Annotated in this window: 40 protein-coding genes; 13 read left to right on the top strand and 27 right to left on the bottom strand. The window is 63.7% G+C overall.

Features of this window, described 5'->3' with window-relative positions; genetic code table 11:
• Window positions 1-230: 230 nt before the first annotated feature.
• The 4 genes from ilvD to D779_RS11110 all read right to left on the bottom strand — a co-directional run bounded on the left by ilvD (window position 231) and on the right by D779_RS11110 (window position 5,226).
• Window positions 231-2,078, bottom strand: a complete 1,848-nt coding sequence (gene ilvD / locus D779_RS11125) for a dihydroxy-acid dehydratase (RefSeq protein WP_043753819.1) — start codon at window positions 2,076-2,078, stop codon at window positions 231-233.
• A gap of 253 nt (window positions 2,079-2,331) precedes the next feature.
• Window positions 2,332-3,258, bottom strand: coding sequence for an ornithine carbamoyltransferase (gene argF, locus D779_RS11120; RefSeq protein WP_198295706.1), 927 nt, complete (start codon window positions 3,256-3,258; stop codon window positions 2,332-2,334).
• A 28-nt stretch (window positions 3,259-3,286) separates the two neighbouring features.
• On the bottom strand, window positions 3,287-4,465 hold the full coding sequence (locus tag D779_RS11115; RefSeq protein ID WP_043753812.1) for an aspartate aminotransferase family protein: 1,179 nt from the start codon (window positions 4,463-4,465) through the stop codon (window positions 3,287-3,289).
• A 176-nt stretch (window positions 4,466-4,641) separates the two neighbouring features.
• Window positions 4,642-5,226 carry a superoxide dismutase gene (locus tag D779_RS11110; RefSeq protein WP_043753809.1) on the bottom strand — a complete coding sequence of 195 codons (585 nt, stop codon included), beginning with the start codon at window positions 5,224-5,226 and terminating at the stop codon, window positions 4,642-4,644.
• Window positions 5,227-5,461: 235 nt separating this feature from the next.
• Between D779_RS11110 and D779_RS11105 the strand changes: the two genes are divergently transcribed.
• From D779_RS11105 to grxD, 3 genes are all read left to right on the top strand, one after another.
• Window positions 5,462-7,021, top strand: coding sequence for a hydantoinase B/oxoprolinase family protein (locus tag D779_RS11105; protein ID WP_043753806.1), 1,560 nt, complete (start codon window positions 5,462-5,464; stop codon window positions 7,019-7,021).
• A gap of 40 nt (window positions 7,022-7,061) precedes the next feature.
• The gene (locus D779_RS11100; RefSeq protein WP_043753802.1) at window positions 7,062-8,840 is read left to right on the top strand and encodes an N-acetylglutaminylglutamine amidotransferase; all 1,779 of its coding nucleotides are present in this window, start codon (window positions 7,062-7,064) and stop codon (window positions 8,838-8,840) included.
• Window positions 8,841-8,936: 96 nt separating this feature from the next.
• The gene (gene grxD / locus D779_RS11095) at window positions 8,937-9,272 is read left to right on the top strand and encodes a Grx4 family monothiol glutaredoxin (RefSeq protein ID WP_043753799.1); all 336 of its coding nucleotides are present in this window, start codon (window positions 8,937-8,939) and stop codon (window positions 9,270-9,272) included.
• 93 nt (window positions 9,273-9,365) lie between these two features.
• On the opposite strand, the gene rnt is transcribed toward grxD, so the two are convergent.
• Window positions 9,366-10,046, bottom strand: a complete 681-nt coding sequence (gene rnt / locus D779_RS11090; RefSeq protein WP_043753795.1) for a ribonuclease T — start codon at window positions 10,044-10,046, stop codon at window positions 9,366-9,368.
• 136 nt (window positions 10,047-10,182) lie between these two features.
• Between rnt and D779_RS11085 the strand changes: the two genes are divergently transcribed.
• Window positions 10,183-10,962 carry an MlaA family lipoprotein gene (locus tag D779_RS11085; RefSeq protein ID WP_043753790.1) on the top strand — a complete coding sequence of 260 codons (780 nt, stop codon included), beginning with the start codon at window positions 10,183-10,185 and terminating at the stop codon, window positions 10,960-10,962.
• A gap of 13 nt (window positions 10,963-10,975) precedes the next feature.
• Here the strand turns inward: D779_RS11085 and pyrC are convergent, their stop codons facing one another.
• The 12 genes from pyrC to D779_RS11030 all read right to left on the bottom strand — a co-directional run bounded on the left by pyrC (window position 10,976) and on the right by D779_RS11030 (window position 25,531).
• Window positions 10,976-12,019 (bottom strand): dihydroorotase, encoded by a 1,044-nt coding sequence (gene pyrC, locus D779_RS11080; protein ID WP_043753787.1) that lies wholly within the window; start codon window positions 12,017-12,019, stop codon window positions 10,976-10,978.
• 213 nt (window positions 12,020-12,232) lie between these two features.
• Window positions 12,233-12,487, bottom strand: a complete 255-nt coding sequence (locus D779_RS22845) for a hypothetical protein (RefSeq protein ID WP_157726375.1) — start codon at window positions 12,485-12,487, stop codon at window positions 12,233-12,235.
• Window positions 12,488-12,643: 156 nt separating this feature from the next.
• Window positions 12,644-13,267, bottom strand: a complete 624-nt coding sequence (coaE, locus tag D779_RS11075; RefSeq protein WP_043753784.1) for a dephospho-CoA kinase — start codon at window positions 13,265-13,267, stop codon at window positions 12,644-12,646.
• An 8-nt stretch (window positions 13,268-13,275) separates the two neighbouring features.
• The gene (locus D779_RS11070) at window positions 13,276-14,187 is read right to left on the bottom strand and encodes a prepilin peptidase (RefSeq protein WP_043753780.1); all 912 of its coding nucleotides are present in this window, start codon (window positions 14,185-14,187) and stop codon (window positions 13,276-13,278) included.
• Between the two features lie 3 nt (window positions 14,188-14,190).
• On the bottom strand, window positions 14,191-15,447 hold the full coding sequence (locus tag D779_RS11065; RefSeq protein WP_043753777.1) for a type II secretion system F family protein: 1,257 nt from the start codon (window positions 15,445-15,447) through the stop codon (window positions 14,191-14,193).
• A gap of 20 nt (window positions 15,448-15,467) precedes the next feature.
• Window positions 15,468-17,186 carry a type IV-A pilus assembly ATPase PilB gene (gene pilB, locus D779_RS11060; protein WP_043753775.1) on the bottom strand — a complete coding sequence of 573 codons (1,719 nt, stop codon included), beginning with the start codon at window positions 17,184-17,186 and terminating at the stop codon, window positions 15,468-15,470.
• Window positions 17,187-17,364: 178 nt separating this feature from the next.
• Window positions 17,365-18,198, bottom strand: coding sequence for a LabA-like NYN domain-containing protein (locus tag D779_RS11055; RefSeq protein ID WP_043753772.1), 834 nt, complete (start codon window positions 18,196-18,198; stop codon window positions 17,365-17,367).
• Window positions 18,199-18,481: 283 nt separating this feature from the next.
• On the bottom strand, window positions 18,482-20,428 hold the full coding sequence (gene acs / locus D779_RS11050) for an acetate--CoA ligase (RefSeq protein ID WP_043753768.1): 1,947 nt from the start codon (window positions 20,426-20,428) through the stop codon (window positions 18,482-18,484).
• Between the two features lie 254 nt (window positions 20,429-20,682).
• Window positions 20,683-21,360 carry an exonuclease domain-containing protein gene (locus tag D779_RS11045; protein WP_043753765.1) on the bottom strand — a complete coding sequence of 226 codons (678 nt, stop codon included), beginning with the start codon at window positions 21,358-21,360 and terminating at the stop codon, window positions 20,683-20,685.
• Between the two features lie 33 nt (window positions 21,361-21,393).
• Complete coding sequence (locus tag D779_RS11040; RefSeq protein WP_043753762.1) at window positions 21,394-23,259, bottom strand: putative nucleotidyltransferase substrate binding domain-containing protein; 1,866 nt, start codon at window positions 23,257-23,259, stop codon at window positions 21,394-21,396.
• Window positions 23,260-23,452: 193 nt separating this feature from the next.
• Window positions 23,453-25,258: a sodium:solute symporter family protein gene (locus tag D779_RS11035; RefSeq protein ID WP_043753760.1), complete on the bottom strand. Its 1,806-nt coding sequence runs from the start codon at window positions 25,256-25,258 to the stop codon at window positions 23,453-23,455.
• A 15-nt stretch (window positions 25,259-25,273) separates the two neighbouring features.
• Entirely contained in the window at window positions 25,274-25,531 is a 258-nt protein-coding gene (locus D779_RS11030; protein WP_043753757.1) for a DUF4212 domain-containing protein, read from the bottom strand.
• A gap of 402 nt (window positions 25,532-25,933) precedes the next feature.
• On the opposite strand from D779_RS11030, the gene thrC reads away from it, so the two are divergent.
• The 6 genes from thrC to hemH all read left to right on the top strand — a co-directional run bounded on the left by thrC (window position 25,934) and on the right by hemH (window position 33,099).
• Window positions 25,934-27,325 (top strand): threonine synthase, encoded by a 1,392-nt coding sequence (gene thrC / locus D779_RS11025; protein ID WP_043753755.1) that lies wholly within the window; start codon window positions 25,934-25,936, stop codon window positions 27,323-27,325.
• A gap of 120 nt (window positions 27,326-27,445) precedes the next feature.
• Window positions 27,446-29,029 (top strand): alpha-isopropylmalate synthase regulatory domain-containing protein, encoded by a 1,584-nt coding sequence (locus tag D779_RS11020; protein ID WP_043753753.1) that lies wholly within the window; start codon window positions 27,446-27,448, stop codon window positions 29,027-29,029.
• Between the two features lie 232 nt (window positions 29,030-29,261).
• Window positions 29,262-29,645, top strand: coding sequence for a DUF6394 family protein (locus D779_RS11015; RefSeq protein WP_043753751.1), 384 nt, complete (start codon window positions 29,262-29,264; stop codon window positions 29,643-29,645).
• A gap of 36 nt (window positions 29,646-29,681) precedes the next feature.
• A complete protein-coding gene (locus D779_RS11010; RefSeq protein WP_043753748.1) occupies window positions 29,682-31,388 on the top strand; it encodes a potassium channel family protein in 1,707 nt (568 codons plus the stop codon).
• 45 nt (window positions 31,389-31,433) lie between these two features.
• Window positions 31,434-31,985: a hemerythrin domain-containing protein gene (locus D779_RS11005; RefSeq protein WP_043753747.1), complete on the top strand. Its 552-nt coding sequence runs from the start codon at window positions 31,434-31,436 to the stop codon at window positions 31,983-31,985.
• A gap of 13 nt (window positions 31,986-31,998) precedes the next feature.
• Window positions 31,999-33,099, top strand: a complete 1,101-nt coding sequence (gene hemH / locus D779_RS11000) for a ferrochelatase (protein WP_043753744.1) — start codon at window positions 31,999-32,001, stop codon at window positions 33,097-33,099.
• A gap of 53 nt (window positions 33,100-33,152) precedes the next feature.
• Here the strand turns inward: hemH and D779_RS10995 are convergent, their stop codons facing one another.
• The gene (locus tag D779_RS10995) at window positions 33,153-34,460 is read right to left on the bottom strand and encodes an alpha/beta hydrolase family protein (protein ID WP_043753836.1); all 1,308 of its coding nucleotides are present in this window, start codon (window positions 34,458-34,460) and stop codon (window positions 33,153-33,155) included.
• Between the two features lie 268 nt (window positions 34,461-34,728).
• On the opposite strand from D779_RS10995, the gene D779_RS10990 reads away from it, so the two are divergent.
• Window positions 34,729-36,606: a phosphoenolpyruvate carboxykinase (GTP) gene (locus D779_RS10990; RefSeq protein WP_043753742.1), complete on the top strand. Its 1,878-nt coding sequence runs from the start codon at window positions 34,729-34,731 to the stop codon at window positions 36,604-36,606.
• Window positions 36,607-36,679: 73 nt separating this feature from the next.
• Here the strand turns inward: D779_RS10990 and D779_RS21665 are convergent, their stop codons facing one another.
• The 3 genes from D779_RS21665 to D779_RS10980 form a co-directional block, all read right to left on the bottom strand.
• Window positions 36,680-37,093: a GFA family protein gene (locus D779_RS21665; RefSeq protein ID WP_081763463.1), complete on the bottom strand. Its 414-nt coding sequence runs from the start codon at window positions 37,091-37,093 to the stop codon at window positions 36,680-36,682.
• A gap of 28 nt (window positions 37,094-37,121) precedes the next feature.
• Window positions 37,122-37,448: a hypothetical protein gene (locus tag D779_RS10985; protein ID WP_052348047.1), complete on the bottom strand. Its 327-nt coding sequence runs from the start codon at window positions 37,446-37,448 to the stop codon at window positions 37,122-37,124.
• A gap of 318 nt (window positions 37,449-37,766) precedes the next feature.
• The gene (locus D779_RS10980; RefSeq protein ID WP_043753739.1) at window positions 37,767-38,057 is read right to left on the bottom strand and encodes a sll1863 family stress response protein; all 291 of its coding nucleotides are present in this window, start codon (window positions 38,055-38,057) and stop codon (window positions 37,767-37,769) included.
• A gap of 601 nt (window positions 38,058-38,658) precedes the next feature.
• On the opposite strand from D779_RS10980, the gene D779_RS10975 reads away from it, so the two are divergent.
• Window positions 38,659-40,701: a TonB-dependent receptor plug domain-containing protein gene (locus tag D779_RS10975; protein ID WP_043753737.1), complete on the top strand. Its 2,043-nt coding sequence runs from the start codon at window positions 38,659-38,661 to the stop codon at window positions 40,699-40,701.
• Window positions 40,702-40,719: 18 nt separating this feature from the next.
• Here D779_RS10975 and D779_RS22215 read toward each other — a convergent pair whose 3' ends face one another.
• The 4 genes from D779_RS22215 to D779_RS10950 all read right to left on the bottom strand — a co-directional run bounded on the left by D779_RS22215 (window position 40,720) and on the right by D779_RS10950 (window position 44,955).
• A complete protein-coding gene (locus tag D779_RS22215; protein ID WP_157726374.1) occupies window positions 40,720-41,799 on the bottom strand; it encodes a YfiR/HmsC family protein in 1,080 nt (359 codons plus the stop codon).
• A gap of 94 nt (window positions 41,800-41,893) precedes the next feature.
• Entirely contained in the window at window positions 41,894-42,076 is a 183-nt protein-coding gene (locus tag D779_RS10965; RefSeq protein WP_043753734.1) for a hypothetical protein, read from the bottom strand.
• Window positions 42,077-42,651: 575 nt separating this feature from the next.
• Window positions 42,652-44,388: an OPT family oligopeptide transporter gene (locus D779_RS10955; RefSeq protein ID WP_043753730.1), complete on the bottom strand. Its 1,737-nt coding sequence runs from the start codon at window positions 44,386-44,388 to the stop codon at window positions 42,652-42,654.
• Window positions 44,389-44,505: 117 nt separating this feature from the next.
• Complete coding sequence (locus tag D779_RS10950; RefSeq protein WP_043753727.1) at window positions 44,506-44,955, bottom strand: NUDIX domain-containing protein; 450 nt, start codon at window positions 44,953-44,955, stop codon at window positions 44,506-44,508.
• A gap of 170 nt (window positions 44,956-45,125) precedes the next feature.
• Between D779_RS10950 and D779_RS10945 the strand changes: the two genes are divergently transcribed.
• Entirely contained in the window at window positions 45,126-45,455 is a 330-nt protein-coding gene (locus D779_RS10945; protein WP_043753725.1) for a DUF1820 family protein, read from the top strand.
• 66 nt (window positions 45,456-45,521) lie between these two features.
• Here the strand turns inward: D779_RS10945 and D779_RS21100 are convergent, their stop codons facing one another.
• Entirely contained in the window at window positions 45,522-47,702 is a 2,181-nt protein-coding gene (locus tag D779_RS21100) for a methyl-accepting chemotaxis protein (protein ID WP_081763462.1), read from the bottom strand.
• A 96-nt stretch (window positions 47,703-47,798) separates the two neighbouring features.
• Window positions 47,799-48,746, bottom strand: coding sequence for an NHL repeat-containing protein (locus D779_RS10935; protein ID WP_052348045.1), 948 nt, complete (start codon window positions 48,744-48,746; stop codon window positions 47,799-47,801).
• Window positions 48,747-49,215 lie beyond the last annotated feature (469 nt).

The following is a 49,215-nucleotide window of genomic DNA, read 5'->3' as shown; positions in this document are numbered from 1 at the left end:
GGGCTTTATCCCGAAACCCCTGACTCCCATAAGGAGCCAGGGGTTTCTTCTTTGCGCGTGAGAAAATAAAACCGCAATGACGCTAAGGGCGCAGAGAAAAGACTTTCGAATTATCGAACTTTACCTATTCGTCTCTGATCGGCGCTCAAAAAGAAACCGTGTCGGCGACACGGCTTCTTAGGCCAGACTTCGTGCTCAGGGATCGATCTTCCGATCCCGTTGCAGCATTGTCACTGAAGCTGGGAGATGTCGCGGACGGCGCCGTGTGCCGCGCTGGTGGTCATGGCCGCGTAGGCCTTGAGCGCCGAGGAGACTGAACGCTGGCGTTTTGCGGGCTTCCAGGCATCCTTTCCTTTGACCTCCATGGCCGAGCGACGCTGGGCGATGATCTCGTCGGAGACCGCCAGATGGATGCGCCGGTTCGGGATGTCGATCTCGATGCGATCGCCTTCCTCGACCAGTCCGATGGTGCCCCCTTGGGCGGCCTCGGGCGAGGCGTGACCGATGGAGAGACCGGATGTGCCCCCGGAGAAGCGTCCGTCGGTGATGAGTGCGCATTGCTTCCCGAGCCCCTTGGACTTGAGATAGCTGGTCGGATAGAGCATTTCCTGCATGCCCGGACCGCCCTTGGGTCCTTCGTAGCGGATGAGCACGATGTCCCCGGGCTGGATGCGGTCCGAGAGAATGGCGTCGACTGCCTCCTCTTGGCTTTCGCAGATACGGGCCGGTCCGGCGAAGGTGAGGATCTCGGCGTCCACGCCGGCCGTCTTCACGATACAGCCGTCTTCGGCCAGATTGCCGAAGAGCACGGCGAGACCGCCGTCGCGGCTGTAGGCGTGCTCCAGATCGCGGATGCATCCGGATTCCCGATCGAGGTCGGGCGTTTCCCAGCGTGCGTTCTGGCTGAATGCCTCCTGGGTCGGGACGCCGCCGGGGGCGGCCAGGAAGCGCTCCTTCGCCTGCTGCGAGTCGGTCTTGGCGATGTCCCAGGTGTCGATAGCCTCGCCGACCGATGGGGCATGTATGGTTCCGCAGTCCCGGTGGAGTAGCCCGGCGCGATCCAGTTCGCCGAGGATGCCGATGACGCCTCCGGCGCGGTGCACGTCCTCCATGTGGTATTTCTGGGTGGCCGGGGCGACCTTGCACAGATTCGGCACCTTGCGGCTGAGTCGGTCGATGTCGGCCATGGTGAAGGGCACTTCGCCCTCGCGGGCGGCGGCGAGCAGGTGGAGCACGGTGTTGGTGGATCCGCCCATGGCGATATCCAGGCTCATGGCGTTCTCGAAGGCCTCGAAGGTGGCGATCGCGCGCGGCAGAACGCTGGCGTCGTCGTCCTCGTAATAGCGTTTGGCCAGGGCGACGATCAGGCGTCCGGCCTCCAGGAACAGATCCTTGCGCGCCGCATGGGTCGCCAGAAGCGAGCCGTTGCCCGGCAGGCTCAGTCCGAGCGCCTCGGTGAGACAGTTCATGGAATTGGCGGTGAACATGCCCGAGCAGGAGCCGCAGGTGGGACAGGCCGAGCGTTCGAGCTGCGCGACCGAGTCGTCGCTCTCCTTCGGATTGGCGGCGGCGATCATGGCGTCGATCAGATCGAGATGCTGTTCGTCGTTCGGGCTGATGATCTTGCCGGCCTCCATGGGGCCGCCCGAGACGAAGACGGTGGGGATGTCGAGCCGGAGCGAGGCCATCAGCATCCCGGGGGTGATCTTGTCGCAGTTGGAGATGCAGACCATGGCATCCGCGCAATGCGCGTTCACCATGTATTCCACCGAATCGGCGATGATCTCGCGCGAGGGGAGCGAATAGAGCATCCCTTCGTGCCCCATGGCGATGCCGTCGTCGATGGCGATGGTGTTGAATTCCTTCGCGACCCCGCCCGCGGCCTCGATCTCGCGCGCGACCAGCTGGCCGAGGTCCTTCAGATGGACGTGTCCGGGGACGAACTGGGTGAAGGAATTGACGACGGCGATGATGGGCTTCTCGAAGTCCGCATCCTTCATTCCGGTCGCGCGCCAGAGGGCGCGTGCGCCAGCCATGTTGCGGCCTTGGGTCGAGGTGCGAGAACGGTATTGGGGCATGGAAAGGGACCTTTCTTACTCTAATCCAAAGGTTTGAAGTATACGCCCGGCGCTCGGAGCGGACATGGTCCTGGCCGGTATCGGGAGAGATCGCGCGGGTCGGCGATGTGGCGAGGCGGTTCGGATCGTCTCGGGTTGGGCCTCGGCTCTCGCCGGAGTCTTGCAGCCCATACGGGCCACTCGACGTACAGGGTCTGTCCGGACGCCGCTGAGTCGGAAGGATGAGTCGAATCGGTGCCCGGGAAGGGCTGCGTCAGTGACGCGAGAGCAGCAGGAATTCCAGTAGCGCCTTCTGGGCATGGAGGCGGTTCTCGGCCTCGTCCCAGACGACCGACCGGGGGCCGTCGATGACCGATGCCGTGACCTCTTCACCGCGATGGGCCGGCAGGCAATGGAGGAAGACCGCATCCCGGGCCGCGCGGGCCATGACCGCATCGTCGACCTGATAGGTCGCGAAGGCCTTCTGCCGACGTGCCTGCTCCTCTTCCTGGCCCATGCTGGCCCAGACGTCGGTGGAGATCAGATGGGCGCCTGCGGCGGCCTCCTGCGGCTCGCGCACGATCTTGACGCGGTCGCCAGCGGCGGCCAACAGCTCGGCCTTGGGCTCGAAGCCCTCCGGACAGGCGACCATCAGCTCGAAATCGAACAGTTGCGCGGCCTCGATGAAGGAGTTGCACATATTGTTGCCGTCGCCGATCCAGGCCACGCGGCGCCCGCGGATGTCGCCCCGATGCTCGAAATAGGTCTGCATGTCGGCGAGCAGCTGGCAGGGATGGAGATAGTCGGTCAGTCCGTTGATCACGGGGACCTGCGAATGCGCGGCGAAGCATTCGACCGTCGCGTGATCGAAGGTCCGAATCATGACGATATCGACCATGCGCGAGATGACCCGCGCGCTGTCCTCGATCGGCTCGCCACGGCCGAGCTGAGTGTCGCGCGGAGACAGGAAGAGCGCATGTCCGCCGAGCTGCACCATCCCGGCCTCGAAGGAGACGCGGGTTCTGGTCGAGGACTTCTCGAAGATCATCGCCAGCGTGCGGTTGGTGAAGGGGCTGTAGATCTGGCCCGAGCGCTGGATGCGCTTGAGCTCGATGGCGCGGGCGATGAGGGCGCGCGCCTCGTCGGCACCGAGGTCGAGCAGACTGAGGAAGTGACGGCACTGCTTGGGTTGGGCATCCATGGAATTCATGGTCTCCGATGGGGCATCCTCAGTCGTCGGTCAGATAGTCGCGAATCAATCCGCTCAGGGTCTGAACGAGCTGATCGGCCTCGGGCTGGGCGAGAATCAGTGGTGGGAGCAGGCGGACGACGCGGTCGGCGGTGACGTTGATCAGGAGCCCGGCATCCAGCGCCGCGGGGACGAGTTCGGCACAGGGGCGGTCCAGCTCGATACCCAGCATCAGACCGCGGCCGCGTATGGATACGACGCCTTTGATCTGGCCGAGTGCTTCGTTGAAGGCGGTCAGCAGGTAGTCGCCTTGGCGTGCGGCATTCTCGATCAGTGCCTCCGACTCGAGCGTTTCCAGAACGGCTCGGCCGACACGACAGGCCAGCGGATTGCCGCCGAACGTCGACCCGTGCGTGCCTGCGGTCAGCACCTCGGCCGCCGCGCCGCGCGCCAGGCAGGCGCCGATCGGGACGCCGTTTCCGAGCCCCTTGGCGAGGGTCATGACGTCGGGGCGCGCGCCGCTGTGCTCGTGCGCGAACAGCCGGCCGGTTCGGCCCATCCCGGTCTGGATCTCGTCGTAGATGAGCAGCCAGCCCTCGCGGTCGCAGATCGCTCTCAGTCGAGCGAGATAGTCGGGCGAGGGGATGTTGATGCCGCCCTCGCCCTGGATCGGCTCGATCAGGATGGCGACGATGTTCGGCCGGTTGGTCGCGGCGATCTCGACGGCCTCGATATCGTCGTAGGGAACTCGGACGAAGCCTTGAACCAGGGGCTCGAATCCCGCCTGGACCTTGCGATTGCCGGTGGCGGACAGGGTGGCGAGCGTGCGTCCGTGGAAGCTGTGCTCGGCGACCAGGATCGCCGGATTCTCGATGCCGCGCCGATGGGCGTGGAGCCGCGCGAGCTTGATCGCGGCCTCGTTCGCCTCGGCCCCGGAATTGGCGAAGAAGACCCGGTCCATGCCCGCGCGTTCGGCCAGCATGGTGCCGAGCCGTTCCTGCTCGGCGATGCCGTAGAGGTTCGAGGTATGGATCAGCTGGCCCGCCTGAGCGCAGATCGCGTCGCGTACCGCCGGATGGGCGTGGCCGAGTCCGCACACGGCGATCCCCGAGAGTGCGTCCAGATAACGCTTCCCGTCGGTATCCCAGAGCCAGACCCCCTCACCTCGTTCGAAGGTGACGGGAAGGCGTTTGTAGGTGGCCATCAAGGGTTCGCTCATGGCGTCAAGGCCCCGAATCAAACAGCAACAAGAAAATAAAAAAGGCGGTTCCTCCGCAAGGGAAACCGCCTTTATCGTAAGGCGAAGTGTGGAAATATAACGCTAAGCGTCTAGTCGAGACAAGGGATCAGGGCCATAAACCCCTTATTTGCCCGAAAGTTTTTCGCCTGTGAATGTCATTGACCGGCAAAATTCGCCTCGACGAAGGACCAATCGATCTTGTCCCAGATGCTTTCGAGATATTTGGGACGGGCATTGCGGTAATCGATGTAATAGGCGTGTTCCCAGACATCGATCGTGAGCAGGGCGGTCTTGCCCTCGGTCATGGGCGTTCCGGCGTTCGAGGTGTTGAAGACCTCGATCGAGCCGTCCGCGTTCTTGACCAGCCAGGTCCAGCCGGAACCGAAATTGGTGGCCGCGGACTGGCTGAACGCCTTTTTGAATTCGTCGAAGGAGCCGAACGTGGCGTCGATCGCCGTTGCCAGGTCGCCGCTGGGCGCGCCGCCGCCGTTCGGGCTGAGACACTGCCAGTAGAAGCTGTGGTTCCAGACCTGTGCCGCGTTGTTGAAGAGCACGCCCGAGGATTTCATGATGATATCCGTGAGGCTCATGCTCTCGAATTCGGTTCCAGCGATCAGGTTGTTCAGATTGTTGACATAGGTCTGGTGATGCTTGCCGTAGTGGTACTCGATGGTCTCGGCCGAGATGACGGGCTCGAGCGCGTTCTTTTCGTAGGGAAGTGCCGGAAGTTCGTGCGCCATGATGTCTTCTCCTGTGATTGATGGTCGGTTGAAATCCTGGTATCGCTCGTTCGTGCAGCGATCGATGGGGAATTAGATTGGCCCGCATATGTCCATCTCAACCCATAAGGCGGCGCGGACCTCCCGCCCGAAATCGCTCGCACCATGCGGTCGAAGGCGCGATTTTGCAAGTTTCGGCCCTCTTCGGCGGGACCGATGACCCGATCTACGATCTTGAAGCGGAAGGACTTCAGCGATGAAGGTGAACCCGATCGAACTCGCCCTCTTTGCCAACCGTCTCGATGCGGTGTGCGACGAGATGGGGGCCGTGCTGAGGCAGGCGGCCTTCTCTCCCAACATCCGAGACCGGCTGGATTATTCCTGCGCCATCTTCGATCGGGATGGGCAACTGAGCGCCCAGGCGGCACACATCCCGGTCCATTTGGGCAGCATGGCCCATGCGATGGCCGCGATCGTCGCGGCCGTCGACTGGGCCGATGGCGACATGCTGGTCCTGAACGATCCCTTCTTGGGCGGCACCCACCTGCCGGACGTCACCCTGATCGCGCCCTTGTTCGCGGCGGGCGATTTGATCGCGTTCGTCGCCAATCGCGCGCATCACGCCGATATCGGAGCCGCTTCGCCGGGTTCCATGCCGGTTTCGAGCCGATTGGACGAAGAGGGTTTGGTCATCGCGCCGGTCCGTCTGGTACGCCATGGTGAGATCGATTCCGAGGTGATCGGACGCATCCTCGGGGCGACCCGCAACCCGGAGGACGCCCAGGGGGATTTCTATGCCCAAGTGAGCGCGAATCGCGCCGGCTTGGCGCGTCTGGGCGCGCTGATCGCCGAGATGGGCGCGGTCGGCTATGCCGAAATGCTCGATGCGCTGAATGCGTATGGCGAGCGCCTGGCACGCAATGCCTTGAGCGCCATCCCCACCGGTCTCTACCGTTTCGAGGATCGGATGGATGACGACGGACAGGGAACGGTGGACATCCCGATCCGTTTGGCGATGCGTGTCGATATGGGAGAGGTCTCGCTGGATTTCGGTGGGACGGCTCCTCAGGTGGCGGGCAACATCAATTGTCCGCTGGCCGTTGCAGCCGCCGCCGTACTCTACGTCTTCCGGTGTCTGATGCCCCATCAGACGCCCGCCTGCGCCGGCAGCTTCCGCCCCATTCGGCTGGCCGTACCTGAGGGCTGCTTCCTCAATGCCAGGCGTCCGGCCGCGGTCGCTGCCGGCAATGTCGAGACCAGCTCGCGCATCGTCGATGTGGTCATGGGGGCCTTGGCTCAGGCGATCCCCGAGGCCATCCCCGCGGCCAGTCACGGCAGCATGAACAATCTCGCCATGGGGTCTGCCGAACCCGGGTCTGCCTGGGACTATTATGAGACGATGGGCGGCGGCATGGGTGCTGGCCCCCTCGGCGGGGGCTGGAGCGGGGTGCAGTCGCACATGACCAATACGCTCAATACCCCCGTCGAGGTCGTCGAATCCCGTTTCCCGATTCGTATCCAGCATTACGGATTGCGCTCCGGCTCTGGCGGTCGCGGGCGTCGCAACGGCGGCGAGGGCCTGGTTCGGTCCTTTCGTTTCCTGGCCCCTGCCCAGGTCACCCTCTTGACCGAGCGGCGCCGGTTCGCCCCTTGGGGGATCGCTGGCGGCCTTGCCGGGGCGGCCGGTCACAATCGGCTCAACGGGCAGGATTTGGCACCCAAGGTCGGTTTGGCGGTCGAAACCGGCGATCTGCTCTGTGTCGAGACCCCGGGTGGGGGCGGCTGGGGCGGCGATTTCCCCGAGCCGATGACTTGAGTCGGCGAGGACCGAGTGAGTTTGCGAGGAGGGTGTCCCTGTGTGTGGCATTTGCGGTGAATTGCGTCTCGACGGCGCACCGGCTGGTTTGGGTCGCGTCCAGTGCATGATGGAAGCGCTGGTGAGCCGCGGTCCGGATCATGGCGGAAGCTATAGCGACGGCGCGCTCGCTTTCGGCCATCGGCGGCTCTCGATCATCGATCTCTCGATCCGCTCCAATCAGCCGATGGTGGATGCCGAACTCGGACTCGCCCTGGTCTTCAACGGCACCATCTATAACTATCGGGATCTGCGTGCCGAGCTCCAGGGGCTCGGCTACCGCTTCTTCTCCGAGGGCGACAGCGAGGTCATCCTCAAGGCCTGGCACGCCTGGGGGGAGCGGGCGGTCGGGCGTCTGCACGGCATGTTCGCCTTCGCCATCTGGGATGCCGGACAGCGATCGCTCTTTCTGGCGCGCGACCGTTTCGGTATCAAGCCCCTCTATTGGAGCGATCGGGGCGGCGTCTTCAGCTTCGCCTCCAGTCCGCAGGCGCTGCTCGCGGCCGGCGGCGTCGATACCGACCTCGATCCGGTCGCGCTCCATCACCTGTTCACCCTGCATGCGGTGGTGCCGGCCCCGCGAACGGTCGTCAAGGGTATTCGCAAATTGGCCCCGGGCCATTGGATGCGTATCGACGACCTGGGCCGCCGTACCCAGGGGGTCTACTGGAGCCTGGAGGCGACCCGGCCCGAGTCGCCGCTGAGCGAGTCGGGCTGGCTGGATGCGATCCATACGGCGCTGCGTCATGCCGTCAAGATCCGCAGCGAGGTCGCCGACGTGCCGGTCGGGGTGCTGCTATCCGGGGGGCTGGACTCCAGCCTGCTGGTGGCCCTGCTGGCCGAGGCGGGCGTGTCGGATCTGCGCACCTTTTCGGTCGGGTTCGAGGACACGCCGGAGGAGGCCGGCAGCGAGTTCCAGTATTCCGATCTGGTGGTCGAGCGCTATGCGACCGCGCATCACAAATTCCTGGTTCCCAACGATCAGGTGCTGCAGCGTCTGCCGGAGGCGATCGGCGCCATGGCCGAGCCCATGTTCGGTCAGGACGCAGTGGCCTTCTATCTGCTCGCCGAGCAGGTGTCGCGTCAGATCAAGGTCGTTCAGTCCGGACAGGGCGCCGACGAGGTCTTCGGGGGCTATTTCTGGTATCCGCGGATGCAGGCCGAGCGCGGCGGTCCACCGGTGGAGCGGTTCGGCAAGCATTATTTCGACCGCGATCACGACGAGTATCTGCGGATGATGACGGATGCCTACGGCGGTGATGACTACACCTCGGATCTGGTCGCCCGGCGTCTCGAGGCGTCCGGGGCCGATACCTTCATGGATGCCGTGCTACGCCTCGACGTCACCACCCTGATCGTCGACGACCCGGTCAAGCGCGTCGACAACATGACCATGGCCTGGGGGCTGGAGGCCAGGGTTCCATTTTTGGACCATCAGCTGGTCGAGCTGGCCGCGCGCTGTCCGCCCGAGCTCAAGCTGCGCGAGGGCGGCAAATATCCGCTCAAGACGTTGGCCCGGGGCCTGCTGCCGGACGCCGTGATCGACCGTCCCAAGGGCTATTTCCCCATGCCGGCCCTCAAATACGTGCGCGGATCCTTTCTCGAGCTGATGCGCGACACGCTCGACTCGCGTGCCTGCCGCGAGCGCGGTCTCTATCGGCGCGACTATGTCGACCGCCTGCTCGCCGCGCCGGACATGCATCACACCCGTATCCAGGGCAGCAAGCTCTGGCATCTGGCCTTGCTGGAGCTGTGGTTGCAGCGTCATATCGACGCCTGAGCCAGGCCGTCGTCACCAGACCATCGGCTTGAAATGCTCCACCGCGTCCCGACTCTCTCGCCGAGGTCGATCAACCATATCAAGGTGAGGTGAGCGATGGACGTGTTGGAGAAAATCGGCGATCAGGTCAAGAGCAATCCAGTTGTGATCTACATGAAGGGCACTCCCCAATTTCCTCAGTGCGGTTTCTCGATGCGCGCCGCCGCCGCGCTTTCGGATTGCGGCGTTCCCTTCGCCTACGTCAACGTGCTGCAGGATCCGGAGATCTACGAAAATCTGCCGCGCTATGCGGACTGGCCGACCTTCCCGCAGATCTATATCGATGGCGAACTGGTCGGTGGGTGCGATATCACCCTGGAACTCCATGCCAGCGGTGAGCTCAAGGAGATGATGGAGCAGGCCGCCTCCAAGGCCGAGGCCGCCGGCGCCTGATTTCGGAAGGAAGGATCGGGCTGGCTGGGATTCCGAGGGGTTCGGCCGCCGTTCGTGCGCCTTGGGGGATACAGACTTTGGCGATGGGGTCGTTCAGTCGATGTCCAGCTGCATTCCACTCATCCCCTCGGGTCCCTGCTCCCAGAATCTCACCGGATCCAGTTCCCGCCAGCGGTTGACGATGGTGCAGAAGAGGCGTGCCGTCTGTTCCGCGTCGTAGATGGCCGAATGGGCCTCGCTGTTCTGCCAGTGGAGACCGGCCGCCCGGGACGCCTTCGCCAGCACCGTCTGGCCGAAGACCAGTCCACCGAGCGTCACCGTATCGAAGACGCTGAAGGCGTGGAAGGGATTGCGCTTGAACCCGGTTCGCTCGACGGCCGCCTTGAGGAATCCGAGGTCGAAATGGGCGTTGTGTCCGACCAGGATGGCCCGGTTGCAGCCGGTCGATTTCACCGCGCGGCGGATGGGCGTGAGAACGCGGTTCAGCGCGTCCTGTTCCGAAACGGCGTCGCGGAACGGGTGATCCGGATCGATCCTGTTGAATGCGAGTGCGCGGGGATCGATCTCCGAGCCCACGAACGGAAGAACATGGCAGGCCAGCGTTTGTGCCGGTTCGATCACTCCGTCGGGCCGCATGCGGATGATGACGGCGGCGATTTCGAGCAGCGCATGGCGTTGCGCGTCGAAGCCGGCGGTCTCCACGTCGACGACGACGGGCAGAAAGCCGCGAAAGCGCTGGGCGATGCCGTCTTGTATCAGATCTTCGTCTCTCATCGCGACAGCATAAGTGGGCGGGCGGCGAATGCCAAATGGATCCTGATCTCGGTCATCTCGTGACCCTCTCAGGATCTCTGTTGGGGGTCCTGCGGTGTGGTAGCATGCGGCCAATCCGTCGGGGAGGGATTCGAGCATGAAGGGTGTCGAAATGGTCGGCTGTCGGCTGGCGTGTTTGGGGGTCTTGACCGCGGCCCTTCTGGGTGGTTGCGCCTCGAATCCCGGGCGGGTAGCCGATCCGCGCGATCCCCTGGAGCCCTACAATCGGGCCGTCTATCGTTTCAACACCGATTTCGATCGCGCCTTCATGCAGCCCGTGGCCAAGGCCTATCAGGCGGTGACGCCTGAGCCCGTGGACCGGGGGATCACCAACTTCTTCAACAACATCGCCGATTTCACCTCGGCGGTGAACAACATCCTCCAGTTCAAGATGTCGCGCGCCGGCAGCGATGTCGGTCGTATCTTCATCAATTCGACCGTGGGGGTTCTCGGCTTCGTCGATGTCGCGACCAACGTCGGCCTGCCGAGCTACAAGGAGGATTTCGGTCAGACGCTCGGTTACTGGGGGGTGGAACCGGGGGCCTATTTCGTGCTGCCGCTGCTCGGGCCGAGTTCCATCCGCGACACCATCGGGCTCGCTGGCGACCTCTACACGGATCCTCTGATCAACATCCGCGAGGAGAAGGTCAGCTGGGGTTTGGTCGGTCTGCGGGCCGTCGACCGGCGTGCCGATCTGCTGACCGCCGGTCAGATCCTCGAGGATGCGGCCATCGATCCCTACAGCTTTTTGCGCGACGTCTATCTGCAGCGCCGCCAGAACCTCGTCTACGACGGCAATCCGCCGGTCGCCGAGGGTCAGGAGGACTTCTGGAACGACGTCGACTTCGGCAGCCCGGAGCCGCCATCGTCCCAGTGATGGGCCCCGGCCGTCAGTTGCCGAAGCGCCAGCCGATCGATTCTCCCGCCTTCAGCGGGACGACGCGGTCTTCGCCGAAGGGATATTCATCGGGTACCTGCCAGGATTCTCGACGCAGCAGGATCTTCTCCCTGTTGCGTGGCAGGCCGTAGAAGTCCGGGCCGTGATGGCTGGCGAACGCCTCCAGGCGGTCGAGTGCGCCCGCCTTTTCGAATACCTCCGCATAGAGTTCGATCGCGGCATGGGCGCTGAAGATGCCCGCGCATCCGCAACCGCACTCCTTGTCCCGGGCCGGATGTGGTGCGCTGTCGGTGCCGAGGAAGAACTTGGCATTTCCGCCAGTCGCCGCCTCGACCAGTGCCGTCCGGTGCGATTCGCGCTTGAGCACGGGTAGACAGTAGACGTGCGGACGGATGCCGCCAGCCAGGATGGCGTTGCGATTGTAGAGCAGATGGTGCGGGGTGATGGTGGCGCCGAGCGTGTCCGGACTCTCGCGCACGAAATCCGCCGCCTCGCGGGTCGTGATGTGCTCGAAGACCACCTTGAGTCCGGGGAAGTCGGCGACGATGCCCTCCAGGCGCTGGTCGATGAAGTACCGCTCGCGATCGAAGATGTCCACTTCCGCATCCGTGACCTCGCCGTGCACCAGCAAAGGCAGCCCCTCGCGCTGCATCGCCTCGAGCGCCGGATAGACATGCCGGAGATCGGTGACGCCGCTCTCCGAGTTGGTGGTGGCGCCGGCCGGATAGAGTTTGCAGGCGAACACCGCACCGCTGGCTCGGGCCGCGGCGATCTCGGCGGGTGAGGTCCGGTCGGTGAGATAGAGCGTCATCAGCGGCTGGAAACCGCTGTCCTCGGGCAGTGCCGAGCGGATGCGCGCGCGGTAGTCGAGCGCCTGCTCCGTGGTGACGACCGGAGGCCGCAAATTAGGCATGATGATGGCGCGGGCGAACTGGCGCGCCGTCAGGCGGACGACATGGGCCATCGAGGCCCCGTCGCGGATGTGCAGATGCCAGTCGTCCGGGCGGGTGATTTCGATCTCGTCGGGTGGATTCATCTTCGGCGTGCAGTCATGGAACTTGGATTGCCGGCTCGTAGAGCGCGGGTGTGGGAAAGAACCCTATTAGACTCCCCGCGGGCGGTCTGCAATATCACGATCGGGTCATTGGCTGCGTCGCATCAATAACGTTGGCGACGCTGACTGATGGTGCGATGGTCGACCCGCATGGGGGCCGACCATCGCCGCATGCTATTTGCGGGCGTCGGATGCCTATTGGCTGGATGAAGTCGATGTCGACGAACTCGCGGTGGGCTTCTTCTTCGGCGAGGATCGGCAGTGACCCGACACCTTGGTGCCGTTCTGTCGCGTATAGCCATTGACCCAATTGCAGCTGCTCTTGGTCTCGCAGGCGGCCTTTTCCAGCCCCTTGCAGGCCGATTCGGCCAATACTGGTGCCGGAGCCATCACGGCGGCGAGTAGGATCAGAACCGTGCGACTGGTCCTGGTTGAGGCGCGCTTCGTCATTGCTATCCCTCCTTACTATCTCGAAAAGACTGCTCTTGGTCGCAGCGACTCTCGATCGCGATGCTGCGCGGAGTCAGAAAATAACGGAGGGTGTAAGATATGGCAATGGATGAATGGGTGAATCTTTGTTTTTGCTGAATGGTTTTCGGTTTTGATCTATCGACTCGTGTTCGTTTCGTGAGGGCTGGCTTGACACAAATCCAGATAGCGGCGATGGATGCGCTGGATCTGGGATTCGAGGTTCTCCGGGGGGCCGCTGTTGTCGATGATGTCGTCGGCGCGCGCTAGACGTTCCTCGCGGGGGGTTTGGCTGGCGACGATTCGTTCGATCTCGGGAACCGTCAGGCCATTACGTTTCCGGACACGCTCGATCTGGACGGATTCGGGGACGTCCACCACGAGGACCCGATCCGCTAGGCTTTGCTGCCCCGTTTCGAACAGGAGCGGGACCACGATCACCGCGTAAGGGGTGTCGAGCCGGTCGATACGCTCCAGCATGCGCTGCCGAATCGGCGGATGAAGGATGGATTCCAGGCGTGCGCGCGATTGCGGGTCGTCGAACACCAGTCGGCGCAGTGCCGATCGGTCGAGCCGGCCGTCCGGCTGGAAAACGGTGCCGCCGAAGGCCTCGCGGATGGCCGGCAGCATGGGGCCGCCGTCCGCCGTGAGTTCCCGGGAGAGCTGGTCGGTGTCCACGACCCCCGCGCCGAGCTCGGCGAGCCGGTCGGCGATGGTGGTCTTGCCGCTGCCGATGCCGCCGGTGAGTGCGACGATGAACATGCGGATGCCTATCCCAATCCAGACACCCGGAGATAGGCGTCGTTGATCGCCTCGCCCCAGATCAGGCTGATCCAGCCGGCGCTCGCCAGAAAGGGGCCGAATGGCAGGGGCTTGCCGGACTGATGGCGTCCGCTCGCGATCAGGAGGCTGCCGAGGATGGCGCCTGTCAGTGCGGAGAGCAGAACGATCTGAGGCAGGTATTGCCAGCCGAGCCAGGCGCCGAAGAGTGCGAGCAGCTTGAAATCGCCGTAGCCCATGCCCTCCTTGCCCGTTGCCAGTCGAAACAGGTGGAAGACGGCCCATAGACTCAGATAGCCCGCGACGGCACCCAGGATCGACGAATGGCTGTCCGTGAAGAGATCGAAGAGGCTGAGGATGAGCCCCAGCCATATCATGGGCAGCGTCAGGCCATCGGGAAGGAGCTGCGTGTCGAGATCGATGAAGGCGAGTGCGATCAGGGTCCAGGTGAGCGCCAGGGCAGCCGGCGTTTGCCAGTCGAGACCGAAATGCATCACTACGATCAGGGTCAGGAGCGCCGTGAACACCTCGATCAGCGGATAGCGCACACTGATGCGGGTTTTGCAGGCCGAGCAGCGGCCTCGCAGCAGGATGTAGCTCAGGATTGGGATGTTTTCATAGAAACGGATGCGATGGCCGCAGGCGGGGCAGGTCGAGGGTGGGCTGGAGAGGGTCAGTGGCTCCGCTCGATCCTTCGTCCCCGGGTTCGGATCCGGGTCTGGGGCGGTCGAGGTTCCCATGAATTCGGCACAGTCGCGTCTCCAGCCTGCCTCGAGGATGTGCGGCAGACGTAGGATCACAACGTTCAGGAAGCTGCCGAGCACGGATCCAAATAGCACGGCAATCCCATAGAGGAGCCATGGCTGCTGTTGCAGAACCTCGAGCATGTCGGCGATCTGCATGGCTCAGACGACCGCCGCCAGTTTGAAGATCGGGAGGTACATGGCGACGACCAGGCTGCCGACCAGCCCGCCGATCACCACCATGATCATGGGCTCGAGCAGGCTGCTCAGGCTGTCGACCGCATTGTCCACCTGTTCCTCGTAGAAGTCGGCGACCTTGGCCAGCATGTTGTCGAGCGCGCCCGACTCCTCGCCGATTGCGGTCATCTGGATCACCATGTGCGGGAAGATCTCGCGTTGGCGCATCGCCAGCTGGAGCGACTGTCCGGTCGCGACCTCCTCGCGCATCTTCATGACGGCGTCCTGATAGACGATGTTGCCGGTCGCTCCAGACACCGATTGCAATGCCTCCACCAGGGGCACGCCGGCCGCGAACATGGTCGAGAGCGTCCGGGCGAAGCGGGCCAGCGCCGCCTTGTTGAGGATGCCGCCGATGACCGGGATCTTGAGCACGCCGCGGTCGACGATCTGGCGGAAGCCCCGCGATCGCTTGAAGGTATAGCCGATCGCATAGACGACGCCCCCACCCCCCAGGAGGATCACCCACCACCATTCCCGCACGATGTCCGAGAGCCCGATCACCATGAGGGTGAAGGCCGGCAGGTCGGCGCCGAAGCTGGTGAAGAGCTCCTTGAACTGAGGAATCACGAACAGGAGGATGACCACGGTTACGACGATGGCGACCGCGATGACCGCCGCCGGATAGAAGAGCGCCTTTTTGACCTTGCCCTTGATGGATTCGGTCTTTTCCTTGTAGGTCGCGATCTTGTCGAGCAGCACGTCCAGCACGCCCGCCTGCTCGCCCGCCGCGACCAGGTTGCAGACCAGATCGTCGAAATAGATCGGGTACTTGGCCATGGCGGGGGCCATTCCGGTACCGCTTTCGATGTCGAGTTTGATCGACAGCAGCAGATCCTGCATCGAGGGGTTTTCGTGTCCGCGCGCCACGATGTCGAAGGCCTGAACCAGTGGCACGCCGGCCGTCATCATGGTGGCGAGCTGGCGGGTGAAGACCGCGAGATCCGCGCTGGTGATCTTCTTCTTGCCGCCGCCGAAGAGCGGCTTGGGCTTGAGCTTGACCTTGGTCGGATTCACGCCCTGACGGCGCAGATCGGCCCGCACGGCATTGATGCTGGGCGCTCGCGATTCCCCTTTCACGCGGGTACCGCGCCGATCCATGCCCTCCCAGGCGAACACCTGAGCCTTTTCGGCCTGGGCCTTGGCCTTCGGTTTGACCTTGCCTGTCGTTGCCAGCGCCATCGCGATTTCTCCGAGCTAGATTATTCCTTGGTGACCCGATTGATCTCTTCGAGGCTGGTGACGCCTGCCTTCACCTTGCGCAAGCCGGACTGGCGCAGGTCCGAGATGCCCTCTCTCTGCGCCTGATCCGCCAGCTGCATGGCGTTGCCGCCTTCCAAAATCAGGCGCGAGACCTCTTCCGAGATCTTCATCACCTGGAAGATGCCCACCCGACCGCGGTAACCCTTGGTGCAATGCTCGCAGCCGACGGGTCCATAGACCGTCAGTCCTTCGTCGATCTCCTGGTCCGTGAAGCCTTCCTCGATCAGCACCTCTCGGGGAAGATCGAGCGGTGTCCGGCAATGGGTGCACAGCCTGCGCGCCAGGCGCTGCGCCATGATGAGCAGCACCGAGGAGGCGATATTGAAGGGTGCGACTCCCATGTTCGCAAGACGGGTCAGTGATTGCGGTGCGTCGTTCGTGTGCAGGGTTGACAGGACCAGATGCCCAGTCTGCGCCGCCTTGACCGCGATCTCGGCCGTTTCCAGGTCGCGGATCTCGCCGACCATGATGATGTCCGGATCCTGGCGCAGGAAGGCGCGCAGGGCGGCGGCAAAGGTCAGCCCGGTCTTGGGATTCATGCTGACCTGGTTGATCCCCGGAACCTGGATCTCGACCGGATCCTCGACCGTGGAGATGTTGATCTCCGGGGCGTTGAGGATGTTCAGGGCGCTGTAGAGCGAAACCGTCTTGCCCGAGCCGGTCGGCCCAGTGACCAGGATCATGCCATAGGGCTTGCGGATGGCACTGAGAAACGCTTCACGTTGCTCGGCCTCGAAGCCGAGCGCCTCGATCCCGACCTGGGCCGAGCTCGAGTCCAGGATACGCAGGACGACCTTCTCGCCGTAGAGGGTCGGGAGCGTATTGACGCGGAAATCGATCTCGCGCGTCTTGCTGAGCTTGAGCTTGATGCGTCCGTCCTGCGGGACGCGCCGCTCGGCGATGTTCATGCGCGACATGACCTTGAGCCGCGCGGTGAGCCGGCTGGCGATGTTCAGCGGAGGGTTGGCCACCTCGCGCAGCAGACCGTCCTGGCGGAAGCGGACGCGGAAGAACTTGTCGAACGGCTCGAAGTGGATGTCCGATGCACCTGCGGTGATGGCGTCGACCAGGATTTTGTTGACATAGCGGACGATCGGGGCCTCGTCGATATTGGCATCCAGGTCGTCCGGGGCTTCGCCGTCGTTCGAATCGACCTCGAGCTTGTCGAGCTCGGCGTCCATGAAGTCGCCGATCGTGGTGGTGTCCTGGGCCTCGATCGCGGTTTCGATGGCCGCGTGGAGCTTGTCGTCCTCGACCAGGATGGTGTCGGTGGCCAGCCCGGTGTTGAAGCGGATCTCTTCCTGCGCCTTGTCGTTGGTGGGATCCGAGAGTGCCAGGAAGAGCCGGTTGCCGCGACGCATCAGGGGCAATGCCCGGTGCTTGCGGATCAGACGCTCGTCGACGACATTCGTGGGCAGATTGCTCAGGTCCAGGGCCGTCAGATCGAGCAGGGGGACGCCGAATTCGTGCGAGGCCGTGATCGCGATGCGTCGGCTGTCGAGGATGCGCTGCTCGACCAGATAGCGGACGAAGCCCTTGTCCTGCTTGGTCGACTCTTCGTAGGCCGAGATCATCTGCTGCTCCGAGATGAGCTGATCCCTGACCAGTCGCCAGGCGAGTCCGGAAGGTTTGATGTTGCTGGCTTGCTCCGTCGGCATCGGCAGTGTTTCCCGTCGTTCCGTCTCAGAGGATTCCCGTCATCGGACGCGAGTCGATTCGCTCCGTCAGCTCATGGGGCCAATGTACCGCATCGCGAATAGGCCGCGCCAACCCTGGAGTTCGTCCGGCGCGACGCGCGGTGCAAGGGCCGGAAAGGCCGGAGAGCCGTGTCTGATCTCACCGATTCACCGAAAAGGCCAGTCTGACATTGTTGGCGACCAGGCCATTGTCTTTCTGCTCGCTCTCGTTCACGTAGAATTCCAGCACGGTTTCTCGGCTCATCAGCAAATCCTCCGTGACCTCGTCGGCGAGTTCGTTCGCATGACAGAAGACGCTCGTATAGGGTGAAAGCGGTTCTCGGGGATCGGTGATCCAGAGGTTCGGCGAGATCTGGTTCATGATGCGCAGGAAGCCGTAGCCCTTGTCGGCGAACCACTTGGTGCAGACGCCCCGCACGCAGGAACCTGGTTGACCCCACTCGTTACGGGCCTCGTAGGAGATGGGCAGCAGATCCGGGATGAGAAAGCCCGAGTAGAAGGCATCCACCTCCTGCTGGAGTTGGCGCGAGACGTTCTTGAATCCGATCAGTTCGACGCGGCAGCCCTTGTTCTGCAGCGCCTCGACCACCTGCAGGAAGTCGCCGTCTCCCGTTACCAGCAGCACCTGGTCGAGACGGTTGGCCTGCAGCATGGCGTCGACGGCCATGTCGAGATCGGCATTCGCCTTGGTCGTGACATTGCCGTTCTCGTCCGTGTAGCGGCGGACCGTCTTGACCGTGATCTTCCAGCCGAAGTCGCGGACCATCTGCTGATAGGTCTTGGACTTCTTCTTGTATTCGAGGTCTTCGCGCGCTCGCTCGGCGTCGAAGGCCATGTAGGTGTTGAGTCGCTGCAGAATGCCGCCCTCGCGTGCCGCGAAGCGTCGCAGCATATCGTAGCGCATCTGATAACCACCGTTGTAGCGGATGTTTTCGGCGTCGACGAAGACTCCTACTCGGAAATTGGCAGTCAAACTATAACCTCTTGGCGTGCGGAATAAACGATCGAGAGATCGCGGGCTTCAGGGGCCTGCGATCGGACCGCGGGAAATGGAGCATCCATTGGGGGAACCGATCCTTGAGTGTTTTTCGGTCGAAGCCGTCGCATGGTGAAGATACTGGCCTCGATGGGACGTAAGCAGTGGCGATTCTGCGTGGATCCATTGAGTGGGCGGATCTAGGCCGGAAAGATTTGGTGTGCTTAGTGGGATACCCGGCCGCTATTTGGGGCGCGGCCGGGTATCCTCACAGGGCGGCTTAGCGGTTGGCGCGATTGTCGATCAGGTCATTCACCACGGTCGGATCGGCCAGGGTCGAGGTATCGCCCAGCGAGTCGATCTCGTTCGCGGCGATCTTACGCAGGATACGGCGCATGATCTTACCCGAACGGGTCTTGGGCAGACCGGGCGACCACTGGATGATGTCGACGGTCGCGATGGGACCGATCTCTCCACGGACCAGGGCGACCAGCTCCTTCTTGAGTGCGTCGTTCGCCTCGACGCCGGCCATGGGCGTCACATAGGCATAGATGCCCTGACCCTTGAGGTCGTGCGGATAGCCGACCACGGCGGCCTCGGCGACGTGCGGATGCAGCACCAGGGCGGACTCGATCTCGGCGGTGCCGAGACGGTGGCCCGAGACGTTCAGCACGTCGTCGATACGGCCGGTGATCCAGTAGTAGCCGTCGGCGTCGCGGCGTGCGCCGTCACCGGTGAAGTAATTGCCCGGATACTGTTTGAAGTAGGTGTCGATGAAGCGCTGATGATCGCCGTAGACGGTCCGCATCATCGCCGGCCAGGGACGGGTCAGGACCAGCGCTCCCTCGCCCTGTCCCTCGATCGGGGTGCCTTCGGCCGGATCGACCAGCGCCGGCAGGACGCCGAAGAAGGGACGCGAGGCCGAGCCGGGCTTGAGCGGGGTCGCGCCCGGCAGCGGGGTGATGAGATGGCCGCCGGTCTCGGTCTGCCACCAGGTGTCGACGATGGGGCAGCGGCCGTCGCCGACGACGTTGTGGTACCACTCCCAGGCCTCGGGGTTGATCGGCTCGCCCACGGAGCCGAGGACGCGCAGCGACTTGCGCGAGGTCTTCTTGACCGGCTCCTCGCCGGCGCGCATCAGGGAGCGGATGGCGGTCGGGGCGGTGTAGAAGATGGAGACGTTGTGCTTGTCGACCACCTCCCAGAAACGCGACATGTCCGGATAGTTCGGGATGCCCTCGAACATGACCGAGGTGGCGCCGTTGGCTAGCGGGCCGTAGACGATATAGGTATGACCCGTGACCCAGCCGACGTCGGCGGTGCACCAGTAGACCTCGCCGTCCTGATAGTCGAAGGTGTACTTGTGGGTCATGGCGGCATAGACCAGATAGCCGCCGGTGGTGTGGAGCACGCCCTTGGGCTTGCCGGTCGAACCGGAGGTGTAGAGGATGAACAGCGGATCCTCCGCGTCCATCGGCTCGGCCGGGCAGTCGGCCGAGGCGGCGGCCATGGCCTCGTCGTACCAGAGGTCGCGGCCCTCGGTCCATTCGACGTTGCCGCCGGTGCGGCGCACCACCACCAGGGTGTCGACGTTGGGGCACTCGGTCAGCGCGGTGTCGGCATTTTTCTTGAGCGGGATGTGGCGTCCGCCGCGCACGCTCTCGTCGGAGGTGATGACCAGCTTGCACTCGGAGTCGAGCACGCGGTCGCGCAGCGAATCGGGCGAGAAGCCGCCGAAGACGATGGAGTGGACGGCGCCGATGCGAGTGCATGCCAGCATGGCGACGGCCGCCTCGGGGATCATCGGCAGATAGATGCAGACGCGGTCGCCCTTCTTGACGCCGCGCGACTTGAAGACGTTCGCCAGCTTGCTGACTTCTTCATGCAGCTCGCGGTAGGTGATCTTGCGATCCTCTTCCGGATTGTCGCCTTCCCAGATGATGGCGACCTGGTCGCCGCGGGTCTCGAGATGCCGATCGAGGCAGTTCTCGGCGACGTTGAGCTTACCGCCGTCGAACCACTTGATGTAGAGGTTGTCGGCATCGAAGCTGTAGTCCATGACCTTGTCCCAGGGCTTGGACCAGGTGACGAAATTCTCGGCCTGTTCCGCCCAGAAGCCTTCCGGGTCGTCGATCGAGCGCTGGTACATGGCCGCATACTGCTCGGCGTTGACGTGGGTCTTGGCGGCGATGTCCGCCGGAACTGCATAGACCTTCTCTTCGGACATGGATGTCGTCTCCTCAGCTCTAGTGTGTCATCTGTTCGGCGCCAGCTGGCCCTGTAGTAATGGTGGGGTATTCGGCGCTGGCTGTGGGGAATGGCGAATAGTAAACCGGCGAACGCACAAGTATCTAGCCGTGACCCTCTTGCTCAGACAATTCTAAGCATGAATTCGTGCCGGAATCGATCTCGATCCTCGCTGGCGGACCGCAGGGCCCGATCGTGAAATGACGCATCGCCGGCGAGCCGCCCGAGACGTTCTCAACAGAGAAAGTCGGCCAGTCGCATACCCCTTCCGTCATCTCGGTAGGCCGCCTGGGCGAGAAAGAGTTCGGCGGCGGCGATGGAGTCGCTCAGGGCGTTGTGGGCACCGTAGCGCGGCAGGTTGTAGCGGTGCCCGAGCGCATGGAGCCGCAGATCGGACGGCTTGAACGGGATCTGGCGGCGCTCGAAGGTTCGGAATGCCAGTTCCTGGGTGTCGATCACCGGCATCAGCAGCCCCTTTCCCCAGCACTGTTTGCAGGCATTCGAGAGGAAGGTCTGCTCGATATGGGCGTGGTGCGCAATCATGACCTTGCCCGCCAGGTGTTCGAGCAGTTCCTCCACGACCTCCGCGAGATCCTGGCCGCGCGCCGACTGGTCGTCCGTGATCTGGTGGATGACGGCGCTCGCCTCCGGAATGGCGCGGTCGATCCGCACTAGACGGTGCCGCGCAGTCGAGAGATCGACCGAGATGCCTCGGACGGTCACGTAGCCGACGCTGAGAATGAGGTCTCGGCGGCAGTCGAGTCCGGTCGTCTCCAGATCGATCGCCAGATACTCGACCTCGCGGTAATCGGTTCCGGCGGGCGGAAAGGGGTGCTGTAGATAGCTCCGTAGCGGCCCCTGAGGGGCGCGCCGCAGACGCCAGCGTCTCCGCCAGTCGAGGAATGATGGCATCGGTTGCTCTTGAAGGGGCGGTTCGGGATCGGGCTAGGCGAAACGCCCCGTCTGATGACGCTGGCCGAGAGACTCCTGCATGGTGTTGATGAGGAGAAATGCCTCCTTCAGGTGTCCGCGCTCCAGCGGCGACAGTTCGTCCGGGGACAGGAAGTTGTCCGCCTTCTGCTGCTGGCGCAGCTGACGCGCCTGATGACGCATGCGCAGGGTGCCGATGAACTCGAAGGCGTCGATCAGGTTCGCCGCGCCGTCCTTGCTGAGCGCCCCGCACTCGGCGGCCGCGTGCAGACGGTCGATGGTATTGGTCTCGCTCAGCCCGGCCGAGAGCGAATAGACCCGTGCCAGATCGATGATGGGGACGGTGCCTCGGTGCTTGATGTCGAAGGTATGGTCGTGGTCGCCGCCGTGGATCAGCACGATGTTGCGGAAGAACCCCAAGGGCGGCCGGTTCTTGAGCGCGTTGGCCGCCATGTAGGCGATGAAGATGCGGTTGGTCCGCGAGCGCTCGAGGACCCGCTCCTGCAGCTCGCCGAAGAGGTTCACCGGGTCGACGACCGGGCGCAGGTCGAAGAAGACGCTCGACAGCATGAGCGCCATGGGCTCCGGCTTGAGGATCCAGTTGACGAAGTATTTGTGCCAGATCCGCAGCGGCTGGCGCCACTTGGGGTTGGAGGCCATGACGTCGCCCGGGCAGTAGATGAAGCCGCAGGCGTTCAGGCCGTCGTTGACGAATTTGGCGAGCGCGGCGAAGTAGGGGTCGTGCTCGGGCTTGGCCAGATCCGAGATGAGCAGCGCGTTGTCCTGGTCGGAATGCGACGACTGCTCGCGCCGGGCCTGGGATCCGCCGACCAGCCAGGCGTAGGGGACGGGCGGCGCGCCAAGGTCGGCCTCGGCCAGCTCGATCAGACGCAGCGTGATGGCGTCGGTGATGGCGCTGACGGCCTGTCCCACATGTTTCGAGGTGGCGCCGGCCGTGACCAGATGCACCTGCAGCTCGGCCACCTTGGCGCTGATCTGGGCCAGGGTCTCGACCGAATCGGCGCGATGTATGTCGCCCACCAGATAGACCGAATTGGCGCTCTGGAAACGGGTCAGATCGGTCGAGGACAGGAGTCCGGCGACCCGTCCGTCGTCGTCCAGGACCGGGAGATGGTGGACGTTGAGCCGGGTCATGGTGATGAGCGCCTGGAAGCCCAGGGTCTCCATGTCCACCGCGGTCAGCTCGGAGGTCATGATCTCGCGCACCGGACGGTCCGTCGGCAGTCCGGCGGCGACGCAGCGGTTGCGCAGATCCCGGTCGGTGATCATGCCGTCGAGCCGTTCTCCCTCCATGATCAGGAGCGAGGAGACATGGTGCTCGGACATGATCTTGGCCGCCTCGCGGATGCTGGTGTCCGGCGTCGTGACGATGGGCGCGCGGTTGATCATGTCGCGCACCTTGACGGTCATGAGTCCCACGCCGGAGGAGGGCGTCTCGATCACCACGTCCAGCGCCTTGCGCAGACGGTTCGAGATGGACTGCTCGAAATGCTCGGCGAAGGCCGCATGCTCCTGTCTGAGCTGCGTCAGCTCCGGGCAGGGCAGGGCGTAGACGAGCGTGTCCTCGGCGGTATTGCCGCGATATCCGATCTCCTCCTGGGTGTCCCGGCAATGGATGTCGCAGAGATCGCCCTCAGCCAATTTGCCGACCAGCTCGCCTTCCAGATCGCGCAGCTCGACCGCCCCTTTGCGCAGGATATAGAGGTATGGCTCTCCATCCTCGGGCGGGAAATCGGTTCCGCGTCTGAAATAGCGCACCGAGAGTCGTTTGGGCAGGCGCTCGAGCGTCTCTTCCGGCAGTTGATCGAAGGGCGGGTGGCTGGCCAGGAATTCTTGGATCTCGATCAGTTCGATGTCCATCGCGATATACCCTGTCGTTGCAATCGGGAAACCGGTCGACTGGAACGCATCGTAGGAATTTCGGCTGCGTCGGCAGCGGCCGTGATTCGGATCTTTGCGCGCACGCCGGTTCCGGCGTCGCCTCGTCGGGCCATGTCTGCGAAAAAGCCCCGCCGAAGCGGGGCTTGTCTAGGTGGAGGTCAGGCGTGACGGATCAATGATCCACCGCCGCGCCGGCTCCACGCGGAACGCGAACGTCCTCGACCAGATGCTGGATATGCTCCGGCGGGGGAGCGGTCACGGCCGAGACCAGGATGGCGACGGCGAAGTTGACCACCGCGCCCACGGCACCGAAGGCGTTCGGCGAGATGCCCAGGAACCAGTCCGGCCCCATCCCCAGCTCGGGCATCAGGAACTCGGTGCCCGGGACGAAGAAGATGCCCTTGTGCTGGAACACGTAGAGCAGGGTCACGGTGATGCCGGCCACCATGCCCGCGATCGCCCCGGCACGGTTCATCCGCTTGGCGAAGATGCCGAGCATGAGTGCCGGGAAGATCGAGGAGGCCGCCAAGCCGAAGGCGATGGCCACGGTTCCCGCCGCGAACCCGGGCGGATTGAGACCCAAATAGCCGGCGACCAGGATGGCCACGATCATGGACAGGCGTCCCGCCGTCAGCTCCGCCTTCTCCGAGATGCCCTTGGCGATGACGCCCTTGAGCAGGTCGTGCGAGATGGCCGATGAGATGGCGAGCAGCAGACCGGCCGCCGTGGAGAGTGCCGCGGCCAGACCGCCGGCGACCACCAGTGCGATGACCCAGGCGGGCAGTCCCGCGATCTCCGGATTGGCGAGCACCATGATGTCGCGGTCGACCTTCACCATCTCGTTGCCCTTCCAGCCATAGGACTCGGCCTTGGCGGCGAACTCCGGATCGGCGTCGTTGTAGTACTGGATGCGGCCGTCGCCGTTCTTGTCCTCGTACTGCAGCAGGCCGGTCTCCTCCCACTTCTTGAACCAGTCCGGGCGCTCGTCGTAGGCCAGGTTGCCGGTCTCGGAGCCGATCGGTCCGGTCTGGATGGTGTCCATCAGGTTGAGACGGGCCATGGCGCCGACGGCGGGTGCCGTGGTGTAGAGGATGGCGATGAAGACCAGTGCCCAGCCGGCCGAATAGCGGGCATCGCGTACCTTGGGCACGGTGAAGAAGCGGATGATGACGTGCGGAAGGCCGGCGGTGCCGATCATCAGCGACAGGGTGTAGGCGAACATGTTCAGCGTGCTGCCCATCACCTGGGTGGTATATTCCTTGAAGCCCAGATCGGTGACGACCTGATCCAGCTTGCCGAGCAGGCTCAGTCCGCTGGCGCCGCCGTCGGCCATGTAGTCGCTGCCGAGACCGAGCTGCGGAAGCGGGTTGCCGGTCAGGTTCAGCGAGATGAAGATCGCCGGGATGGTGTAGGCGAAGATGAGCACCACGTACTGGGCGATCTGGGTGTAGGTGATGCCCTTCATGCCGCCGGCGACCGCGTAGACGGCGACGATGCCCATGCCGATATAGAGGCCTGTGTCGTAAGGCACCTCGAGGAAGCGCGAGAAGGCGACGCCGATACCCTTCATCTGGCCGATGACGTAGGTGATGGAGGCCAGGATCAGACAGATGACCGCGACGATACGGGCCGACTGCGAGTAGTAGCGGTCGCCGATGAACTCGGGCACCGTGAATTTGCCGAACTTGCGCAGATAGGGCGCCAGCAGCAGGGCCAGCAGCACGTAGCCGCCGGTCCAGCCCATCAGGAACACGGACGCGCCGTAGCCGTTGAAGGCGATGAGGCCGGCCATCGAGATGAAGGAGGCTGCGGACATCCAGTCCGCCGCGGTCGCCATGCCGTTGGCGACGGGGTGAACGCCGCCGCCGGCGACGTAGAATTCGCCGGTGGTTCCGGCGCGCGCCCAGATGGCGATGCCGATGTAGAGCGCGAAGGTCGCGCCCACGATGCTATAGGTCCAGAGATCGAGATCACTCATGTCGGTATGGCTCCCTCAGTCTTCGCTGACGTGGTATTTCTTGTCGAGCCGGTTCATCAGGCCGGCATAGACGAAGATGAGCACCACGAAGACGTAGATGGATCCCTGTTGCGCAAACCAGAATCCGAGCGGGTAGCCGCCGAGCATGATGGCGTTCAAGGGCTCGACCAGGAGTATGCCGAAGCCGTATGAGACGCTGAACCAGATCATGAGCAGGATGATCAGAAGGCGCAGATTCGCCCTCCAATAACCCGCCCTATTGTCTTGTGTCATGATGGTGTCGCTCCGTAATGTTTTCGTTGCGGGAAAGGGCGGGGTGACGAGGCAGGACCTGGCCTACCGGCGCGGCTGGTCGGCTTGGTCGAGAAGACTTGGCAGATATGCCCCCCCGTTTCGTTGTTATATCGAGCCGCTCATCTCTGCCGAATGACCGGATCTCACCGCATTGTCTGGTCGCGTTCTCCGTTCTGTCAACGCGAAAGGACCAATGCTCAATGTTTGATCTGTCTCCAGGATTCCTGGCGCCGGAATGCGGTCGGCGGTTGTGTATCTGCTTCGGGGTCGGTGGATCGGTTGTCATTGCGGCGCTGGTTTCTTAATCTGCAAGGTTTGAATCGCTTTCGAGCCGCGCTCGCCGACATTGTCGGCTCGAATCATTAAATTCTAGAGAGAACAATGCACTATCTGAGCACCCGCGGTGGGATCGCCCCCATCGGTTTCGCCGACGCCGTCATGATGGGGCTGGCGACCGACGGCGGTCTGCTGATCCCCGCCGAGATTCCCGAGGTCACCCCCGACCAGTTGCGTGCCTGGGCCGGCCTGAGTTTCCAGGAGCTGGCGCTGGAGGTCATGACGCCTTTCATCGGCGAGGAGATTCCGCGCGAGGATCTGCGTGCGCTCATCGATCGTTCCTACGCCACCTTCGCGCATCCGCAGGTGACGCCTCTGGTCGAGGTGGGGGGCAACCGCATCCTCGAGCTCTTCCATGGTCCGACCGCGGCCTTCAAGGACGTGGCCCTGCAGTTCCTCGGCAATCTCTTCGAATACCTGCTGGCGCGCAGCGGCGGCCGGCTCAACATTCTCGGCGCCACCTCGGGCGACACCGGATCCGCGGCCATCTACGGCGTGCGGGGCAAGGAACGCATCCAGATCTTCATCCTGCATCCCAAGGGCCGGATCTCGCCGATCCAGGAACGCCAGATGACCAGCGTCCTGGACGAAAACGTGCACAACATCGCCGTGCGCGGGACCTTCGACGATGCCCAGGGGATCGTCAAATCCCTGTTCGGCGATCTGCCCTTCAAGTCGGCCTACAGCCTGGGGGCGGTCAATTCGATCAACTGGGCGCGCATCCTGGCCCAGAGCGTCTACTACTTCCATGCCTGGGCTCGGGTCAGCGGCGGCGATCCCGAGCGCCGGGTGAGTTTCTCCGTGCCCACGGGCAACTTCGGCGACGTCTTCGCCGGCTATCTGGCCAAGCGCATGGGGCTGCCGGTCGAGCGTCTTGTGATCGCGACCAACCGCAACGATATCCTCACCCGGTTCGTGCGCACCGGCGACTATGCCGTCGGCGACCGGGTCTACCAGACCCTGAGTCCGGCCATGGACATCCAGATCGCCTCGAACTTCGAGCGCTATCTCTACTATCTGCTGGATGGCGACAGCGACCGGGTGCGTGCGCTCTTCGAGGACATGCGCTCCAGCGGCCGTCTCGAGGTCGATGCCTCGCACCACCGCCGGGTCGAGGCCGATTTCGCTGCCGCCGCCGTCACCGACGAGGAGACGCTGGAACAGATCCGCTCCACCTACTCCAGCAGCGGCTACATCCTCTGTCCCCATACCGCGGTCGGTGTGCACGCGGCGCGGGGGATGCGCGATGTCGTCTGTCTCGCCACCGCGCATCCGGCCAAGTTCGCCGAGGCGGTCGGCGAGGCCATCGGTCTGGAGGCGGCTCAGCCGCCGTCGCTGCAGGGACTCATGGGCAAGGAGTGCCGCTGCATCGAGCTGGACGCCACTGCCGAGGCCGTCAAGGGCCATCTGCAGGGCGCGCTGGAGGCGGCCGTCTGACATGACTCCAGATCAATTCCGTGTCCAATCAGGTTCGGGACGCTCGGCCGATTCCGCGGGGCGCCCGAATTCTTTGAATCGGGCCCCTCGTTTTCGTTCCATGTCCGTGAGACCGACCCCATGACCGAATCCAGCCGTTACGTCCGCATCCTGGATACGACCCTGCGCGACGGCGAGCAGACCCAGGGCGTCTCCTTCTCGCCCGATGAAAAGGTCAATCTCGCCAAGGCGCTGCTCGAGCAGGTACGGGTCGACCGCATCGAGGTGGCCTCGGCCCGCGTCTCGACCGGAGAGGCCGATGCCGTGTCCCAGATCGTCGCCTGGGCCGAGGACAAGGGCCTGGCCGACCGGGTCGAGGTGCTGGGGTTCGTCGACGGCGGACAGAGCGTCGACTGGATCCGGGGTACCGGCGGGCGGGTCCTCAACCTGCTCGCCAAGGGCAGCGAGAAGCACTGTCACGGTCAGCTCGGCAAGACGCTCGATCAGCACGTGGCCGACGTTCGGGCCACGCTCGATCTGGCCTTCGAGCGCGGCCTGGCGGTGAATCTCTATCTCGAGGACTGGTCCAACGGCTATCGCGACTGTCCCGGGTACGTCTTCGGTCTGGTCGAGCGCCTGGCCGACCTCGGGATCGGACATTTCATGCTGCCCGATACGCTCGGGGTCATGACGCCCGAGCGGGTCTTCGCCGCCGTGTCGGACATGGTGCAGCGCTTCCCGGGACTCCAGTTCGACTTCCATCCCCACAACGACTACGGGCTCGCCACGGCCAACGTGATCGCCGCGGCCCAGGCCGGCGCCGCCGCCGTGCACTGCACGGTCAACTGTCTCGGCGAGCGCGCGGGCAACGCCTCGCTGGCGGAGGTTGCGGTCAATCTGCGCGACCAGCTCGGATTCGAGATCGGCATCGACGAGACCCACCTGGCGCGGGCCAGCGAGCTGGTCGAATATTTTTCGGGCAAGCGCATCGCCGATAACGCGCCCATCGTCGGCGCCGACGTCTTCACCCAGACCGCTGGCATCCATGCCGACGGCGACAAGAAGGGCAGCCTCTATCACAGCCGGCTGTCGCCCGAGCGCTTCGCCCGCCGGCGCAAGTACGCGCTCGGCAAGCTCGCCGGCAAGGCATCTCTGGCCAAGAACCTGGAGCGCCTGGACATCCATCTCTCGGAGGAGAACCAGCGCAAGGTCCTCAAGCGGATCGTCGAGCTCGGCGATTCCAAGAAGACCATCACCACCGAGGATCTGCCCTTCATCATCGCCGAGGTGCTGGAGAGCAAGGACTACGATCACGCCGAGCTGCTGGCGTGCAACATCGCGTCCAGTCTGGACCTGGACTCCATGGCGAACATCAAGATCCGGCTCGGCGATCAGACCTATACGGCGGCCGGTACCGGCAACGGCGGCTACGACGCCTTCACCAGCGCCTTGTCGCGAATCCTCAAGAGGCAGGGGCTGACGCTGCCGCCCCTATCCGACTTCGAGGTGCGTATCCCCAAGGGCGGACGTACGGACGCGCTGACCGAGTGCAGCATCACCTGGCAGACCGATCGGGGCGAGCTGCGCACCCGCGGTGTCCATGCCAATCAGGTTTTCGCCGCCATCGGCGCGACGGTTCGGATGCTCAACATCCTGATGCATCGGGCCCTGGTCGAGCCCAAGGAGGAAACGGCGGCCGCGAATCCCGAGTCCGAGCCGGCCTGAGACGGATAGAGCCGGACCACTGCGGCCGGATCTTCCGATCGCCCGCCGTTCCGGTCCGGCGATCGGATCTCTCGGTCATGGCCGGCTCCTGGTCGTGTCGACGGCTTGATCCGGAAGCTGTGTACGCCAATGATGCTCCATCCGGCGCAAGGGCGGACATCGAGCATTGCCTTTTGTCCCCGAGCCGGGACAATAGCCCCGCGTTGCCGTCGTCAATCAGGAAATCCAGTCCATGAACCCAGAGAAGGTCGTCTTCGGCTTCTTCATCGTTCTCGCCCTGACCCTCAATTTCGGCTTCTTCGTCGGCGAACTCGACAACCCCAACCATCATCATGCCTGGGAGCTGTTCGCCGTGGTGGTGGTCAACATGATCGCCACGGTGCTCAAGTTCGGCGACCGCAGCCAGATCGGTGCCGTTCTGCTGTCGACCAGCCTGGTCGCCATGCTGCAGCTGATCGCGGCCACGTTGGTCTGGACCTTCGCCGTCTACGCCACGGATGCCGGAATGACCGAGTCGATCATGGCCAGCGTGGTCTCGCTCTCCGGCGGGGCCATGATCGCCAATGTGGTGTCGGTCGTGCTCCTGGTGGTCGAGACCGTGATGCTGCGCCGCTGAGCGTCCCTTTCGGTCGCGGCGGGGAGGCAATCCATCGTGGACACCATCTTCTTCCTCATCCTGCGACGGATGCGCGCGCCCCTGCTGACGCTCATCGTCGTCTATGCCGTCGCCATGGCGGGGATGGCGCTGATTCCGGGCCAGGACGCCGAGGGCCATCCGGCCCAGGTCAGCCTCTTCCATGCCTTCTATTTCGTCAGCTACATGTCGACGACCATCGGTTTCGGCGAGCTGCCCAATGCCTTCACCGATGCCCAGAGGCTGTGGGTCTCGGGGTCCGTCTTCTTCACCGTCGCGGTCTGGATCTATGCCATCGGCAATCTGATCGCGCTCCTGCAGGACGTCACGCTGCAGCGGGCGATCGCCGAGCGGCGCTTCCGCGGTCGGGTGCGGGGGCTGTCACGGCCCTTCTATCTGATCTGCGGCTATGGCCAGACCGGCAGCGCACTGGTGCGCGGGCTCACCGACCGCCATCTGCAGGCGGTGGTGATCGACATCGATCCCGACCGCATCAATCTGCTCCAGCTCGACAATCAGCGCGAGTTCGTCCCGGCGCTGTGCGCGGACGCCCGCAGTCCGGCGACGCTCGAATCGGCCGGCATGAGTCATCCCATGTGCCGGGGGGTGGTCGCCCTGACCAACGTCAACGAGGCCAACCTCAAGATCGCCATCGCCTCCAAGCTGCTGCGGCCCGAGGTCAAGGTCATCTGCCGTGCCGATTCGCACGAAGTCGAGGCCAACATGGCCTCCTTCGGCACCGACCATATCTACGACCCCTTCGATGCATTCGCCCTCTATATCGCGACTGCCATTCAAGCGCCTTGTCAGACCCTATTGGTCGACTGGCTGTCCGGCTTCGGGGGCGAGGCGCTGAGCGAGCCGCGCTATCCCCCCGCCAAAGGGCGCTGGGTCATCTGTGGCTATGGACGCTTCGGCAAGGCCATGTATCAGCATCTCAAGGATCAGGGCTTCGAGCTCTCGGTCATCGAGGCATCTCCGCACCGGACCGGTATTCCGCCCGAGGGGGTGGTCCACGGCCGCGGCACCGAGGCGGTCACCCTGGAGCAGGCCGAGATCCGGCGCTCGGTGGGGCTGGTGGCGGGCACCGATCACGATGCCGACAACCTCTCCATCATCATGACCGCGCTCGAGCTCAACCCGGATCTGTTCGTGATCGCGCGCGAGAACCACATTCAGAACCAGCATCTATTCGACCGTGTCGGTGCGCACGCCATCATGAATCCCAGCACCATCATCGCCAACCGGATCCGTATCCGTCTGGTGACGCCCTTGCTGGCCGAGTTCACCACCCTGGCGCGCTTTCAGGACGAGGGCTGGGCGAGCCAGCTGGTGAGCCGCATCGTCGCGCTGGTCGACGAGCGCATGCCCTATGTCTGGGAGGTGACCCTGGACCGCGAGGAGGCATTCGCCCTGCACGATCCCGAGATGGGCCGTCTTCCGGTTACGCTCGGCACCCTGCTGCGCGACCCCATGGATCGCGATCTCCGTCTGCGGGCGATACCGCTCCTCTTGATCCGGGACGACGAGCGCATTTTGCTGCCGGATCTCGACGACCGGGTGGAATTCGGCGACCGCCTGCTATTCTGCGGCTGGGAGGAGGCGCACCGTCGGATGGACTGGATCCTGCAGAACATCCATGCGCTGCGCTACGTGGCGACCGGCGAGGCGCGTCGCGATGGGCCGGTCTGGCGCCGGATCGCCGCTTGGCAACGACCGCGATGATGGCATACTGGGAAATTGTTGCTCGCCTACCAGAGGAGGAGGCACATGCACCCGATCATGACGAGACTCAACCAGGATCACGCACGTCTGACCCGCGTGCTGGATCTGCTGCAGGAGTTGCTCGACCGTTTCCATGACGGGGTCGAACCCGACTACGAGCTGATGCAGGAAATGGTCGAATACATGGCCACCTATGCCGATATCGTCCATCACCCGACCGAGGACATCATCTTCCGTCGCGTGCTCGACAAGGGGGCCGGACAGCACGACGTCTTCGACGTCCTGATCCGCCAGCATGTCTCGCTGAGCCTCGTCAGCAAGCGTTTCCGCAAATCGCTCGAGGGCATCCTCAACGAGGAGGTTCTGCTGCGCGAGGACGTCGAGGCCAACGGCCGCGAACTGGTGGCCACCATGCGCGCCCACCTGCAGCTGGAAGAGACCGAGGCATTCCCCATCGCGCTCCAGTATCTCGAGGACGAGGACTGGGCCGCGATCGAGGCCGAGGCCCCGGTCGCCGAGGATCCGCTGTTCGGCGATCCGGATTCCGTCCGTTTCCGAGCACTCTATCGCAGCCTCTACGAGCAGGCCCACAGTTGACCGAGACCGACGGATGACATTCAAGGATACACTCGACTATCGACACGACACCCCCGAATGCCTCGGCATTCTGCTCGTCAATCTGGGGACGCCGGACACCCCGAGCGTCCCCGACGTGCGGCGCTATCTCGCCGAGTTCCTCTCCGATCCGCGCATCGTCGAGATGGCGCGTCTGCCCTGGATGCTGCTGCTGCACGGCATGATTCTGCGCACCCGTCCGGCACGCTCGGCCAAGGCCTACCGGTCGATCTGGACCCCGGAAGGTTCGCCCCTGCTGGAGATCTCGCGGCGCCAGAAGGCCGCGCTGCAGGATCGGGTCTCCAAGCGGTTCGGCGGCCCGGTGCGGGTCGCGCTCGCCATGCGCTACGGCAGCCCCTCGGTGGCCGACGGCCTGGCCGAGCTCAAGGCGGTCAACGCCCAGCGGGTGCTGGTGTTCCCCCTCTATCCCCAGTATTCGGCCACCACGGTCGCCTCGGTGTTCGACGCCGTTACCGATGAGCTGCGCCGCTGGCGCTGGCTGCCCGAGCTGCGCTTCATCAACCAGTATCACGACGAGCCGGCCTATATCTCGGCCGTCGCCGCCAGCATCCGTGCCCACTGGGCCGAGCACGGACAGGCCGAGCGTCTGCTCTTCTCCTTCCACGGCATCCCCAAGGACTATTTCGAGAAGGGCGACCCCTACTACTGCCAGTGCCAGAAGAGCGCCCGGCTCATCGCCGCCGAGCTCGACCTGCCGCCGGATCGCTGGGTGCTCTCCTTCCAGTCGCGTCTGGGCAAGAGCGAATGGCTCCAGCCCTACACGGACGCCACGCTCGAATCACTGGCCCGGCAGGGCGTGAAGTCGGTCCAGGTGCTCTCGCCCGGATTTTCCGCCGACTGTCTGGAGACGCTCGAGGAGATCTCGATCGAGAACCGCGAGCACTTCCTCGAATCCGGCGGCGAGTCTTACAGCTACATCCCCTGTCTCAACGACAACCCGGACCACATGGAACTGCTGGCCGACCTCATCCTGCGCCATTGCGGCGGCTGGCCCGAGGTCGAAGGCCCGGCGCTTGGGTCCGACGGACTCGCCGAGCGCAAGGAGCGGGCCTGCGGGATGGGTGCCCAAGCCTGATACAGAGCAGGCGTTTCACGCCAGGAAACGCCTGTCCGGTGGAATCGCGCGTCCTATTCCGCCGCATGGAGCGGTTGCAGCACCTCGTCCAGCCAGTCGAGAATCCGGGCCATGCCGACGGACATGCCTCCGACCTGGCAATGCTGGTTGGCCTGGTGGTCGCCAAGGAAGGCGAGGAAGGTCTTGGGGCTCCGGAGCTTGTCGTAGAGTGCGCGCGAATCCTCCAGGGTCAGAAAATGATCCCCGTTGGAACCGATAACCAGGGTTGGGCATCGGATCTCCTGGACCAGATCGCTCAGGGTGAACTCTCCCCAGAGCTTCATGAAATCCAGTGGAGTCGCCGCGCCTGTGGTGAAGAGGCCGTTCTCGATCCACCAGCGGAAGCCAAGGCTCTTCTCCATCTGGGCGCGCAGCGCTCGGTTGGCCGCGTCCGGGTCTGAGAGCATCTGTTTCCATGCCTCTGGCGAAGGACGTTTCGCGCCGTAGAGGTCGAACTGGCCGGGGTTGGCCACGCAGGCGGCCAGGCGGTGCTCGAAGACGGCGGCACGGGGCGCCAGGAAACCACCCATGCTGAGGCCCATGAGGGCCACCTTGCCGGGGTCCACCTCCGGGCGGCTCAGGGCGTAGTCCACCACCGGAGCGACCACCTTTTCCCAGTCCTTGCGGAAATGCAGCCCCTGCTCCAGGAGCGCGGCCCCCTGTCCCGGGCCTTCGAAGATGAGCACGTTGTAGCCGCGTTCGAGGGCGAAAACGGCGGTGAAGTAGAGCTCCTCGCCCGTGCCGTCGAAGCCGGTCTGCAGGAGCAGGGTCTTCTTGGGCGCGGCGGTGCGGTCGGGCTGGAGGAAGTAGCCGGGTAGGGTCGTGTCCTCGTAGGGGATGCGGATCCTCTCCAGGGGCCGGGACATGAGCGCCGCGGCCTGTTGAAAGGTTTCGCGGCTGAGGCGGGCGCTGTCCGCGATGCGGGGGTCGGCCGGGTCGCCGTGCAGGAAAAAGGCGGCGGTGCGGTAGTAGTTGCTGGCGCGCAGCAGGGCCTTGCGCGCCGAGACTCGGTGTCTCTTGTTCAGGGCCTCGGCGGCCTCGGCGTGGATGCGCCGGGCGAGCCCGTTCCAGGCATCGAACCAGGAGTCTCCGTCACCCGGCACGATGGAATGGGCGGTGAAGAGACATTCGTTGATGTCTGCGCCGCCGGCCACCGCATAGCCGATATTGCGCTGCAGTTCGTAATCGAAGGTGATGTCCTCGAAGACGAGCTTGGGTCTGGCCGTGGGGGCCGGAGGCGAGTTCTCGGCGGCGTCGGCTGGGGTCCCAAGGACGCTGAGGGCAAGAACGGCCACCAGTGGCAGGAGGGGCTTGCGTCGCATCGGCATGGACTACTCCCTTCTTTCGGATCCCGTGTCAATATATCAGTTCCTTAGCCCTGCGTTGACCCTCGCGATCCGATCCCGGATCCGCCAGTGCATGTTGACCGACCATACCCCCCTCAGCTACTTATAGGTCACAAGCTCCATCCGGACTCCCCTGGCACTGGGTGCCGGCGGCGAAGGCCATGGACTCGGTCTGTATTCAACCAAGCCCCTATCCGACGCACTCTGCGCTTGAACAACATCGAGAAAACGAGGGCCAGTACCCATGACCTTGACCCACGACGGAGCCTCACGCACGGACAACAAACGCCTGCTGAGCTGGGTGGACGAGATGGCCGCGCTCTGCAAGCCAGACCGCATCTATTGGTGCGACGGCTCTCAGGAAGAATACGACCGGCTGTGCGACGAGATGGTGGAGTCCGGTGCCTACATTCGGCTGAATCCGGAAAAACGCCCCAATTCCTTCCTTGCCCGCTCCCATCCGAGCGATGTGGCTCGGGTGGAAGAGCGCACCTTCATCTGCTCCGAGCACGAGGAAGACGCCGGCCCGACGAACAACTGGATGTCTCCGCGCAAGATGAAGGGTCTCCTGCGCAAGGCCTTCGACGGCTGCATGCAGGGGCGTACCCTGTACGTCATCCCCTTCAGCATGGGGCCGCTGGGCTCGCACATCGCCCATATCGGCGTCGAGATCACCGACTCGCCCTACGTGGTCACCAACCAGCGCATCATGACCCGCATGGGGCAGGCCGCCCTCAATGCGCTCGGCACCTATGGCGAGTTCGTGCCCTGCATGCACTCGGTGGGTGCCCCGCTGCAGCCGGGCGAGGAGGACGTCACCTGGCCCTGCGAGAGCAGTATCGAGAACAAGTACATCGCCCATTTCCCCGAGACCCGCGAGATCTGGTCCTACGGCAGCGGTTATGGCGGCAACGCCCTGCTGGGCAAGAAATGTCTGGCCCTGCGCATCGCTTCGGTGATGGCCCGGGACGAGGGCTGGCTCGCCGAGCACATGCTGATCCTCGGCGTGGAATCGCCCGAGGGCGAAAAGGCCTATGTCTCCGCCGCCTTCCCCAGTGCCTGCGGCAAGACCAACTTCGCGATGCTGATCCCGCCCAAGGACTTCGATGGCTGGAAGGTGACCACCATCGGCGACGACATCGCCTGGATCAAGCCCAACCCGAAGGACGGAAAGTTCTACGCCATCAACCCGGAGGCGGGCTTCTTCGGCGTCGCTCCAGGGACCAACGAGGCATCCAACCCCAATGCCCTACACTCGCTGCATAGCAATTGCATCTTCACCAACTGCGCCCTCACCGACGACGGCGATATCTGGTGGGAGGGTCTGACCGACGAGACCCCCGAGCACCTGATCGACTGGAAGGGGCACGACTGGACGCCCGGCTGCGGCGTGCCCGCCGCCCACCCCAATGCGCGTTTCACGGCTCCGGCGGCCCAGTGCCCGGTCATCGACCCGGACTGGGAGGATCCGGCCGGCGTGCCCATCAGCGCCTTCCTCTTCGGCGGGCGGGTGAGCCGCCATTTCCCCCTGGTGTTCCAGAGCTACAACTGGGAGCACGGTGTCTACATGGCCGCTACCATGGGCTCCGAGGCCACCGCCGCCGCCATCGGTCAGGCCGCCATGCGTCGCGACCCCATGGCCATGCTGCCCTTCTGCGGCTACAACATGGCCGAGTACTGGAAGCACTGGCTGCGCATCGGCCGCCAGCATGTCGCCACACCGCCGCCCATCTTCCGGGTCAACTGGTTCCGCAAGGACGAGCACGGCCGCTTCATCTGGCCCGGTTTCGGCGAGAACATGCGCGTGCTGAAGTGGATCCTGGAACGCTCGCAAGGCTGCGCGCATGCCGTCGAGAGCCCGCTGGGCTGGGTTCCCGGCTATACCGACCTGAACCTGCACGAAATCGGCTTTTCCGAGAGCGACTTCTACAAGATCATGAACATCGACCGCGAGGTGGCGCGTCAGGAGGCCAACGAGCAGGAAGAGCTGTTCACCCGCTTCGGCGATCACCTGCCGCATGAGATGGAGCTGGAGCGAGAGCTGCTTCTCGCCAGGCTGTATCACTCCCCCAAGCTGTGGGATCTCTCTTCGGTCCTCCGTCCGGCGGCCACGGCGGAATAGACGTAGGGTACTGGGCAGCCGCTCGGTGTGGATGGACCCGCACCGGGAGCGTGCTGGGATCGGAATCGTCTCTTCAACCGTCACGCCCCACGTCATCGCCCGCGATTGGGACCGCTTCAAGGTCGTGGTCCCATGTCGCTCTGCTCGAGGTATTGATATGGGCATCAGGCCTGACCGATACATCGGTATCGAGACTTCCGGCGGGGACGACGAGAAGTGTGCCTTCCATTTGAGTATTTGGCAGCGCGGAGCCGCAAATCGAGCAGAATGACCTGGCATGCAGGGTCGATGGAAGCGTGAAATGGGTGATCTTGTCCTGGCCTGACAACCATTTCAGCGTTGCCGAGGAAGAGAAGAGATTGGCCGCGTGAGCCGAGCCGGTATCTTTGCGACAACGGCTGCAGTGACAGAGGAAAAAGCTCTCGAAATCACCGCTGATCTCGAATGTGACCTCTCCGCATAGGCATGAACCTCTTGCGATATTCATTACAGCTACTCCTCGACCAGGCATTGCTTCAGCGGATATCGGAATATTCATCGGTCACGGCTCCGACGAAGGCCTTCAAGGCTCTGGGCGATCTCAAGTGATGCACTCGCTTGTGGGTGGACTGCTCGGCGACAAGCTGCCGGTATCTCGGTGTCAGCTCGTCATGACAGAGGCGGAGAATCCGATAGCTGTTGAGGGTGCTGCTCCACATTGGGCTGTTCTCCGACCAGCCCTCTGGCGTGACGACCATGCCTTTCACGAGGCGCTTCGTCACCCAGATGTAGTGCGCGAAGAGCGGCAGGTCGACGTAGGCGAGCGTGTCGGCGACCGAAAACCGCTTCCAGGCGGACGACACGCAGCCGAACCCGTCGATGATTCCCTCGTCCTCAATTGGCCAAAGCCGAGAATAGGTTCTGTGTGAGAAATTCCGGCTTCGTCGATCTAAACCGCATCCAGTGTGAGGCACGTGGTTTTTCTGGGAGCGATGTCAATCAGAATTACGCATCCCGCACTGTACACGGTTTAGGCTCGAAATCCTAGTTCGCGAGCCATACCGATCAAGGGCTTACCGATTTTGGCAAGCCCTTTATTTGCGCCGAATCTAAGCTGACTCAACAACAGGGAGAACCGCCGCGTTGAGGCCATCCGCTGCATCCGGTTATCTGGTCGGATTTCAGGAGTGGAATTTCGACCAAGCCGACTTGAGCGCTTCTCCCAGTGCGTCCGATGCACGCTGGGCGCCGTCGCGAATATCCTGCCATGCATCACCACTTGCGCTACGCAGTTCCGCCAGTCGTGACGAGGCCTCCGCGCGGTGCTCTTTGAGTTTGGCGATCTGTTCGTGATACTTGACTTCGGCATCGGCTCCGACGGACTTGGCCTTGGCTTCGAGCTTGTCGATCTCGGCGTCCCACTCGTCCAGCTTGGCTTTCAGTTTTTCAACATAGGCTTCTCGATCTGTCATGGTGATCTCTCCGCATCGGATTGATGGTTGGTACCCATGTCTAAGCAAAGGCTGGGCCAGATATCAAGGCGTTGATATTTAATGTTTTATGACGCGGATGGCCCTGTAGGGAATGCGTGGAGGCGGATAAGGCGGTGCGATTGAACCGCGAGCATGGGGGAAATCAACCGCTAGAGATGGTGGCGGGTCATCCAGATGTCGCTGAATCGGCCTGGACTGCCGATCTCCGATCGGTTCGGCCCTCTTCTGCCCAGCGCATCGTCGAGCCGATGTCTTCATGTGGATGCAGGGTCGCCGAATATCTATTATCGGTTTTTCGATCGCACTTCATGGACACTGAGATAGGGCGCTGGCTAATATCGCGCGTTCAATTGCCTGGCGGTTCCGGATATCTGTACTCCGAGTCGACGCAGATGGAGGAATGCTTCCAGGCGTTCGCGAATAAGGGTGTCTCGCCGATCGGTGACATTCATGCCCCGTTTTCTTCTGGTAGAGGCGTAACGCGCTTGTGTTTGAGCAGTATCCTCAGCGACGCTTGCATGGCGACACCAGGTTTTTTCGGTCACTCCTGATTCCGATACTCGCGACGCTCGGTCTGCCGATGGCGGCCGCCGCCCCGCCGAAGGTACAGACCGATTCCCATCTGGGTGTCGTCGAGGGCGACCGAACCGCCAAGGCGGATCTCATGTCCGTGATCGACGACGTGTCGACCCTGGCCACCAAGACGCGCATGAACGCCGACTATGTTCCGGGGATTCTGAGTGTTCTGGACGGCGACGAGCTCGTCGCTCTGGGGGTGAGTCGGGTCTGGGATGCCTTGGAAATGGTCCCCGGGGTGCAGATCGACCGCAACAACAATGGCGGATTGCTGGTCGCGATTCGCGGTTTTCGGCATGGCAACGGCAACGTCAAGCTGCTGCTCAACTCCGCGCCGATGAACAATGCATTCGCGGGCTATTCCAACATCCTCTTCATCCCCGTGGAGCAGGTGGACAGTATCGAGGTGATACGGGGTCCAGGCTCGGCCTTGCATGGCGAGCACGCCTTCGCCGGCGTGATCAATGTCGTCACGCGGAAGGATGAGAATCGCCTCTATCTGCGCGCGGGAAGCGGCAACAGCCTTGGCGCGGGCATGGTGGCCTCGATGGCCGATCCCCACAGGAATTGGCGGATCAGCCTGAATGCGGCTGGTTGGGATACGCAGGGTAGCGAGCCGATGGCCGGAACCGACCGGCTCTACGAGATCGGCGCTGGTGCGCTCTCTCAGGCACCAGGGCGGATCAACAGCGCCGAGGACGAGCGAATGCTCGTGCTCTCTCTGGATGGCGAGCGGCTCTCTCTGCTGGCGCAGTACAGCCTCAGCCGTGGAGGCACCTTTTTCGGTGCGCTGAACGTCCTGCCCGAGCATAACGAGGGTGCGAACGCCGCCTACGCCGAGCAGAGTCTGGTCCAGGTGAGTCGGACCTTCGATCCCATGGAGACCCTCGGCGCGGAGCTCAAGCTCACCTGGTCGCAGTCCGTTACCGACTGGGCGGAGCAGGTCATTCCTCCCGGCGTGCCCTATCCCTGGGGATCCGAAATCATCTATCCGGACGGTGTCCACATGGAAGACTATATCAGGGTCAGCCGCCAGGAGGCGGAGCTGAGCTTGGACTGGGATGGATGGAGCGGACACGACTGGCAGCTCTATCTGTCGGCGGCCAAGGTTCGGATCGAGGATGCATGGTGGTCCTTCAACGGCGATCTGGACACCGGGCATCCGCTGGCGACATCGCGACGTTACAGCGGAGAACGGAATTTCATCGACGAGGATGCGAGACGCTCGATTCGCAGCATCGCGGTTCAGGATCGATTCCATCTTTTCGGGCCGCTGGAGCTGACGCTGGGTTTGCGCCATGACAGCTACAGCGATGTCGGCGACAACCTTTCGCCTCGCTTGGCGGCGGTCTGGGCGCTGAGCGGCGAGCATCTCCTCAAGGCGCAATATGCGGAGGCATTTTTTCCGCCGACGCTGTATCAGGTCTATGGTCTTGCGTCCGGAGCGGTGCACGGCGACTTCGTCGTCGAGCCCGAGACCGTCGCCACGAGCGAGTTCGGCTACATCTTTCGGCGCGGTACCCGCGTCGGGCGAGTCACGCTCTATCATTCCCAGGTCAAGAATCTGATCGTCATCGAAAACAGCAGCTATATCAATCGGGGGCGGGCGCGGCTTCAAGGTATCGAGACGGAATGGGAGCAGCGGCTGAGTCCTTCGTGGAAGCTCGTGGCCAACCTGAGCTATACCGAGACATTGGACAAAGAGATCGGGGGACCGCTTGCCGGGGCGGTCGATTGGCTGGGCAATCTCAGTCTGCTCTACCGCCCCGGTCCCAACTGGCTGGTGACCGGCCATTGGCGCTATGTCGGCGATCGTCATCGCTCGGCCGACGATCCGCGAACCGAACCGCTGCGCGGTTATCAGGATCTGTCGCTGACCCTGAACTGGTTCGATGCGGGGTTTCCGGGACTGACGCTGCGGGCCGGTGTCGACAACCTGTTGGCGCAAAGGATCGAGTCACCCGCGGCGGCCCATACCTATGCGGACGATTATCCGCTCCGGGACGAGCGTACCTGGTGGGTGCAGTTGTCCTATCAATGGCCGTAGCTCGTGAGCGGCCAGCGGTCAATTGCCGTCCGGTGAGTCCGGAACCAGGGTCGCGAGACGGAGCAGCTTGGAGCTGATCTGGATGCCGCTGCGCATCGCCGCCTCGCGGTTGATCACCGGATGCAGCCGTTCGCCCTTGCGGATCAGGGAGATCATCCCGCCTTCGTGCGCCATGGTGTCCGTATCGCCGACGGTGAGCACTGGGGCGCCCTTTACCGCGTCCACGACCTTCTGCAGTGACTCTCCCGAACGATGGTCGATATAGAGAATGTGGCAGCGGCGCCACTGATCCGGATTTCGGGCGTCGGCGATCTGCAGCGGGCGCCCTGCGACCCGCTCGTCCGCAAGCGTCCGTTTCAGGCTGACGGACAGGGCGGGGTTTCCGAGCACGCAATAGCGTAGGGGCGCGGACGGCGCGTCGAAGGCCGATGATGGCCAATCGATGAATAGGGCGAAGTTGAATAGAAAGACCGCGCGCACGTCGATTTCGGAGAAGGGTTCATGGTAGCGCGCTTCTTTCAGGAAATAGGGCTTGAATCGGATGCCTGCCCGGTCGGCCTGAGCCAGATTGACCGCGGGCTGGATGCGATCGGATACATGGATGCCCGCCACCGCTCCTTCTTCGACGGCATCGGCGAAAGGCGAGAAGACCAGCGTCTGCAGGCGCTCGGACCAGTTGCGCAGACGATGCGGCTCCAGGCCGATGCTGGCGATGAAGATCGCGCCCGGCCGGGGCCCGGCGTAGGCATCCAGATCCGCCGCAGAGAGCACCCTGACGAGGAGTGGGTGGCCTCGAATCTTCTTGGCGGATTCGAGACTGCCGGCGGCCTGACGCGCGGCGGCGTTGGATCCTTCGTAGACCACCAGCACCAAGAGTCTGCCGTGCGGATCGAGATGCGGATCGAGCGATTCCAGTGCGCTGACGCAGGCGGGGAAGACCTTGAGCCCGACCTCCATCCGTTGCTCGTCCTCTCGCCAGAGGGGCAGAGAACCGCTATGGGCGTTTTGCATCAGGATCAGAACCTGTGCGCCGATCGCGAGACTCAGGAGCGAGCTGCGGATAGCGGTATGAATGAACGCGCCTATCGCGGAGATCATGGCGAGGATCGCCAGCCTGAATCGGGCGACCGCTTGCGGATGATCGAATTGGTTTCCTCGGCTCCCTCACGCATCGTGCATCCTGTACGTTACGTCAATACTCGATCTCGATTCGCAGAAACGCCTCACGCTCGATGCGCTGTTCGTAAGCCGCGAGAGATGCACTGCCGTACTCGCGGTGCGAGGGGGCGAGGAGGTTGCGGCCGACGATCGCTAGCGTCACCCCGGGGCTCAGGTTCCAGCCCTGGCGTGCATCCAGCTCAGTATAGGCATCCACTTCGTAGGCAGGAACCTGATCGACGAACCGGCCGAAGAAATCGAGCTCGAGATCGTGGCGCAGATCGATGCCGACTCGCAGCCCTACCTGCTGTTGCGGGAAGCGTTCCTCGGCCGCGCGCGGACGGGTCCTCGCCGGTCGTGATCCGGTGCAGATCCATGCGCGTCAGCCCATACCAGGATTGCAGCCGTATGTCTTGGGTGGGATGCCGGTTCGCGGTCAGCTCGAAGCCGTAGCCGTATCCGCGCAATAGATTGGCGCTCCCGATCTTCTGGACCCAGTGCGGATCCGGATCCAGCTCGAGCCGCATGATCTGGATTTCCAGGGTGCGCAGCTCGTCGTAATCGTTGTAGAACAAGGCGAGGTCGAGTCCCAGGGCGGCGGTTTCCCGAGGCTCGCGTTGAAGCCACGCGAGCCCAGCGTCCATTCGGTCGTGTCGATACGCGAGACAGCGAAGCCCGGCACCAGTCTCAGCAGCTCGGGTATGCTGGTGTAGCCGCTCCGCCGAAACGGATGCGCGGGGCCTCTGAATGATCCGGGTGTTCGCTGGATCATCGTGCGATGCCCTTCTCCATTCAACCGACCATCCCGAGCAGCGCGCGGGCTACGCCGGTCAGGCTTTCCCCGGCGATGAGACCGGAGGCGGCGGCGATCAGGAATCGCTGAGCCAGGCTAGGGTTCCAGCGTTCGAGCAGCTTGGCGACGAGGCTGCCGAAGAACATGGTGATGGACAGGGAGGCCGGGATGACCATGGCCAGGCCCAAGGCCGGCATGCTCGGCAGCCAGGCGGGTCCGCGGCGATGCTCGATCGCGGATACGGCGATCCCCAGCAGACCGCCGATGCCGACCGCCCAGAGCGCACTCGGGGGAACGGATGCCAGGCCCTGGCTCAGCGTCTCGGCCACCACCTTCCAGGTCGCGACGGCCGGTGCCGGCCACTCCTCGGTAATCAGCATGCCGGCCGGGTCCGGTATCAATCGGAGATAGACGAGGCTGCCGACGAGACTGCCGGTCAGAATGCCGAAGATCTGCGCGACCACCTGAAATGCCGGAGGCGCGCCGATGGCTTGTCCCGCCTTGAAGTCGTTGAGCAGGTCGGCGCTCTGGCCGGCGGCGCCGCCCGCGACATTGGCCGCGATGAGATTCGCCGTCATCTGTCCCGGGGCGGCGACACCTGTGCTGAGCTGGGAGATCTTGCCGATGGCGCCGATCGGGGGGATGCCGGTCTCGCCGACCACGCGCGAGGCGACCATCGCCAGCGCGAAGGCGATGGGCACGGCCAGCGTCGCGACCAGCCAGTGGATGCCGAAAAATCCGATCTGGGCCGCGACCACCATGCCGCTCGCCAGGATCAGGCCGGCGAGCCGCATCGGTCTTGCGCTCTTCGTCTCTTCGGACTGGACCCGCGATGCACCCCTTCTGCGGCTGGAGAGGGCATGCAGGACGAACTTGGCGAGTGCCGAGCCGACCATGATGGCGACCCCGGGCCAGAGCAGCCACTCGATCATGGAGGCGAACCAGATGGCGTTCGGATCGGCGTCGCCGGGCGACACGAACCCTTGATACAGCCCCAATGGGCCCAGGATGCCCCAGGAGAGGATGCCGCCGAGCAGCAGCGAGATTCCGGCCCGAAAGCCGATGATGGCCCCGAATCCGGCCAGCATGAGCGATGGATCCAGTGTGAAGGTCAGGTTCTTGGCGCTCAGGGTTCCCAGGCCCGCGACCTGGCCGAGTGCCGGCAGATGAAAGCCGAATCCTGGCCTGGGCAAGGGCGTCCAGCCCGTATCCAGCCATTTCATGCCTCCGGCGAGGAGGCCGCTCGCGAGCAGAACCCGCAGCTTCAATGCCGCCTCGCGTCCCTTGTCGAAGATCTCGAGCAGGGTTTCCGCCGTCGCTCGGCCTGTGGGAAACGGCAGGCCGGAACACAGGATGAGCGAGTTACGCAGATACCAGGCCACCCAGATCCCGAGAAAGCTCACGGCGAAGACCCAGACGATGAGCTGACCGGGGGGCGGATTGGCCCCGGTCAGCATCGCGAGTGCCGGAATGGGGGCCACCAGACCGCCCGAGATGATGTTTGCAGAGGAGGATGCCGTGGTCTGGGCGATGTTGCCTTCACCTGCCACCAGCGCCGATCCGAGACGCAAGCGGTCGAGCAAGGCCCAGAATCCCGCGGCGATGAGCAGCGCGACGATTGAGATGTTGAAAGACCAGCCGATCTTCAGCCCCGAATAGATGTTGCACGGCGTGAGTAAGGCGCCGAGGAGTATTCCGGTCAGAATGGCTCGTATCGTCAGATGCTTGGCTCGCAAGGCATTCCCTCATCGCGTGTCGCTGGCCGGTGGAGGTCGGGATCGGATGTCTTTCCGGACACCATACCCGAAGTCCGTGCCGGCTCAACCCGTGCGGTTCGGCCTGCGGCGGGGGATTCATCTGCCCGTGTCGAGCCGCAGTGGCGCCGGCTGCCCGGTCTCGCGGAAGCGCAGGTAGTCCTCAAGCACCAGGGCATGATCGAATGCCAGCACCTCGGGCAGGGCGTCGACGGAAAAGATCCGAAGGTTTTTGGCATCGTCCTGGGCGCTCGGCTCTCCGGCCGCCTCGGCCAGGTAGACGGCGGTGACCGTATGACCGCGCGGGTCCCGGCTCGGGTCCGAGTAGAGGCCCAGCAGGGCGTTCAGGGTCACATGCAGCGAGGTCTCTTCCAGTGCCTCGCGAACGGCCGCTGTCTCCAGTCGTTCTCCGACGTCGACGAATCCGCCTGGTATGGCCCATCCGTAGGGTGGATGGCGGCGCTCGATGAGCAGGATCGGCCGTCCCGGACGGTCGGCGAGCTCGATGATGGCGTCGGCTGCGAGGAGCGGGGTGTCGGGTCTGGCCATGCGCGGACTCCATGATGGCGAAGGGTGTGGACGGATGGGTTCCGGGTCGGGTGCGCTCGGGTTTCCCGAGTGTCGATCGGTGCTCTGTGGCCTGCTCCGGTTCGTGCTGAAATGCGATAGGCTGCCCGCATCGGCTTCTCGGGCATTTCGCACATCGGACGGAATCAGTCATGAAAAACGACAGTATCTATCGCATTACCTTTCTCAACCAGGGGAACATCTATCAACTCCATGCCCGCCGCGTCGATTCGAGCAGCCTCTATGCCTTCGTCGAGGTAGCCGAGATCATCTTCGGCGAGCGCTCCGAGATTCTGGTCGATCCCTCGGAGGAGCGGCTCAAAGCGGAGTTCGAGGATGTCAGGCGCACCTTCATCCCCATGCATGCGGTCATTCGCATCGACGAGGTGAGCAAGGAGGGGCAGAATCGTATCGTCGGCAAGAGCGAGGGCGGAACCGTCACCCCCTTCCCGCTTCCGGCACAGCCCAAGGGGCGTGACTGACCTGCTCAAACGACATCAAGGGGCGGGAACGCGAATCCATTCGAATGAAGGGCATGGGGTTCGTATTCAGGACGCGCCCGAATCGCGCAGCCGGAACTGGCCCATCATCCGTTGCAGCTGAGTCGATCGTGCCGTGACTCGTGCATTGGCCTCGGCCACGGCCAGGGCGTCCCGGGCCGTCTCGCGCATGGTCTCGGCGATGCCGACGATGCTCCGGTCGATGTCGTTCGCGACCGAGCTCTGCTCCTCGACCGCCGAGGCGATCTGTCCGCTCATTTGCGTGATGACCGCCGCCGATGTCTTGACCTTCTCCAGGGATCGTCCCGCCTTGGTTGCCTGCTCGACGCTCAGGCCGACCTTGGCGCGCCCGGCCTGCATGACCTTGGCCGCTCGGGCGGTGCCGGCCTGGAACTGTTCGATGATCTGCTGGATCTCCTCGGTCGAGGCATGGGTGCGGGTCGCCAGGGTCCGAACCTCGTTGGCGACCACGGCGAAGCCGCGTCCATGCTCTCCGGCGCGGGCCGATTCGATCGATGCGTTGAGCGCGAGCAGATTGGTCTGCTGGGCGATATGGCGGATGACGTCCAGGACGGCGGTGATGTTGCCCGCCTGACCGGCGAGTTCCTGGACCACCTCGTCCGCTTTATGCACCTCTTCGGCTAGTGCCTCGATGGACCGCACCGTCTCGTCGACGACCTGTCCGCCCTCGCGCACGTCGAGATCGGCCTGGCGCGCGGCTTCCGAGGCCATACTGGTACTGGTGGCGACCTGATCGACCGAGGCCGAGAGTTCGGTGATGGCGGTGCTGGCCTGTTCCATGACGGCGAGCTGGCGTTCGGCCTCCTCGCGGGTCTTCTCGGTGATGGCGAGCGTCGTCTCCGCGAGTCCGCTCAGATCGTTCGCCGAATCGCTGACGCCGTGGAGCGTGTGGGACAGGCGCCGGCTCATGCCGTCCAGGGCCAGGAGCATGCGCCCGACCTCGTCGCCCGGGAGCGATCCGGTCTCGATTCTGAAGTCGCCTTCCGACATGGCCTCGGTCAGGACCGATGCCTTGCGGATGGGCTTCAGCAGTGAAGTCACCAGAAGATAGCCCAGTATCAGGCCGATCAGCGAGCCTGCCGCCACCACGCCTCCGATGCTCCAGATCGCCTGGCCGCTGGCGTTTGCCAGTCGGTTCTGAGATCGGGAATTCAGCTTGCTGGCGTGATCCGCGATCGCGGCCAGGGCCTTCTCGTAGCTGCGCCCGGTCTGCTCCAGCGAGGCGCGCCAGGATTCGGCCTGGGCCGTCGCCTCCAGCAATTGTCGCCTTGCCAGGAAGAGACCCTCGCCGCCCTCTGCGGACTTGGATCCCTCGGCGACCTCGGAGAGGCGGTCCAGATCCGTTGCGACGGTGTTATGGTCCGCGCGTTCCACGCCCGTCTCCAGATGGGAGCTCATCTTCCGCAGGCGCGTCTTCGCCTTCTTGATCGCCTTTCTGAACTGGGCCTCAAGATTGTCGAGGGTCTCGGCTTCCGTCTCGCCGGCATAGGTTCGGGTCAGGTCCTCGGCCTCCAGGACATAGCTCTGCATCGCATAGGCGCCGCGGATGACCGGGTAGGTACGGTTCAATGCCCCGGAAAGGATGCCCTGGATGTCCTCGACCGTCGCCTCGCCGGACTGGGTCAGGGTCTTGGAGCGGTCCTCGAGCTCGGACATGGTAGCCTCGCCGCGACGGGCCATGGCCACCAGCGTGACCGCCAGGGATTCGCGCACGGACTCGAACTCGGCGACTCGGGCGTCGACGACTTCCCGCTTTTCGTTCTGGACGCGCTGAGAGCGCAGCATCTCGTGGGCCTTTTCGAGGAATTCTCTCTGGTTCGCGGTCAGGTCCGAGATGAGTGGTCCGAGATCCTGCTCGTGTTCGCTCAGTCGCTGCATCCGCTCGACGGCCTGATTGGCCTGTGTCTCGAATTCTTCGAGTCGGGCGTCCATCTCTTCGGGGGTCGCCGCCGCGGTCTTTGCCAGTATTTCGAGCAGGCCGATATAGATCTGGTCCATCGCCCGGATCAGGCCCGATGCCTCCTGGACGAGGGGGGAAGAGGTCTCGGTGACGAGCACGACGGAGTCGTTGATCGCCGCCACGTGGTAGAGCCCGGTGCTGCCGGTCACGGCGGTCAGGATCACGAAGAAGACGACCAACGACAAGAGCTTCACGCGCAGGCTCAATGACGCGGGCGGCGAGCCTTTCCTGAGGATATTCATCTGCATGCCTATTCGCTGGTTCGGGCGGCTCTACGGAGACGAGGCGCCGGGCCGGGAGCTGTATTGGCCGCTGGCCCGGCGCGATCGATGTCCCGAGGGCGGCTATTCGGCCGGTTTGAAGACCTGCACGCGATTGTTCGCCGTGTCGGCCACATACACCCACCCGGTGGAACGGTCGACGAAGAGACCGTGCAGATTGCCGAACTCCCCGTCGCCCGAGCCCTTGCTGCCCCATCCGGTGAGATACCGGCCCTCCTTGTCGAAGACCTGGATGCGGTCGTTGCCGATCTCGCTCACGTAGACGCGGTCCCGGGCGTCGATGCCGATGCCTGCCGGGGCCTTGAACTGACCCGGTTCGCTGCCCGACTCGCCCCAGGTGAAGAGGAAATTCCCGTCCTTGTCGAAGACCTGAATGCGGTCGTTCTTGAGGTCCGCGAGGTAGAGCCGCCCTTCGCTGTTGAATTTCGCCGATTCGGGGTTGTTCATCTGTCCGGGCTCGGTTCCCGGTCCACCGAAGATAAAGAGGAAATTGCCTTCCAGGTCGAAGACCGAGACGCGATGGTTGCCGGCCTCCGGCATGTAGTATCTGCCGTCGTAGATGTCGGTGAACTCGGACTTGATGTTCTGCCCAGGTTCTTCTCCGTATTCGCTGAAGGTCGCCTTCCAGCTGTAGCTCGGGTCGTAGACCTTGACGTCGCCCGTGGTGTAGTCGGCGACGTAGATGTCTCCGTTGGGCGCGACCGAGATGCCCTCGGGCTTTTCGAGGTTGTCGTCCTCGTCCCCTTTGCCGCCGAAACGGCTGATGAATTCGCCGGTGGTCTTGTCGAAGACCTGAACGTAAGCGTGGGAGGCGTCGGTGACCAGTAGATGTCCGTCCTTGGATAGAGCGAAGTCCTCGACGTAGCGGAACTGGCCGGGATCGCTACCCTCGGACCCGATATTCATGACGTGCACGAAATCGATCGCGCCGGCCTGTCCGGTGGACAGTAGAAGGCTGGACAGAAGAAGGACCGGGAGGGTGGTGAAGCGGGATCGTCTTGTCGTCGACATTGCGCATGCTCCAGGTGCTGAAGTTGATCGGAGACTAAGAGCCGAATGCAGGGAAGGTCTGAGACGAGATTCGGGATGACGGCACGTCTGGGCGAGCGACTGGATATTCGATTCCTTATGATGCTCGCCGGAACGCTGGATGCCGACAGTGCCAGGCGCGATGAGGGGCGGGATATCCTCAGGCGCGTGACACGCCCTGTAAGACTAGTCAAATCCGTGTACGAGATCTAGAAACCCTGTGATTCGGATGGGTAGGCGGCATCGGTGCCTCGGTGGCGTGACGATGCCGGGATGGCGTCACCGGGTATTTGCGGATATTGGAAGGTGTCCGCAGCCGTCTCGCGAGTCGGCTGGAGATGTCATGATCGGGTCTCAACTCATAGCTTTACCCATATCTTCTCGCGTTTTTCGTGTACGGCGAGATAAGTGCTTGATTGAGCGTCTTGGAGTCATGAGTAGCCAGCTTCGT

Origin of the sequence: Imhoffiella purpurea (assembly GCF_000585215.1) — a bacterium.
In the GTDB taxonomy this organism is placed as follows: Bacteria; Pseudomonadota; Gammaproteobacteria; order Chromatiales; family Chromatiaceae; genus Imhoffiella; species Imhoffiella purpurea.
Note: the sequence above shows the minus strand (reverse complement) of the source record. Positions and strands in the feature narration are given on the sequence as shown.

Excerpts from the sequence above, each read along its gene's own strand:
- ilvD (WP_043753819.1), bottom strand. The coding sequence starts at position 2,078 with ATGCCCCAATACCGTTCTCGCACCTCGACCCAAGGCCGCAACATGGCT.
- argF (WP_198295706.1), bottom strand. The coding sequence starts at position 3,258 with ATGGATGCCCAACCCAAGCAGTGCCGTCACTTCCTCAGTCTGCTCGAC.
- D779_RS11115 (WP_043753812.1), bottom strand. The coding sequence starts at position 4,465 with ATGAGCGAACCCTTGATGGCCACCTACAAACGCCTTCCCGTCACCTTC.
- D779_RS11110 (WP_043753809.1), bottom strand. The coding sequence starts at position 5,226 with ATGGCGCACGAACTTCCGGCACTTCCCTACGAAAAGAACGCGCTCGAG.
- D779_RS11105 (WP_043753806.1), top strand. The coding sequence starts at position 5,462 with ATGAAGGTGAACCCGATCGAACTCGCCCTCTTTGCCAACCGTCTCGAT.
- grxD (WP_043753799.1), top strand. The coding sequence starts at position 8,937 with ATGGACGTGTTGGAGAAAATCGGCGATCAGGTCAAGAGCAATCCAGTT.
- rnt (WP_043753795.1), bottom strand. The coding sequence starts at position 10,046 with ATGAGAGACGAAGATCTGATACAAGACGGCATCGCCCAGCGCTTTCGC.
- D779_RS11085 (WP_043753790.1), top strand. The coding sequence starts at position 10,183 with ATGAAGGGTGTCGAAATGGTCGGCTGTCGGCTGGCGTGTTTGGGGGTC.
- pyrC (WP_043753787.1), bottom strand. The coding sequence starts at position 12,019 with ATGAATCCACCCGACGAGATCGAAATCACCCGCCCGGACGACTGGCAT.
- D779_RS22845 (WP_157726375.1), bottom strand. The coding sequence starts at position 12,487 with ATGACGAAGCGCGCCTCAACCAGGACCAGTCGCACGGTTCTGATCCTA.
- coaE (WP_043753784.1), bottom strand. The coding sequence starts at position 13,267 with ATGTTCATCGTCGCACTCACCGGCGGCATCGGCAGCGGCAAGACCACC.
- D779_RS11070 (WP_043753780.1), bottom strand. The coding sequence starts at position 14,187 with ATGCAGATCGCCGACATGCTCGAGGTTCTGCAACAGCAGCCATGGCTC.
- D779_RS11065 (WP_043753777.1), bottom strand. The coding sequence starts at position 15,447 with ATGGCGCTGGCAACGACAGGCAAGGTCAAACCGAAGGCCAAGGCCCAG.
- pilB (WP_043753775.1), bottom strand. The coding sequence starts at position 17,186 with ATGCCGACGGAGCAAGCCAGCAACATCAAACCTTCCGGACTCGCCTGG.
- acs (WP_043753768.1), bottom strand. The coding sequence starts at position 20,428 with ATGTCCGAAGAGAAGGTCTATGCAGTTCCGGCGGACATCGCCGCCAAG.
- D779_RS11045 (WP_043753765.1), bottom strand. The coding sequence starts at position 21,360 with ATGCCATCATTCCTCGACTGGCGGAGACGCTGGCGTCTGCGGCGCGCC.
- D779_RS11040 (WP_043753762.1), bottom strand. The coding sequence starts at position 23,259 with ATGGACATCGAACTGATCGAGATCCAAGAATTCCTGGCCAGCCACCCG.
- D779_RS11035 (WP_043753760.1), bottom strand. The coding sequence starts at position 25,258 with ATGAGTGATCTCGATCTCTGGACCTATAGCATCGTGGGCGCGACCTTC.
- D779_RS11030 (WP_043753757.1), bottom strand. The coding sequence starts at position 25,531 with ATGACACAAGACAATAGGGCGGGTTATTGGAGGGCGAATCTGCGCCTT.
- thrC (WP_043753755.1), top strand. The coding sequence starts at position 25,934 with ATGCACTATCTGAGCACCCGCGGTGGGATCGCCCCCATCGGTTTCGCC.
- D779_RS11020 (WP_043753753.1), top strand. The coding sequence starts at position 27,446 with ATGACCGAATCCAGCCGTTACGTCCGCATCCTGGATACGACCCTGCGC.
- D779_RS11015 (WP_043753751.1), top strand. The coding sequence starts at position 29,262 with ATGAACCCAGAGAAGGTCGTCTTCGGCTTCTTCATCGTTCTCGCCCTG.
- D779_RS11005 (WP_043753747.1), top strand. The coding sequence starts at position 31,434 with ATGCACCCGATCATGACGAGACTCAACCAGGATCACGCACGTCTGACC.
- hemH (WP_043753744.1), top strand. The coding sequence starts at position 31,999 with ATGACATTCAAGGATACACTCGACTATCGACACGACACCCCCGAATGC.
- D779_RS10995 (WP_043753836.1), bottom strand. The coding sequence starts at position 34,460 with ATGCGACGCAAGCCCCTCCTGCCACTGGTGGCCGTTCTTGCCCTCAGC.
- D779_RS10990 (WP_043753742.1), top strand. The coding sequence starts at position 34,729 with ATGACCTTGACCCACGACGGAGCCTCACGCACGGACAACAAACGCCTG.
- D779_RS21665 (WP_081763463.1), bottom strand. The coding sequence starts at position 37,093 with ATGAATATCGCAAGAGGTTCATGCCTATGCGGAGAGGTCACATTCGAG.
- D779_RS10980 (WP_043753739.1), bottom strand. The coding sequence starts at position 38,057 with ATGACAGATCGAGAAGCCTATGTTGAAAAACTGAAAGCCAAGCTGGAC.
- D779_RS10975 (WP_043753737.1), top strand. The coding sequence starts at position 38,659 with ATGGCGGCCGCCGCCCCGCCGAAGGTACAGACCGATTCCCATCTGGGT.
- D779_RS22215 (WP_157726374.1), bottom strand. The coding sequence starts at position 41,799 with ATGATCTCCGCGATAGGCGCGTTCATTCATACCGCTATCCGCAGCTCG.
- D779_RS10950 (WP_043753727.1), bottom strand. The coding sequence starts at position 44,955 with ATGGCCAGACCCGACACCCCGCTCCTCGCAGCCGACGCCATCATCGAG.
- D779_RS10945 (WP_043753725.1), top strand. The coding sequence starts at position 45,126 with ATGAAAAACGACAGTATCTATCGCATTACCTTTCTCAACCAGGGGAAC.
- D779_RS21100 (WP_081763462.1), bottom strand. The coding sequence starts at position 47,702 with ATGCAGATGAATATCCTCAGGAAAGGCTCGCCGCCCGCGTCATTGAGC.
- D779_RS10935 (WP_052348045.1), bottom strand. The coding sequence starts at position 48,746 with ATGTCGACGACAAGACGATCCCGCTTCACCACCCTCCCGGTCCTTCTT.